53 protein-coding genes and 1 riboswitch (2 of these 54 cut by a window edge) are annotated in these 57,251 nt (G+C 70.4%); of the genes, 21 read left to right on the top strand and 32 right to left on the bottom strand.

The features are described 5' to 3' along the window. From ACQEVG_RS09290 to ACQEVG_RS09270, 5 genes are all read right to left on the bottom strand, one after another. Positions 1–29, bottom strand: the beginning of a protein-coding gene (locus ACQEVG_RS09290; RefSeq protein WP_432979778.1) for a Na+/H+ antiporter. It extends 1,558 nt beyond the left edge of the window; only the first 29 of its 1,587 coding nucleotides appear in the window; the start codon lies at positions 27–29; its stop codon lies beyond the left edge, outside the window. Between the two features lie 493 nt (positions 30–522). Then, complete coding sequence (locus ACQEVG_RS09285; RefSeq protein ID WP_432979775.1) at positions 523–996, bottom strand: GNAT family N-acetyltransferase; 474 nt, start codon at positions 994–996, stop codon at positions 523–525. Beyond that, complete coding sequence (locus ACQEVG_RS09280) at positions 993–1,934, bottom strand: RluA family pseudouridine synthase (RefSeq protein ID WP_432979772.1); 942 nt, start codon at positions 1,932–1,934, stop codon at positions 993–995. The genes ACQEVG_RS09285 and ACQEVG_RS09280 overlap by 4 nt, the downstream gene beginning before the upstream one ends. A 17-nt stretch (positions 1,935–1,951) precedes the next feature. Continuing rightward, complete coding sequence (gene lspA, locus ACQEVG_RS09275; RefSeq protein WP_432979769.1) at positions 1,952–2,518, bottom strand: signal peptidase II; 567 nt, start codon at positions 2,516–2,518, stop codon at positions 1,952–1,954. 59 nt (positions 2,519–2,577) lie between these two features. After that, a complete protein-coding gene (locus ACQEVG_RS09270; RefSeq protein ID WP_432979766.1) occupies positions 2,578–3,603 on the bottom strand; it encodes a TraR/DksA family transcriptional regulator in 1,026 nt (341 codons plus the stop codon). A 563-nt stretch (positions 3,604–4,166) separates the two neighbouring features. Between ACQEVG_RS09270 and ileS the strand changes: the two genes are divergently transcribed. Beyond that, on the top strand, positions 4,167–7,304 hold the full coding sequence (ileS, locus tag ACQEVG_RS09265; RefSeq protein WP_432979763.1) for an isoleucine--tRNA ligase: 3,138 nt from the start codon (positions 4,167–4,169) through the stop codon (positions 7,302–7,304). Between the two features lie 307 nt (positions 7,305–7,611). Here the strand turns inward: ileS and ACQEVG_RS09260 are convergent, their stop codons facing one another. From ACQEVG_RS09260 to rsmH, 16 genes are all read right to left on the bottom strand, one after another. Further along, on the bottom strand, positions 7,612–8,706 hold the full coding sequence (locus ACQEVG_RS09260; protein WP_432979760.1) for a DivIVA domain-containing protein: 1,095 nt from the start codon (positions 8,704–8,706) through the stop codon (positions 7,612–7,614). 54 nt (positions 8,707–8,760) lie between these two features. Beyond that, positions 8,761–9,051, bottom strand: coding sequence for a YggT family protein (locus ACQEVG_RS09255; protein WP_432979757.1), 291 nt, complete (start codon positions 9,049–9,051; stop codon positions 8,761–8,763). A gap of 70 nt (positions 9,052–9,121) precedes the next feature. Continuing rightward, on the bottom strand, positions 9,122–9,727 hold the full coding sequence (gene sepF, locus ACQEVG_RS09250; protein WP_432979754.1) for a cell division protein SepF: 606 nt from the start codon (positions 9,725–9,727) through the stop codon (positions 9,122–9,124). Between the two features lie 128 nt (positions 9,728–9,855). Beyond that, positions 9,856–10,575, bottom strand: a complete 720-nt coding sequence (locus tag ACQEVG_RS09245; protein ID WP_432979751.1) for a YggS family pyridoxal phosphate-dependent enzyme — start codon at positions 10,573–10,575, stop codon at positions 9,856–9,858. Next, positions 10,572–11,348, bottom strand: coding sequence for a peptidoglycan editing factor PgeF (pgeF, locus tag ACQEVG_RS09240; protein WP_432979748.1), 777 nt, complete (start codon positions 11,346–11,348; stop codon positions 10,572–10,574). Before pgeF ends, ACQEVG_RS09245 begins: the two co-directional genes overlap by 4 nt. Next, positions 11,345–12,550, bottom strand: a complete 1,206-nt coding sequence (ftsZ, locus tag ACQEVG_RS09235) for a cell division protein FtsZ (protein WP_432979745.1) — start codon at positions 12,548–12,550, stop codon at positions 11,345–11,347. Before ftsZ ends, pgeF begins: the two co-directional genes overlap by 4 nt. Positions 12,551–12,824: 274 nt before the next feature. Continuing rightward, a complete protein-coding gene (locus tag ACQEVG_RS09230) occupies positions 12,825–13,631 on the bottom strand; it encodes a cell division protein FtsQ/DivIB (protein WP_432979742.1) in 807 nt (268 codons plus the stop codon). 15 nt (positions 13,632–13,646) lie between these two features. After that, entirely contained in the window at positions 13,647–14,741 is a 1,095-nt protein-coding gene (gene murG / locus ACQEVG_RS09225) for an undecaprenyldiphospho-muramoylpentapeptide beta-N-acetylglucosaminyltransferase (protein ID WP_360881716.1), read from the bottom strand. A gap of 6 nt (positions 14,742–14,747) precedes the next feature. After that, complete coding sequence (gene ftsW / locus ACQEVG_RS09220) at positions 14,748–16,388, bottom strand: putative lipid II flippase FtsW (protein ID WP_432979739.1); 1,641 nt, start codon at positions 16,386–16,388, stop codon at positions 14,748–14,750. Between the two features lie 71 nt (positions 16,389–16,459). After that, a complete protein-coding gene (gene murD / locus ACQEVG_RS09215) occupies positions 16,460–17,887 on the bottom strand; it encodes a UDP-N-acetylmuramoyl-L-alanine--D-glutamate ligase (RefSeq protein WP_432979736.1) in 1,428 nt (475 codons plus the stop codon). Further along, positions 17,884–18,954, bottom strand: a complete 1,071-nt coding sequence (mraY, locus tag ACQEVG_RS09210; RefSeq protein WP_360866273.1) for a phospho-N-acetylmuramoyl-pentapeptide-transferase — start codon at positions 18,952–18,954, stop codon at positions 17,884–17,886. The genes murD and mraY overlap by 4 nt, the downstream gene beginning before the upstream one ends. Beyond that, positions 18,951–20,372 (bottom strand): UDP-N-acetylmuramoyl-tripeptide--D-alanyl-D-alanine ligase, encoded by a 1,422-nt coding sequence (locus ACQEVG_RS09205; protein ID WP_432979733.1) that lies wholly within the window; start codon positions 20,370–20,372, stop codon positions 18,951–18,953. The genes mraY and ACQEVG_RS09205 overlap by 4 nt, the downstream gene beginning before the upstream one ends. After that, a complete protein-coding gene (locus tag ACQEVG_RS09200; protein ID WP_432979730.1) occupies positions 20,369–22,063 on the bottom strand; it encodes a UDP-N-acetylmuramoyl-L-alanyl-D-glutamate--2,6-diaminopimelate ligase in 1,695 nt (564 codons plus the stop codon). The genes ACQEVG_RS09205 and ACQEVG_RS09200 overlap by 4 nt, the downstream gene beginning before the upstream one ends. Positions 22,064–22,080: 17 nt before the next feature. Continuing rightward, positions 22,081–24,009, bottom strand: a complete 1,929-nt coding sequence (locus tag ACQEVG_RS09195; protein WP_432979727.1) for a peptidoglycan D,D-transpeptidase FtsI family protein — start codon at positions 24,007–24,009, stop codon at positions 22,081–22,083. Positions 24,010–24,013: 4 nt separating this feature from the next. Beyond that, positions 24,014–24,706 carry an FtsB family cell division protein gene (locus ACQEVG_RS09190; protein WP_432979724.1) on the bottom strand — a complete coding sequence of 231 codons (693 nt, stop codon included), beginning with the start codon at positions 24,704–24,706 and terminating at the stop codon, positions 24,014–24,016. Between the two features lie 145 nt (positions 24,707–24,851). Further along, entirely contained in the window at positions 24,852–25,805 is a 954-nt protein-coding gene (rsmH, locus tag ACQEVG_RS09185) for a 16S rRNA (cytosine(1402)-N(4))-methyltransferase RsmH (RefSeq protein WP_432979721.1), read from the bottom strand. A 418-nt stretch (positions 25,806–26,223) separates the two neighbouring features. Between rsmH and ACQEVG_RS09180 the strand changes: the two genes are divergently transcribed. The 4 genes from ACQEVG_RS09180 (at position 26,224) to ACQEVG_RS09165 (ending at position 31,772) form a co-directional block, all read left to right on the top strand. Continuing rightward, entirely contained in the window at positions 26,224–26,766 is a 543-nt protein-coding gene (locus ACQEVG_RS09180; protein WP_432979718.1) for a beta-class carbonic anhydrase, read from the top strand. Positions 26,767–26,962: 196 nt separating this feature from the next. Beyond that, a complete protein-coding gene (locus tag ACQEVG_RS09175) occupies positions 26,963–28,009 on the top strand; it encodes an AAA family ATPase (RefSeq protein ID WP_360866293.1) in 1,047 nt (348 codons plus the stop codon). Further along, entirely contained in the window at positions 28,009–29,361 is a 1,353-nt protein-coding gene (locus ACQEVG_RS09170) for a DUF58 domain-containing protein (RefSeq protein WP_432979714.1), read from the top strand. Before ACQEVG_RS09175 ends, ACQEVG_RS09170 begins: the two co-directional genes overlap by 1 nt. Continuing rightward, positions 29,358–31,772 (top strand): transglutaminaseTgpA domain-containing protein, encoded by a 2,415-nt coding sequence (locus ACQEVG_RS09165; RefSeq protein ID WP_432979711.1) that lies wholly within the window; start codon positions 29,358–29,360, stop codon positions 31,770–31,772. The genes ACQEVG_RS09170 and ACQEVG_RS09165 overlap by 4 nt, the downstream gene beginning before the upstream one ends. Positions 31,773–31,875: 103 nt before the next feature. Here ACQEVG_RS09165 and ACQEVG_RS09160 read toward each other — a convergent pair whose 3' ends face one another. The 3 genes from ACQEVG_RS09160 to ACQEVG_RS09150 form a co-directional block, all read right to left on the bottom strand. Continuing rightward, positions 31,876–32,274 carry a DUF3040 domain-containing protein gene (locus tag ACQEVG_RS09160; RefSeq protein WP_432979708.1) on the bottom strand — a complete coding sequence of 133 codons (399 nt, stop codon included), beginning with the start codon at positions 32,272–32,274 and terminating at the stop codon, positions 31,876–31,878. A gap of 250 nt (positions 32,275–32,524) precedes the next feature. After that, entirely contained in the window at positions 32,525–33,283 is a 759-nt protein-coding gene (locus tag ACQEVG_RS09155) for a methyltransferase (RefSeq protein ID WP_432979705.1), read from the bottom strand. 172 nt (positions 33,284–33,455) lie between these two features. Continuing rightward, on the bottom strand, positions 33,456–33,995 hold the full coding sequence (locus ACQEVG_RS09150; protein ID WP_432979702.1) for an SAV_6107 family HEPN domain-containing protein: 540 nt from the start codon (positions 33,993–33,995) through the stop codon (positions 33,456–33,458). 203 nt (positions 33,996–34,198) lie between these two features. Between ACQEVG_RS09150 and ACQEVG_RS09145 the strand changes: the two genes are divergently transcribed. From ACQEVG_RS09145 to ACQEVG_RS09115, 7 genes are all read left to right on the top strand, one after another. After that, positions 34,199–35,029, top strand: coding sequence for a PP2C family protein-serine/threonine phosphatase (locus ACQEVG_RS09145; RefSeq protein WP_432979699.1), 831 nt, complete (start codon positions 34,199–34,201; stop codon positions 35,027–35,029). A 131-nt stretch (positions 35,030–35,160) separates the two neighbouring features. Beyond that, positions 35,161–36,207 (top strand): MASE1 domain-containing protein, encoded by a 1,047-nt coding sequence (locus tag ACQEVG_RS09140; protein ID WP_432979696.1) that lies wholly within the window; start codon positions 35,161–35,163, stop codon positions 36,205–36,207. Positions 36,208–36,284: 77 nt separating this feature from the next. Next, entirely contained in the window at positions 36,285–37,175 is an 891-nt protein-coding gene (locus ACQEVG_RS09135; RefSeq protein WP_432979693.1) for an ATP-binding cassette domain-containing protein, read from the top strand. Continuing rightward, positions 37,147–39,234, top strand: a complete 2,088-nt coding sequence (locus ACQEVG_RS09130; protein WP_432979690.1) for a YhgE/Pip family protein — start codon at positions 37,147–37,149, stop codon at positions 39,232–39,234. Before ACQEVG_RS09135 ends, ACQEVG_RS09130 begins: the two co-directional genes overlap by 29 nt. A 38-nt stretch (positions 39,235–39,272) precedes the next feature. Next, on the top strand, positions 39,273–39,881 hold the full coding sequence (locus tag ACQEVG_RS09125; RefSeq protein WP_404725919.1) for a TetR/AcrR family transcriptional regulator: 609 nt from the start codon (positions 39,273–39,275) through the stop codon (positions 39,879–39,881). A gap of 423 nt (positions 39,882–40,304) precedes the next feature. Continuing rightward, positions 40,305–40,961, top strand: a complete 657-nt coding sequence (locus ACQEVG_RS09120; protein WP_432979686.1) for a DUF4126 domain-containing protein — start codon at positions 40,305–40,307, stop codon at positions 40,959–40,961. Between the two features lie 86 nt (positions 40,962–41,047). Then, complete coding sequence (locus ACQEVG_RS09115; RefSeq protein WP_432979683.1) at positions 41,048–42,559, top strand: phytoene desaturase family protein; 1,512 nt, start codon at positions 41,048–41,050, stop codon at positions 42,557–42,559. Positions 42,560–42,611: 52 nt separating this feature from the next. Here ACQEVG_RS09115 and ACQEVG_RS09110 read toward each other — a convergent pair whose 3' ends face one another. The 5 genes from ACQEVG_RS09110 to ACQEVG_RS09090 form a co-directional block, all read right to left on the bottom strand. Continuing rightward, the gene (locus tag ACQEVG_RS09110) at positions 42,612–43,469 is read right to left on the bottom strand and encodes a hypothetical protein (RefSeq protein ID WP_432979680.1); all 858 of its coding nucleotides are present in this window, start codon (positions 43,467–43,469) and stop codon (positions 42,612–42,614) included. A gap of 51 nt (positions 43,470–43,520) precedes the next feature. Further along, positions 43,521–44,438, bottom strand: a complete 918-nt coding sequence (gene metF, locus ACQEVG_RS09105) for a methylenetetrahydrofolate reductase [NAD(P)H] (RefSeq protein WP_432979677.1) — start codon at positions 44,436–44,438, stop codon at positions 43,521–43,523. Positions 44,439–44,580: 142 nt separating this feature from the next. Beyond that, positions 44,581–45,231, bottom strand: coding sequence for a thiamine phosphate synthase (thiE, locus tag ACQEVG_RS09100; RefSeq protein WP_432979674.1), 651 nt, complete (start codon positions 45,229–45,231; stop codon positions 44,581–44,583). Between the two features lie 122 nt (positions 45,232–45,353). Then, positions 45,354–45,719 carry an Rv2175c family DNA-binding protein gene (locus ACQEVG_RS09095; protein WP_432979671.1) on the bottom strand — a complete coding sequence of 122 codons (366 nt, stop codon included), beginning with the start codon at positions 45,717–45,719 and terminating at the stop codon, positions 45,354–45,356. A 67-nt stretch (positions 45,720–45,786) separates the two neighbouring features. Then, the gene (locus tag ACQEVG_RS09090; protein ID WP_432979668.1) at positions 45,787–47,010 is read right to left on the bottom strand and encodes an NAD(P)/FAD-dependent oxidoreductase; all 1,224 of its coding nucleotides are present in this window, start codon (positions 47,008–47,010) and stop codon (positions 45,787–45,789) included. A 108-nt stretch (positions 47,011–47,118) separates the two neighbouring features. Then, positions 47,119–47,230: riboswitch (TPP riboswitch) on the top strand. Between ACQEVG_RS09090 and thiO the strand changes: the two genes are divergently transcribed. From thiO to ACQEVG_RS09060, 6 genes are all read left to right on the top strand, one after another. Continuing rightward, positions 47,228–48,400 carry a glycine oxidase ThiO gene (thiO, locus tag ACQEVG_RS09085; RefSeq protein WP_432979665.1) on the top strand — a complete coding sequence of 391 codons (1,173 nt, stop codon included), beginning with the start codon at positions 47,228–47,230 and terminating at the stop codon, positions 48,398–48,400. Its footprint overlaps the riboswitch before it by 3 nt. After that, positions 48,397–48,597: a sulfur carrier protein ThiS gene (gene thiS / locus ACQEVG_RS09080; RefSeq protein ID WP_432979662.1), complete on the top strand. Its 201-nt coding sequence runs from the start codon at positions 48,397–48,399 to the stop codon at positions 48,595–48,597. The genes thiO and thiS overlap by 4 nt, the downstream gene beginning before the upstream one ends. Before the next feature lie 6 nt (positions 48,598–48,603). Next, positions 48,604–49,398, top strand: a complete 795-nt coding sequence (locus ACQEVG_RS09075; protein ID WP_432979659.1) for a thiazole synthase — start codon at positions 48,604–48,606, stop codon at positions 49,396–49,398. Between the two features lie 255 nt (positions 49,399–49,653). Next, positions 49,654–51,624, top strand: coding sequence for a Stk1 family PASTA domain-containing Ser/Thr kinase (gene pknB / locus ACQEVG_RS09070; RefSeq protein WP_432979656.1), 1,971 nt, complete (start codon positions 49,654–49,656; stop codon positions 51,622–51,624). A 5-nt stretch (positions 51,625–51,629) separates the two neighbouring features. Next, entirely contained in the window at positions 51,630–52,478 is an 849-nt protein-coding gene (locus tag ACQEVG_RS09065) for a deoxyribonuclease IV (RefSeq protein WP_432979653.1), read from the top strand. Between the two features lie 81 nt (positions 52,479–52,559). Next, complete coding sequence (locus ACQEVG_RS09060) at positions 52,560–53,051, top strand: DUF4396 domain-containing protein (protein WP_432979650.1); 492 nt, start codon at positions 52,560–52,562, stop codon at positions 53,049–53,051. A gap of 31 nt (positions 53,052–53,082) precedes the next feature. On the opposite strand, the gene ACQEVG_RS09055 is transcribed toward ACQEVG_RS09060, so the two are convergent. Next, positions 53,083–53,715, bottom strand: coding sequence for a sulfite oxidase-like oxidoreductase (locus ACQEVG_RS09055; protein WP_432979647.1), 633 nt, complete (start codon positions 53,713–53,715; stop codon positions 53,083–53,085). 154 nt (positions 53,716–53,869) lie between these two features. Between ACQEVG_RS09055 and bfr the strand changes: the two genes are divergently transcribed. Beyond that, positions 53,870–54,349 (top strand): bacterioferritin, encoded by a 480-nt coding sequence (gene bfr, locus ACQEVG_RS09050; protein ID WP_405808831.1) that lies wholly within the window; start codon positions 53,870–53,872, stop codon positions 54,347–54,349. 41 nt (positions 54,350–54,390) lie between these two features. Here the strand turns inward: bfr and ACQEVG_RS09045 are convergent, their stop codons facing one another. Both ACQEVG_RS09045 and ACQEVG_RS09040 read right to left on the bottom strand, forming a co-directional pair. After that, positions 54,391–54,657 carry a (2Fe-2S)-binding protein gene (locus ACQEVG_RS09045; protein ID WP_432979643.1) on the bottom strand — a complete coding sequence of 89 codons (267 nt, stop codon included), beginning with the start codon at positions 54,655–54,657 and terminating at the stop codon, positions 54,391–54,393. 149 nt (positions 54,658–54,806) lie between these two features. Beyond that, positions 54,807–56,159, bottom strand: coding sequence for a class II 3-deoxy-7-phosphoheptulonate synthase (locus ACQEVG_RS09040; RefSeq protein ID WP_432979640.1), 1,353 nt, complete (start codon positions 56,157–56,159; stop codon positions 54,807–54,809). A 190-nt stretch (positions 56,160–56,349) separates the two neighbouring features. Here ACQEVG_RS09040 and ACQEVG_RS09035 point away from each other — a divergent pair, with 190 nt between their 5' ends. Both ACQEVG_RS09035 and ACQEVG_RS09030 read left to right on the top strand, forming a co-directional pair. Next, positions 56,350–56,427 (top strand): trp operon leader peptide, encoded by a 78-nt coding sequence (locus tag ACQEVG_RS09035; RefSeq protein ID WP_432985192.1) that lies wholly within the window; start codon positions 56,350–56,352, stop codon positions 56,425–56,427. A 106-nt stretch (positions 56,428–56,533) separates the two neighbouring features. Next, positions 56,534–57,251, top strand: the beginning of a protein-coding gene (locus ACQEVG_RS09030; RefSeq protein WP_432979637.1) for an anthranilate synthase family protein. The gene runs 1,178 nt beyond the window's last position; 718 of the gene's 1,896 nt are visible here — the first part of the coding sequence; its start codon is at positions 56,534–56,536; its stop codon lies beyond the right edge, outside the window.

The following is a 57,251-nucleotide window of genomic DNA, read 5'->3' as shown; positions in this document are numbered from 1 at the left end:
AGCGCGAACAGCAGCGCCAATTGGTCCACGGTGTGCCCTCCGGCGGTTGGAGACCTCCACGGTCAGGTCTTCCAGCCTGCCACGCAAAACACCGTAATCGCCCCAACACCCCCTGTAGCAGAGGTTTCTGATTCACGATCCTGAACAGCCATCGGGTGTTTATTGCGCGTGAGGTCTTCCCGGTCTGCTGGGGCGCGGGCACCACGCCGGTTCCCGAACAGCCTGAAGCTGATGCTCAGCCACGGTGAGGCGCAGGACCAGCGCGGCCAGTGGCGCGGCGGCATCGGCTACTCACGCCTGCCCATCGGCCACTTCAACCTCACCCTCGCCGGCGGGATCACCGCCGTCGACTGGACGCTGGAGCTGTACGATGCCGAACTGCGCGGCACCGTCACCACCACCCGCGGCAACCTCGCCTTCTCCGCGCTCGTCCACAGCGAGACCGGTGCGCTGCTCCGGCGGGCGCTCACCCGGGCTGGGGCCTACCGGACTGAGTCGCGGGCGGGCGCCCACGCGTCCGCGCTAGAGCGCCCGCCGCATCGCCCTGTGGCCGATACCCGCGTCCAGGAACTCCGCCCCGTACGCCGCGTACCCCAGCCGCTCGTAAAACTCCGTCGCATGCGTCTGCGCATGCAGGTCCACCGCCGCCAGGCCCCTCTCGCGGGCGGCCTCCTCGATCGCCCGGACCAGCGCCGCGCCCACCCCCAGGCCCCGCGCCGCCCTGCTCACCGCGAGGCGGCCCAGCGAGCCCACCGACGGGTCACCGCCGGTGCGGTCCGCCGCGGCCGGGCCGTACAGCAGGCGGCCCGTCCCCAGCGGCAGCCCGTCCGCGCCGACCGCCAGCACATGCACCGTGTCCGCATCCACCTCGTCGAACGCGTCGTACTCGATCTCCGCCGGCACCCGCTGCTCGACGACGAAGACTTCCTTCCGTACGGCGAAGCACGCCTCACGGTCCGCGGGCCCGACCGCCACCCGCACCTCAAAGACACTCACGCGCTCTCCGCAGCGATCTTGTCCAGGGCCACCCGCAGGTCCTCCGGGTACGAGCTCTCGAACTCCACCCACTGCCCGTCCGACGGATGCTCGAAGCCCAGCCGCACGGCGTGCAGCCACTGCCTGGTCAGCCCGAGGCGCTTCGCCATGGTCGGGTCCGCGCCGTACGTCAGATCGCCCACGCAGGGGTGCCGGTGCGCCGACATGTGCACCCGGATCTGGTGCGTACGCCCCGTCTCCAGCTTGATGTCCAGCAGCGACGCCGCCCGGTACGCCTCGATCAGGTCGTAGTGCGTCACCGACGGCTTGCCCTCCGCCGTGACCGCCCACTTGTAGTCGTGGTTCGGGTGCCGGCCGATCGGCGCGTCGATCGTCCCGCTCATCGGGTCCGGGTGCCCCTGCACCAGCGCGTGGTACCGCTTGTCCACGACCCGGTCCCGGAACTGCGCCTTCAGCAGGGTGTACGCCCGCTCCGACTTGGCGACGACCATCAGCCCGGACGTGCCGACGTCCAGCCGGTGCACGATCCCCTGCCGCTCCGCCGCGCCCGACGTCGAGATCCGGTACCCCGCAGCCGCGAGACCGCCGATCACGGTCGTGCCGGTCCAGCCGGGGCTCGGATGCGCGGCCACGCCCACCGGCTTCACGATCACGACGATGTCCTCGTCGTCGTGCACGATCTCCATGCCCTCGACGGGCTCGGCCACGATCTGCACCGGCGCGGGCGCCTGCGGCATCTCGACCTCGAGCCAGGCCCCGCCGCGCACCCGCTCGGATTTTCCGACCACCGAGCCGTCGACCTGTACCTTCCCGGCAGCGGCCAATTCGGCCGCCTTCGTACGGGAGAACCCGAAAATCCGGCTGATGGCGGCGTCGACGCGCTCGCCCTCAAGGCCGTCGGGTACGGGCAGGGTGCGGATCTCGGGAAGCGTACTCACCCGTTGAGTATGCCTTGTCAGTCCTTGTGGACTGTCCCGTCGGGGTCCAGCCCCCTGAAGGACAGGATCACAATCAGGAAGCCGCCGCAGACGATCGCGGAGTCGGCGAGGTTGAAGACGGCGAAGTGCGCGGGCGCGATGAAGTCGACGACCGCGCCCTTGAAGACGCCCGGCGCACGGAAGATCCGGTCGGTGAGATTGCCGAGCGCCCCGCCGAGCAGCAACCCGAGGGCGATCGCCCAGGGCAGGCTGTAGAGCTTGCGCGCCAGCCGGGCGATCACGATGATCACCGCCGCCGCGATGCAGGTGAAGATCACGGTGAAAGCCTCGCCCATGCCGAAGGCCGCGCCGGGGTTCCGTACCGCCGCGAACTTCAGCAGATCACCGATGATCTTGATCGGCTCGTGGTGCTCCAGCTTGGCCACCACGATCATCTTGCTGACGAGGTCGATCACGTACGCCACGACCGCCACGCCGAACAGCACGGCGATCTTGCGCCTGCCCCTGGGCTGCTCGGCGGGCGCCGCAGCCTCGTCGGCTCCCGCTGAATCCGACGTACCGATGGTGCGCTCCGCCTCTGCCACGTGAGTCCCTCAACCTAGGTGCCTGACTGAGCACGAGGGTACGGCACACACGTACGGAGTCAGCCTCGCCGTTCCTGCTTCTGCTTGTCCTCGACGCAGAGGGTCGCGCGCGGGAAAGCCTGCATACGGGCCTTGCCGATCGGGTTCCCGCAGACCTCGCAGAGCCCGTACGTTCCGGCGTCCAGCCGCAGCAGTGCCCGCTCGGTCTGCTCCAGCATGTCCCGCGCGTTGGCGGCGAGCGCCAGCTCGTGCTCGCGCGTGATGTTCTTGGTCCCGGTGTCGGCGTCGTCGTCGCCGGCGCCGTCGCCGGAGTCCCGCATCAGCCCGGCCAGGGACTCCTCGGACGAGCTGATCTCGATGGTCAGCCGGGCCGCCTCACTCTCCAGCTCGGCACGTGCCTCGGCCACCTCCTCGGGGGTCCATGGGTCCTCGCCGGGTCGCACCGCGAGCCCGCCCGGCGGTGTCGCGGCGGCTGTACGGATCGTGGGCACCGTGGCCGCACCCTTGCCGGCTGCGGATGACGCTCCCGCGGTCTTCTTCGCTCCCACCGTTCTGGCTCCTGTCTGCTGTGCGGCCTGGGCCGCCCCTTTGGCCGCGGTTGCGGCCTTCTTCGCGGCCTTCTTGGCCACGGCCTTCTTCGCAGGTGCCTTCTTCACCGGCGGCGTACGGTCCGCGGTCGCGGCCGTCGCCCTCTTCTTGGTGGCGGTTGTCTTCTTGGTGTCGGCCTGCTTCGCCGCGGTCTCCTTGGCGACGGCCTTCCCGGTCGTGGTCGTCTTTGCCGTGGTCGTCTTTGCCGTGGTCGTCTTTGCCGTGGTGGTCTTCGTCGGAGTCGCCTTCTTCGTCGCAGGGAGGGTCTTGGCCGTGGCCTTCTTCGTCGTGGCCTTCTTCGTGGCGGCCTTCTTCGTGGCGGCCTTCTTCGTGGCGGGTGCCGCGACCGCCGACACCCGCTTCACCGTCGACGTCGCCGTCGCAGCCGACGCCTTCTTCGCCGCCGCCTTCTTGGTCACCGGCTTCTTCGCCGCCGCCTTCTTCGCGGCGGTGGATCTTGCGGACGCCGTCTTCTCGGCGGTCTTCTTCGCCACCATGGCCGCGGCCCCTTCACATATTGTGATCTTGCGCGCGAATCGTGCTGGGACGATAAATCGACCCAAGCCCCGCGGCAAACGGGGCACGCCGCCGCATCGGTCCGCCCCGGCCTGCGACACGGCGAACCTGCATCCGTTGTGCCCAGCTCCCCGCCCGGTAATCCGCCCCGGGGGCGGAGCCGGACTCCGCCGGAGTCCGTATCGGCATTCGGCTCAACGACGCACCTCGCGGACGAGCCCGTGGACGGCCCGGTGAAATACGGTCGGCCGCCCCCGGTACGGGCCCGTACACTGGGCGCAGCGAAAGGCGTGGATGGGGACGAGTAGCGTCGTAAGCAGCCATGAGCGACCCGGGGACGGTGAGAGCCCGGGGGCGAGCACGATGTGAAGCATCACCCCTGAGCCGCCGGAAGAAAGCCGCAAGGCGAGTAGAACCGGCTTCGCGACCCCAATGAGGGGGCTCACCGATCACGGTCGGCGGGCCAAGGAGGGTGGTACCGCGGGAGCACAGGCTCTCGTCCCTCCGACGGAACGAATGACCTGTCCGTTGGAGGAGCTCCTCGATGACACCACCGCAGTACCGCCAGGTGCCCGCCCAGGTCGACCTGCCCGCGCTCGAGCACGCCGTGCTCGACTTCTGGCGCGACAGCAAGGTCTTCGCAAAGAGCCTCGAGCAGTCCGAGGGCCGTCCGGAGTGGGTCTTCTACGAAGGCCCGCCGACCGCCAACGGCATGCCCGGCGCCCATCACATCGAGGCCCGCGTCTTCAAGGACGTCTTCCCGCGCTTCCGCACGATGCGCGGCTACCACGTCGCCCGCAAGGCCGGCTGGGACTGCCACGGCCTGCCGGTCGAGCTCGCCGTCGAGAAGGAGCTCGGCTTCGCCGGCAAGAAGGACATCGAGGCGTACGGCATCGCCGAGTTCAACGCCAAGTGCCGTGAGTCGGTGACCCGTCACACCGACGCGTTCGCCGAGCTCACGACCCGCATGGGCTACTGGGTCGACCTCGACGACGCGTACCGCACGATGGACCCCGAGTACATCGAGTCGGTGTGGTGGTCACTGAAGGAGATCTTCAACAAGGGCCTCCTTGTCCAGGACCACCGCGTCGCCCCCTGGTGCCCGCGCTGCGGCACCGGCCTCTCGGACCATGAGCTGGCGCAGGGGTACGAGACGGTCGTGGACCCGTCCGTCTTCGTCCGCTTCCCGCTGACCTCCGGCCCGCTCGCGGGCGAGGCGGCGCTGCTCGTCTGGACGACGACTCCCTGGACGCTGGTCTCCAACACCGCGGTGGCCGCGCACCCCGAGGTCACCTACCTCGTCGCGACGAACGGCGAGGAGAAGCTGGTCGTCGCACAGCCACTGCTCGATAAGGCGCTCGGCGAAGGCTGGGAGACCACGGGGCAGTCCTTCACCGGCGCCGAGATGGAGCGCTGGACGTACGACCGTCCCTTCGCCCTGGTGGAGTTCCCCTCCGAAGCCCACTACGTCGTCAATGCCGAGTATGTGACGACCGAGGACGGCACCGGTCTGGTCCACCAGTCCCCCGCCTTCGGTGAGGACGACCTCAAGGTCTGCCGTGCGTACGGCCTCCCGGTCGTGAACCCGGTCCGCCCCGACGGCACCTTCGAGGAGAACGTCCCGCTGGTCGGCGGCGTCTTCTTCAAGAAGGCCGACGAGACGCTCGTGGACGATCTGCAGGCCCGCGGACTGCTCTTCAGGCACGTCCCGTACGAGCACAGCTATCCGCACTGCTGGCGCTGCCACACCGCGCTGCTGTACTACGCGCAGCCGTCCTGGTACATCCGCACGACCGCGATCAAGGACCGGCTGCTCCAGGAGAACGAGAACACCAACTGGTTCCCGGACTCGGTCAAGCACGGCCGCTTCGGCGACTGGCTGAACAACAACGTCGACTGGGCGCTCTCCCGCAACCGCTACTGGGGCACGCCGCTGCCGATCTGGCGCTGCGAGGAGAACCACCTCACCGTCGTCGGCTCGCGCACCGAGCTCACCGAGCTGACGGGCGAGGACCAGTCGGCGCTTGACCCGCACCGCCCGTTCATCGACGAGGTCACCTTCCCGTGCCCGCAGTGCTCCGGCACGGCGACGCGCGTGCCGGAGGTCATCGATGCCTGGTACGACTCGGGCTCGATGCCGTTCGCGCAGTGGGGCTATCCGCACAAGAACAAGGAACTCTTCGAGAAGCGCTACCCGGCTCAGTTCATCTCGGAGGCCATCGACCAGACGCGCGGGTGGTTCTACACGCTGATGGCCGTGGGCACGCTCGTCTTCGACAAGTCCTCGTACGAGAACGTGGTCTGCCTGGGCCACATCCTCGCCGAGGACGGCCGCAAGATGTCCAAGCACCTGGGGAACACCCTTCAGCCGATCCCGCTGATGGACCAGCACGGCGCCGACGCGGTCCGCTGGTTCATGGCGGCGGGCGGGTCACCGTGGGCGGCGCGCAGGGTGGGTCACGGCACGATCCAGGAGGTCGTGCGCAAGACCCTCCTCACGTACTGGAACACGGTGGCCTTCCAGGCCCTGTACGCGCGCACGTCCAACTGGGCGCCGTCCGCGGCCGATCCGGCCCCGGCCGAGCGTACGGTCCTGGACCGCTGGCTGCTGAGCGAGCTGGGCGCGCTGGTGGACCAGACGACCCAGGCACTGGAGGGGTACGACACCCAGCGCGCCGGAAAGCTGCTGTCGGCCTTCGTCGACGACCTGTCCAACTGGTACGTACGCCGCTCGCGCCGCCGCTTCTGGCAGGGCGACGCTGCCGCGCTGCGCACGCTGCACGACGTCATCGAGACGGTGACCCGTCTGATGGCCCCGCTGACCCCGTTCATCACCGAGCGGGTCTGGCAGGACCTGATCGTCCCGGTGACGCCGGACGCGCCCGAGTCGGTGCATCTGTCGACCTGGCCGGCGGCCGACCTGGACGCCATCGACCCCACCCTCTCCTCCCGGATGGCGCTGGTCCGCCGACTGGTGGAGCTGGGCCGCGCCACCCGCGCGGAGTCCGGGGTCAAGACCCGCCAGCCGCTGTCGCGTGCGCTGGTGGGGGCGGCGGGCTTCGAGTCGCTCTCCCCCGAGCTGCAGGCGCAGATCACCGAGGAGCTGAACGTCTCGTCCCTCGCCTCGCTCTCCGAGGTCGGCGGCTCGCTGGTCGACACGACGGCGAAGGCGAATTTCCGCGCGCTGGGCAAGCGCTTCGGCAAGGGCGTCCAGGCCGTGGCCAAGGCGGTCGCCGAGGCGGATGCCGCGGCGCTCTCCCTCGCCCTGCGCGAGGGGACTGCCTCCGTCGAGGTCGACGGCTCGCCCGTCGCCCTCTCCCCGGAGGAGGTCATCATCACCGAGACCCCGCGCGAGGGCTGGTCGGTGGCCTCCGACTCGGGTGCGACGGTCGCGCTCGACCTGGAGATCACGCCGGAGCTGCGGCTCGCGGGCCTGGCGCGTGACGCGATCCGCCTGATCCAGGAGGCCCGCAAGAACAGCGGCCTCGACGTGGCGGACCGGATCGCGGTGACCTGGTCGGCGACGGACCCGTCCACGACGGAGGCGCTGACGGAGCACGCGGGTCTGATCGCGGACGAGGTGCTGGCAACGGAGTTCGGCCAGGACACGGCGTCGGAGGGCTTCGGTGACCCGTTCACGGACGAGGGCCTGTCGCTGACATTCCGTCTGCGCAAGGTGTAACGCGTCACGGCAAGGGGGCCCGGGCGATGGCTCGGGCCCTTTTGCTTTCCCTCCGGCCCAGCCCGAAAACAAGCCCCTCCGGCGATTGAGGCGCGGGGCCCGGGGCGGAGCCCCCAAACCAGCCTCTCCGGCGATTGAGGCGCGAGGCCCGGGGCGGAGCCCCGGCCCGGGAAGGGGCGGGTAGAGGACAAAGCCCGCCGCAGGCGTCCCCTACGCAGGGCACCGCAAAGGGCCGGGCCCGGGACGTCATGTCCCGGGCCCGGCCCTCAGCCTGCCGACGGCTACGCGCGATACGCGCGACCCGCCGTCAGTTGTCGTCCTCGTCGATCAGAAAGCCCCGCATCGGCGACGGCGCCTGCTGCATCGGCTGCGGCGCCTGCGGCCGCACCGGTGCCATCGGCTGGGTCATCGCCGGGGACATCTGCTGCTGCCCGCCGTACGACGGGGCACCACCCATCGACTGGTTGCCGCCCATCGACTGGCCCATGGACTGACCCATCGACTGTCCCATGGACTGGTTGCCGCCCATGGTGTGACCCATCGCACCCGCACCGGCCGAAGCCATCGACGGGGACGGCGGCAGCGAAGCGGTCGCGGGAGTACGCGGCGGGGCCAGCGAGTCGTCCGCCTGGGTCTCCAGCTGACGCAGCTGCGACTCCAGGTAGGACTTCAGACGCGTGCGGTACTCGCGCTCAAAGCCCCGCAGGTCCTCGACCTTGCGCTCCAGCGTGGCGCGCGCGGACTCCAGCGAGCCCATCGCGACGCGGTGCTTCTCCTGCGCGTCCCGCTCGAGCGCGTCCGCCTTGGCGCGGGCGTCCCGCTCCAGGCCCTCGGCGCGGCTGCGCGCCTCGCCGACGATCTTGTTGGCCTCGGAACGGGCCTCCGCGATCGCCTGGTCCGCGGTCTGCTGAGCCAGCGAGAGCACGCGCGCGGCGCTGTCGCCGCCGGGGCCCTGCTGAGGCATCTGCGGGTGACCGCCCATGGGGCCGCCCATCGGGCCACCCATGGGACCGCCCTGCATCGGACCGGGTCCCATCGGGCCCTGCGGACCGCCGTGGCTGGGACCGGCGGGCAGCTGCGGAGCACCACTGGGCAGCTGGGGGGGACCCATCTGCGGGGGCTGCTGCTGGACCGGCGGTCCGGATATGGCGGCGGGCACCGGCCCACCCGGACCTCGGCCGTCCTGTGGCTCCGGCTTGCGCATGCCCTGCTGCTGGTTCTGCGCGGCCGCACGTGTCGCCGCGGCCAACTTGGCACGCAGGTCCTCGTTCTCGCGGAGCAGGCGGGTCAGTTCGGACTCGACCTCGTCGAGGAAGGCATCGACCTCGTCCTCGTCATAGCCTTCTCGGAGGCGGACGGTCGTGAACTGCTTGTTCCGCACGTCCTCGGGGGTCAGCGGCATCTCTTCTTCACCTCTACGTAGTCGTCGGCAGTCGGCAGGACCGTATCGCTCACATCAGTTCCCCACGCCGTTCACGACGGAGATCAGAATGTAGACGATGATCATCAGAACGAAGAAGGACAGGTCGAGTGCCACGCCCCCGAGACGCAGCGGCGGAATGAACCGCCGCAGAAGCTTGAGCGGTGGATCGGTGACAGTGTAGGTGGCCTCCAGAACGACCACCATCGCCTTACCGGGTTGCCATGAGCGGGCGAACTGGAAGACGTAGTCCATGACCAGCCGGAAGATCAGCACGACAAGGAAGCACACCAGCGCGATGTAGACCACATCCAGTGCCACGCCCATTCCGTGCTTCCCTCTCCCCTGGCTCTCGTCTTACCGGCCTCGCGGCCGGGTCGTTCCCGGTGTCGTTTTCTCAGCTCTGGTTGAAGAATCCGCCCTCTGCGATGCGGGCCTTGTCCTCCGCCGTGACATCGACGTTAGCAGGCGACAACAGGAACACCTTCTGCGTCACTCGCTCAATGCTGCCATGCAAGCCGAAGACGAGTCCCGCGGCAAAGTCGACAAGTCGCTTTGCATCGGTGTCGTCCATCTCCGTCAGATTCATGATCACCGGGGTGCCCTCGCGGAAGTGTTCCCCGATGGTACGGGCCTCGTTGTAGGTCCGCGGGTGCAGTGTGGTGATGCGGTAAGGCTCCCGCTCGGACACAACCTTGGGCATGATCACCGGTGCGTTCTTCTCCAGGTTTGGGCGTTCAGGTGTGATGGACGCCACGGGGGCAATTCGTGCCGGACGTCCGACTTCGACGGGAAGCGGAACCGGCTCGCGCTGCGCGGGCGGTTGCACCACTCGTACCGGTTCGTCCCGCTCGACCTGGTGCGGGGGCTGGTGACGCCGGTGGTCCCGCTCGGGCTCCGGCTCGGGTTCGAAGTCGTCGTCGGGATCGAAACCTCGGCCGTCGTACCCATCGTCCTCCACGAGGCCGAGGTAGACCGCCATCTTGCGCATCGCGCCGGCCATTCTCTGAGTCCTCCGCTCTGTGGTGGATCGGATCGGCCTCGTCACCAAGTGCCCGCGATCCACTCGGTCTGCCCGAATTTGCCGGGAATGACCATATTTTCTGCTGTGGTCCGACTTGCTTCGCGACGTTACCCGAGCCGGGGTCGGAGTCCGAGTACCGCAGTGCCGACGCGCACATGTGTCGCTCCGGCCGCCACGGCTTCTTCGAGGTCCGCACTCATCCCTGCTGACACCATGTTCGCAGCCGGATGCCCGGCGCGCAGGCGGGATGAGAATTCCATCAGCCGCTCGAACGCCGCCTGTTGCCGTCCCGCGTACGGTCCGGCGAGCGGCGCGACGATCATAAGACCGTCGAGCCGCAGTCCTGGGGCTTCCTCCACCGCGGCGGCCAACTCCTCGATGCCGTCCGGCGCGATGCCGCCCCGCGCCCCGCGCTCCCCCGACCCGGCATCCAGCGCGACCTGGATCAGGCAGCCGAGCTCACGCTCATCGCGTACCGCGGCGGCGGAAAGAGCGGTAACGAGCTTGAGCCGGTCGACAGACTGCACGACATCGGCATAACTCGCCACGGAACGGACCTTGTTGGTCTGCAACTGTCCGACAAAGTGCCAGCTGAGGTCCAGATCCGAGCAGGCGGCGGCCTTCGGCGCCGCGTCCTGGTCACGGTTCTCGGCGACATGCCGCACACCGAGCTCGTACAGCAGCCGCACATCGCTCGCGGGGTAGGTCTTGGTGACCACGATCAGGGTCACCTCCTCCCGCTTGCGGCCGGCGGCCGCACAGGCGGAGGCGATACGTTCCTCCACCAACGCCAGGTTCCCTGCGAGTTCGGTTCTGCGGTCGGTCATGCGGTCTCTCCTGCCGGGGGTCCGGGGGTCGCCCCCCGGGAAGGCACAGCCAGCCAGACATATCCGGCGAGCCGCCCGGTGGTGCGGTCGCGGCGGTACGAGTAGTGGTCTCGTGATTCCAGTGTGCAGACCTTCGAGCGCTGCCGGTCCTGCACGCCGAGCGCTTCGAGCTGGGCGTGGACCGCGGCCGTGACATCGACGGCCGGAGTGCCCCAGCTGGTCTCGGACCAGGCGGCCGGCTCGACCGCGGCGACTTCCGCCCGCATCTGTTCGGGAACTTCGTAGCAGCGTCCGCAGACGGCGGGCCCTGTTCTGGCGATGATCCGCTCCGGGCGCGCACCCAGTGATCGCATCGCCTCGATCGCCGCGGGCACGATCCCCGCGACCATCCCGGGCCGGCCCGCGTGCGCGGCGCCCACCACTGACGCGACCGGGTCGGCGAGCAGTACGGGAGCGCAGTCGGCGGTCAGTACGGCGAGGGCGAGCCCGCGCCGCGCAGTGACCAGGCCGTCCACGGGCGGCGTCGGACCCTCGCCCCACGGCCCGTCCACCTCGGCGACGTCCTTGCCGTGGACCTGGTTCATCCACACGACCTCGTCCGGGTCGAGCCCCAGCTCCTTGGCGGCGATCGCCCGGTTGGCCAGGACGGCCGCGGGGTCGTCGCCGACCGCACCGCCGAGGTTGAGCTCTTCGTACGGAACGGCGCTCACCCCGCCCCACCTGTCGGTGAAGGCGAAGTGCGCGCCGCTCACGATGTCGTGCTGTCCTATCACTTCAAGAAGTCCGGGACATCGAGCTCTTCGGCCTGGGCGTCCGGGTACGGACGGGCGGGCGGGACCTGCGCCGACGAGCCCGGGGAGTGCAGGTCGCCGGCGACCGGGGCCGGCTCGGGAACCGAGGGCTCCTCGCGGACCGGCACGGAGCCGAGCGAGGAGCGCGAGCTCTCCGTGGAGCGGGAGGAGGACGCCTGCTGCTCGTCGCGCTTGTTCGCGCCGGCGCCGAGGACTGTGTCCCGGCGGGCCGGCGGCTGTCCGCCGTCGAAGCCGGCCGCGATGACCGTGACCCGTACCTCGTCGCCCAGGGCGTCGTCGATGACCGCGCCGAAGATGATGTTGGCCTCAGGGTGGGCGGCCTCGCTGACCAGCTGGGCCGCCTCGTTGATCTCGAAGAGACCGAGGTCCGAGCCACCGGAGATGGAGAGCAGCACCCCGCGGGCGCCGTCGATGGAGGCCTCGAGCAGCGGCGAGGAGATCGCCATCTCGGCCGCCGCCACCGCGCGGTCGTCGCCGCGGGCCGAGCCGATGCCCATGAGCGCCGATCCCGCCTCGGACATCACGGACTTGACGTCGGCGAAGTCGAGGTTGATCAGGCCGGGGGTGGTGATGAGATCCGTGATGCCCTGGACACCGCTCAGCAGCACCTGGTCCGCGGACTTGAATGCGTCAAGCACGCTCACCTGGCGGTCCGAGATGGACAGCAGGCGGTCGTTCGGGATCACGATCAGGGTGTCGACCTCTTCACGGAGCTCGGCGATGCCGTCCTCCGCCTGGTTCGCCCGGCGGCGGCCCTCGAAGGTGAACGGACGGGTGACCACGCCGATGGTCAGGGCGCCGAGCGTGCGAGCGATATTGGCGACGACGGGTGCGCCGCCGGTGCCGGTGCCGCCCCCCTCGCCTGCGGTGACGAAGACCATGTCGGCCCCCTTGAGGACCTCCTCGATCTCCTCACGGTGGTCCTCTGCCGCCTTGCGGCCGACTGCCGGGTTGGCTCCGGCCCCCAGGCCGCGGGTCAGTTCACGACCGACGTCGAGCTTGACGTCGGCGTCGCTCATCAACAGGGCTTGCGCGTCAGTGTTGATCGCGATGAACTCGACGCCCTTGAGGCCGACCTCGATCATTCGGTTGATGGCATTGACACCACCGCCGCCGACACCGATGACCTTGATGACTGCGAGGTAGTTCTGCGGTGCTGCCACGTCGAAGGCCTCTCGCCTCGAGTTACGTGTCGTCGCTGCGCGGTTGCAGCGTTGCGACGACGGATGCCGATGGGACGGTCCGAACGCCGACCCAAACCCTAACGCTGAAGTTTAGGGTTATCAGTGTGTCTGCTTCCTGGACTCTCCGAACAGGACACTAAGTCGACAAGTGGCGCGTGTTCAACGAACACGCCGAACCTCCCGTTTTTCTTTTCACCCTATGTGATCAGCCGCTGCGCTGCCCAGTCAGGGTGCTGAACAGCGCATATGTCCGTCAACTCCTCGATGCCGCAGGGGCGGTGGGCGCGCTCACGTCGAAGTGCCGGGCCTTGGGCGCGGCTTTCATCAGTGCGGTGAGCGCACGCGCCTTCACCGGTCCATGCTCGGCGCTGCCCCAGACCACCGTACGGTCCCCGCTCAACTCCACGGTGATGTAGTCGTACGAACGGACTGTGATCTTTATTGTGTCCGCGGCGACATTTCCGGGGAGTTCGTCCCTGACCCGCACCGCCGCGTCGACGAGCCGGTCGGTGCCGAAACGGCGCAGACTCGGGGACTGCCCCACTGCCATCTCGAGCAGCGGAACTGCCTTGGGAGCCTTGTCCACTGTGGCGAACCGTACGCCCTTCGCGTCCACTTCGACGAACCTTGCGCCCTTTTCCAGCAGCAGAACGGGCTTTCGCTCGGTCACTTTCAGACCGATCCCGTGCGGCCACGACCGCACGACGTCCACCGTGTCGATACGGGGCAGCTTCCGCCGCAGCCGTGCCTCAATGGCATCCGTATGGACGGAAATCAGCGGCGAACCGATCGGCACGTCCGCCGCGTCCATGACCTCCTGCGGCGTCAGAACCGCAACTCCGGAGGTCTCCACCCGCTCCACGCGCAGCCATGGGGAGCCGTAGAGCACCCAGATTCCGCCCGCGAGAAGCAGGATCGAGGCGGCGGCGATCAGCAGGACGAGCCGGCCGGGGAGGCGCAGCCGACCAGCCGGGGGGCCCTGGGTCGGCGGGCCCGCCGACCCCGCGTTCCCGCCGGGGGGCTTGCCTGCCCCCCGTTCGGCGGTGGTCGGTCCGGCCACGCTCCCCTGCCCTTCTTACGCCTGGCGGCGTGCAGCGATCGCCTCGTACACCATGCCGACGAGCAGGTCGTCGGCGTCCCTGCGGCCGAACTCGGCGGCGGCACGCGACATCTCGTACAGCCGGTGCGGATCGGCAAGCACCGGAAGGACATTGCCCTGGACCCACTCGGGGGTCAGTTCGGCGTCGTCGACCAGCAGTCCGCCTCCGGCCTTCACCACCGGCTGGGCGTTGAGCCGCTGTTCGCCGTTGCCGATCGGCAGCGGTACATACGCGGCGGGCAGACCCACGGCGGACAGTTCGGCGACGGTCATCGCGCCCGCGCGGCAGAGCATCATGTCGGCCGCGGCGTACGCGAGGTCCATCCGATCCACGTACGGTACCGGGATGTAGGGCGGCATACCGGGCATGTTGTCCACGCGCGGCAGTTCGTTCTTCGGGCCGACCGCGTGCAGGATCTGGATGCCGGATCGCTGCAGCACCGGAGCGATCTGCTGGATCACCTCGTTGAGGCGGCGGGCGCCCTGCGAGCCGCCGGAGACCAGCAGCGTCGGCAGGTTGGGGTCCAGACCGAAGGCGGCGCGCGCCTCGGGGCGCACTCGCGCGCGGTCGAGGGTGGCGATGGTGTGGCGCAGCGGGATGCCGATGTAGCGGGAGTTGCGCAGCTTGCTGTCGGGTGTGGCGACGGCCACGCCCGCGGCGTACCGCGAGCCGATCTTGTTGGCCAGACCGGGCCGGGCGTTGGCCTCGTGGACCACGATCGGCACCCCGAGCCGCTTGGCGGCCAGATAGCCGGGCAGCGCGACATAGCCGCCGAAGCCGACGACGCAGTCGGCCTTCGTACGCTCCAGGATCTGCTCGGCGGCCTTGATGGTGCCGCGCAGCCGCCCGGGGACGGTGATCAGCTCAGGGGTGGGCTTGCGCGGCAGCGGAACGGCGGGGATGAGCGCCAGCTCGTAACCCCGCTCGGGTACGAGCCTGGTCTCGAGCCCCTTCTCCGTGCCCAGTGCCGTGATCCCCACGGTCGGGTCCTGCCTGCGCAGGGCATCCGCGAGGGCGAGCGCCGGCTCGATGTGGCCGGCGGTCCCCCCACCGGCGAGTACGACATGCACCGAAATTCACCGCTCTCCGGACGGACGCTTCTTACCGCGCCGTCTCATTGTCTTCCATCTCACCCCGGGCCTCCGCACGGCCAGGGCCGCCTTCGCGGCTGGGTCCTCTCGCGCGAAGGCGATCAGCAGCCCGACAGCGAACATGGTCGGCAGCAGGGCCGATCCTCCGTAGGAGAACAGCGGGAGCGGGACACCGGCGATCGGCAGCAGACCGAGCACCGCACCGATATTGACCACGGCCTGCGCCGTGATCCAGGTGGTCACGCCTCCCGCGGCATACCTCACGAAGGGGTCCTCCGTGCGTCCGGCCACGCGGATACCCGCATAGCCTAGAGCCGCGAAGAGAGCGAGCACCGACAGCGTCCCCGCCAGCCCCAGTTCCTCCCCGGCAATGGCGAAGATGAAGTCGGTGTGAGGTTCGGGGAGTTGCCCCCATTTTTCCACACTTGCACCGAGACCGGAACCGAACCATCCGCCGGAGGCAAGAGCATAGATCCCGTGCACGGCCTGCCAGCACTCGCCTTTCGGCCCCAGGTCGATGGCGCCGATACAGGAGAGCCGGGACATCCGGTTCTCATTGGTCTTGATCAGTATGAAGCCGACGAGCCCGGCGATGCCGAGCACACCCGCGAACAGCCGGGTGGGCGCTCCGGCGAGCCACAGCAGGCCGAAGAGGATCGCGGTGAGGATGATCGCCGTACCCATGTCGCCGCCGAGCATGATCAGGCCCAGCAGCAGGAACGCGACCGGGACGAGCGGCACCAGCATGTGCTTCCACTGGGTCAGCAGCCGCTTGTCCTGCTTACGGGCGAGCAGATCGGCACCCCAGAGGATCAGCGCCAGCTTGCCGAATTCACTGGGCTGGAGCTGGAACGGGCCGCCCAGATAGATCCAGTTCTGGTTGCCGTTGACCGCGTGCCCTATCCCGGGGATCTGGACGAGCGCCATCAGAAAGATGGCGCCCATGAGCAGCGGATAGGACAGGGCGCGGTGGAGTTTGGCCGGCATCCGGGAGGCGATCAGCAGCAGACCGGTGCCGATGGCGGCGGCGAGGAACTGCTTCCGGAAGAAGTACGAGGCCGGGAGCGAGAGCTCGAGCGCCTTGATCATCGAGGCGGAGTAGACCATCACGAGGCCGAGCACGGTGATCAGCAGGCTGCTGCCGAGGATCAGGTAGTACGCGGTCAGCGGCCGGTCCCAGGCGCGGCGCGCCTGCTCGTACAGGCGCCGGGGGCCGCGGCCGCGGGGCGGCCGTGGGGTGCTGGGCCTGCGGGCGTTGCGGCGGGCGACGGGCGGGCGTCGTACGGCCCCGCCGGCGCGGCTGCGCAGCACGAGCCCGGTGTGACCGGGGCCGGGGCCGTGGCCTGCCAGGGCGGGCTGGAGGACCGGTCCGATCCCGGCGGCACGCTCGCGCAGGGTGCGCACAATGGCTGGTCCGACGTCGGCGGCACGCTCCCGCAGGGCCCGGACGGAGTCCGCGAGGGCGCTCGACGCGGCGTACGCGCTCCCGCGCGCGGCGGGGCGCCGCGGGCTCGGCCCTGGGGCGGCAGCCGGCCGCGGGCTCCGCCCGGAAGGGGCACCCTCCCGGCACGGCGCGGCAGGGTGGCGGCGCGGGCTCAGGGTGGGGGTGGTGTCATCGGCCGGCATGGTCGCTGTCCCCTCCAGTCGTACCTGGCGCGGCCGCCGGGACGCACGGCGCGGCGCGGGAGCCGGTCCGGTCAGGCGCGCTCGGCGGCGAGTGCGCGGACCGCGTCCGCAAACGCCTCGCCTCGCTTGTTGTAGTTGGCGAACATGTCCATCGACGCACAGGCCGGGGCCAGCAGAACCGTGTCCCCCGGCCGGGCGAGGCGCGCAGCTTCCGAGACCGCCGCCGACATCGCCCCAGTGTCTGTCCGGTCGAGGTCGACGACCGGGACCTCGGGCGCGTGTCGCGCGAGGGCTTCGCGGATCAGCGCCCGGTCCGCACCGATAAGTACTACTGCGCGCAGTCGCTTTGCCGACTTCTCGACGATGTCGTCGAAGGTCGCACCCTTGGCAAGGCCGCCCGCGATCCACACGATCGGGTCGTACGCCGCCAGAGACGCTTCCGCGGCATGGGTGTTGGTGGCCTTGGAGTCGTCGATGTACCCGACCCCGTCCACGTCCTCGACGCGCTCGATGCGGTGCGGATCGGGCCGGAAGTTGCGCAGTCCGTCCCGTACGGCAGCGGGTGCGACGCCGTACGCACGGGCAAGCGCCGCCGCCGCAAGGGCGTTGGCGATGTTGTGCGGGGCCGGCGGGTCGACGTCCGCGACCTCGGCGAGCTCCTGCGCCTGCTTCTGCCGGTTCTCGACGAAGGCGCGGTCGACCAGGATGCCGTCCACGACTCCGAGTTGGGACGCACCCGGCGTGCCGAGGGTGAAGCCGATCGCCCGGCAGCCCTCCTCGACGTCCGCCTCGCGCACCAGGTCCTCGGTCGCCTGGTCGGCGGCGTTGTAGACACAGGCGACGGTGTTGCCCTCGTAGATCCGGCCCTTGTCGGCGGCGTACGCCTGCATCGAGCCGTGCCAGTCGAGGTGGTCCGGCGCCAGGTTGAGCACGACGGCGGAGTGGGCGCGCAGCGACGGCGCCCAGTGCAGCTGGTAGCTGGAGAGTTCGACGGCCAGGACGTCGTATTCCTCCTCGCCGAGGACCGCGTCGAGCAGCGAGACGCCGATGTTGCCGACGGCCGCCGTCCGCAGACCCGCGGCCCGAAGGATCGAGGCGAGCATCCGTACGGTCGTGGTCTTGCCGTTGGTACCGGTGACCGCGAGCCAGGGCGCTGCCTTTCTGCCGTCCCGCCCGCGCAGCCGCCAGGCCAGTTCGACGTCGCCCCAGACGGGGACGCCCGCCTCGGCGGCGGCCAGGAACAGCGGCTTGTCCGGCTTCCAGCCGGGCGTGGTGACGATGAGCTCCGTACCGGCGGGCAGCGTGGCCCCGTCGCCGAGGCGGACGGTGATGCCCGCCGCCTCCAGCTCGGCCGCCTGCGCACGGGAGCGCTCGTCGTCCCCGTCGTTGACGACCGTGACGACGGCGCCGAGACCGTGCAGCACGCGGGCCGCCGGGATCCCGGAGACCCCGAGACCCGCGACGGTGACCCGCTTGCCCTGCCAGTCCTGCGTGCTCACTTGTCGGCCGCCCAGCCCGCGTAGAAGAGACCAAGACCCACGATGACGCACATGCCCTGGATGATCCAGAAGCGGACCACCACAAGGACTTCCGACCACCCCTTGAGTTCGAAGTGGTGCTGGAGCGGCGCCATCCGGAAGACCCGCTTGCCGGTCATCTTGAAGGAACCGACCTGGATGACCACGGACATGGTGATCAGGACGAACAGGCCGCCGAGGAGTGCGAGCAGGAACTCCGTGCGGGAGCAGATGGCCAGACCCGCGAGCGCGCCGCCGAGGGCGAGCGAACCGGTGTCGCCCATGAAGATCTTGGCGGGCGACGTGTTCCACCACAGGAAGCCGAAGCAGGAGCCCATCAGGGCGGAGGCGACGACCGCGAGGTCCAGCGGATCGCGTACCTCGAAACAGGCGTTGGGGTTGGTCAGCGTCACCGCGTTGGCGCAGGACTCCTGGAACTGCCAGAGCCCGATGAAGGTGTATGCGCCGAAGACCATCACCGATGCGCCGGTGGCCAGGCCGTCCAGACCGTCCGTCAGATTCACGCCGTTCGACATCGCGAGAATCATGAACAGCGCCCAGACGACGAAGATCACCGGGCCGATCGACCAGCCGAAGTCCGTGATGAACGAAAGCTTGGTGGAGGCGGGGGTGTTGCCTCGGCTGTCGGCGAACTGCAGCGACAGCACGGCGAATGCGATGCCGACGATCAGCTGGCCGGCCATCTTCGCCTTGGCCCGCAGCCCCAGCGAGCGCTGCTTGACGATCTTGATGTAGTCGTCGAGGAAGCCGACCAGGCCCATGCCCGCCGTAAGGAAGAGCACCAGCACACCCGAGAACGTCGGGTCCTCGCCGGTGATCACCTTGGCCAGGGCGTACGCGATCAGCGTGGCCAGGATGAAGGCGATACCGCCCATGGTGGGCGTGCCCTGCTTGCTGCCGTGGCTGCGCGGGCCGTCGTCCCGGATGAATTGCCCGTATCCCTTGCGGGCCAGGAGCTTGATCAGCAGCGGAGTGCCGACCAGGGTCAGGAAGAGCCCGATGGCTCCCGCGAAGAGGATCTGCCTCATCGGCCGGCCACCTCGCCCTCGGCCGTGTCCTCGAGGAGCGCCTGGGCGACCCGCTCAAGACCGACCGACCTGGAAGCCTTCACCAGCACGACGTCTCCCGGTCGCAGTTCACTGCGCAACAGGTCGACCGCCGCCCGCGCGTCGGACACGTGCACCGACTCCTCACCCCACGAACCCTCGTTATATGCGCCCAGTTGAAGCCAGGACGCTTCCCTGCCCCCGACTGCGACAAGCTTGCTGACGTTGAGCCGGACGGCGAGCCGTCCGACCGCGTCGTGCTCGGCGAGCGCTTCGTCGCCGAGCTCGGCCATCAGGCCGAGCACCGCCCACGTTCTCCCCCCCTTTGCCTGCGAGGCTTTGCCCATGGCCGCGAGCGCGCGAAGGGCGGCTCGCATGGACTCGGGGTTCGCGTTGTAAGCGTCGTTCACGACCGTCACGCCGTCCGGTCGCTCGGTGACCTCCATGCGCCAGCGGGAGAGGGTGCCCGCCTCGGAGAGCGCGAGGGCGATCTCGTCGACGGACATGCCCAGCTCATGGGCGACGGCGGCCGCGGCGAGCGCGTTCGACACGTGGTGCTCACCGTACAGGCGCAAGGTCACGTCGCTGCACCCGGAGGGTGTGTGGAGCCTGAAAGCGGGCTGTCCGGATTCTGTGAGCCGGACATTCTCGGCGCGTACGTCGGCGTCGTCGGCCTCTCCGAAGAGAACGACGCGTGCCTTGGTACGGGAAGCCATGGCGCGTACGAGAAGGTCGTCGGCGTTGAGCACGGCCACGCCGTCCTCCGGCAGGGCCTCCACGATCTCGCCCTTGGCCTCGGCGATCTGCTCGCGGCCGCCGAACTCGCCGATGTGGGCGGTGCCCACGTTCAGTACGAGACCGATCTTCGGCGGGACCAGACCGGTGAGGTAGCGGATGTCGCCGATATAGCGGGCGCCCATTTCGAGGACGAGGTGCTCGGTGTCCTCGGCGGCCCGCAGCGCGGTCAGCGGCAGACCGATCTCGTTGTTCAGATTGCCCGCCGGGTAGACCGTGGGGCCCTTGCGCTCAAGGAGTTGGGCGATCAGGTCCTTGGTGCTGGTCTTGCCGGCCGAGCCGGTGAGCGCGACGGTGGTGGCGCCGAGGCGTTCGACGACGCGGCGGGCGAGGGCGCCGAGCGCGGCGGTCACGTCGGGCACGACGATCGCGGGTACGCCGACGGGGCGGGTGGCCAGCACGGCCACCGCTCCTGCCGCCACGGCCCGCTCGGCGTAGTCGTGGCCGTCGACGTGCTCGCCCGCGAAGGCGGCGAAGAGGGCACCGGGCTGTACCGCGCGGGAGTCGGTGACGACGGGACCGGTGACCGATGCGGCTGTATCCGGTATGTCGTACGACTGCCCGCCGACGATGTCGGCGATCTCGGCGAGGGAGAGGGCGATCACTGCTTCTTCCCACTGTTCTGAACGGCCGCAGCGTGCTCGATGGCGGCGCGCAGGACCTCACGGTCGTCGAAGGGGCGGACCACTCCGGCAATGTCCTGGCCCTGCTCATGGCCCTTGCCCGCGATCAGCACGGTGTCACCGGGCTCCGCGCGGGCGACGACCGCGGCGATGGCGGCCGCCCGGTCGGCCTCGACCAGGACGTCACCGCGCTCGTGGATCGGGACTTCGGCCGCCCCGGCGAGCATCGCGGCGAGGATCGCGAGCGGGTCCTCGGAGCGGGGGTTGTCCGAGGTCAGTACGGCGGTGTCGGAGAGGCGGGCAGCGGCGGCACCCATCGGGCCGCGCTTGGTCTTGTCCCGGTCGCCGCCGCAGCCGAGGACGAGGTGCAGCCTGCCGTCGGTGACCTTGCGCAGGGAGCGCAGGACCGATTCGACGGCATCCGTCTTGTGGGCGTAGTCCACGACGGCGAGATACGGCTGGCCCGCGTCCACGCGCTCGAGCCGGCCCGGCACACCGGGGACGGCGGCGATGCCGTCGGCCGCGGTCTGCGGGTCGATCCCGGCGACGGCGAGGGTGACGACGGCGGCCAGGGTGTTGGCCACATTGAACGGTCCCGGCAGCGGGGCCTGGGCGCGGATCCGCTCGCCGCCCGGTCCCACCGCGGTGAAAGTCGAGCCGACCGCGCTGATTTCCACATTCTCGGCCCGCCAGTCGGCGTCCGGATGGCCCTCGGCGGAGAAGCTGGTGACCGGTACGGACGCCTCCTTGAGGAGCCTGCGACCGTACTCGTCGTCGAAGTTGACCACCCCGAGCTTGCTGCGCTTGGGCGTGAACAGCTGCGCCTTCGCCTGGAAGTAGTCCTCCATGCCGGAGTGGAATTCCATGTGCTCGGGGCTGAGGTTGTTGAAGACGGCGACGTCGAAGACGCAGCCGTCGACCCGGCCGAGCACGAGGGCGTGGCTGGAGACCTCCATGGCGACCGACTCGACGCCCCGCTCGCGCATGACGGCGAACAGGGCCTGCAGGTCGGTGGCTTCCGGGGTGGTGCGCTCGGACTTGATCCGCTCGTCGCCGATGCGCATCTCGACCGTGCCGATCAGACCGGTGCTGTGGCCGGCGGCCCGCAGACCGCCCTCGACGAGATACGCCGACGTGGTCTTGCCGGAGGTGCCGGTGATGCCGATCTGGAGCAGATCCTCGCCGGGGTGCCCGTAGATCTCGGCGGCGAGCTCGCCCATGCGGCCGCGCGGGTCGGCGGTGACCAGGACCGGCAGGCCGGTCTCGGCCGCGCGCTCGGCGCCCGTCGGGTCGGTGAGGATCGCCGCCGCGCCGAGGTCAGCCGCCTGCGCGACGAAGTCGGCGCCGTGGAGCCGGGCGCCGGGGAGAGCGGCGTACACATCACCGGGCCGTACCGCCCGCGAGTCGTGGGTGATGCCCGTTGCTTCACCGGGGCCGGGGCTCTGCACACCCAGCCGGGCGGCCAGCTCCCCCAGGGGTGTCGGGCGGGGCCTGTCCGGACGGGGCGCTCCCGGCTGTTTCGCCGGGGCGTCCTGCTGGGCGGTTCGGTACTGATCAGCTTGTGACACGGCCGTGAGCGTACCCGGCGCACCCGGCCCGGGGGAAAAGGAGGGGGTACCGCGCGCAGCGCGCTTGTCCGGTCGGTTCCCGGATTCGGAGGCGATGGTCGTCACTGGGTGTTTCCTCCGCGTCACTCGCCGGGTTTGAAGGTCACGGGCAGCCGGGCGGGGTCGCTGCCGGTCGGCGCCACCTGGAGGGTCTTGAGCGAGAACTCCATGACCTTCTGGTAGATCGGGCCACAGATCTGGCCGCCGAAGTAGCTGCCCTTGGTGGGGTTCTGGATGGCGCAGTAGACGGTGATGCGCGGCTTGTCGGCGGGCGCGAACCCGGCGAAGGAGGCCGTGTAGCCGCGGTAGCGGCCCAGTTCCGGGTCGACCCGGTTGGCCGTGCCGGTCTTGCCCGCGACCCGGTAGCCGGGGATGCGGGCCTTGGTGCCGGTGCCCTCCTCGTCGCCGACGACCGACTCCAGCATGGTGGCGAGCGTGCTCGCGGTCTGCTCGCTGACGACGCGGGTCTTCTCGGGGGCGGGCGCCGGGGTGAAGTGGCCGTCCGGGCCCTTGGTGCCGCGGATCAGGGTGGGCTCGATGCGTACGCCACCGTTGGCGATCGTCGAGTAGACGGAGGCCGCCTGCATGGCGCTGAGCGAGAGGCCCTGGCCGAAGGGGATCGTGTACTGCTGCGAGGTGGACCAGTTCTGCGGCTTGGCGAGGATGCCCGGCGTCTCGCCCGGGTAGCCGATGCCGGTGGGACTGCCCAGGCCGAACTTCCGCAGATACGAGTAGAGGACCTGGTTGGCCTCCGGCTGGGTCTTGCCGAGCTGCCCGGCCGCCAGGATCGTGCCGATGTTGCTGGACTTGGCCAGTACGCCGTTGAGCGTGAGGTACCAGGTGGGGTGGTCGATGTCGTCCTTGAAGAGCCGGTCGCCGCGGTGCAGCCGGTTGGGGACGACGACATGGGTGCCGGGCGCGGCTGCCTTCTCCTCCAGCACGGCGGCCATGGACATCACCTTGGCGGTGGAGCCCGGCTCGTACGCGTCCTGGAGCGCGGCGTTGCCCATGGCGGCCGAGTTGGCCTGGGTGAGGTCGTTGGGGTCAAAGCCGGGCGCGTTGGCCATGGCGAGGACCTCGCCGGTCCGGGTGTCCTGCACCATCACGTAGCCGCGGTCGGCCTCGGACTTCCTGACCTGCTCGGCGATGGCCCGCTGGGCCGCCCACTGGATGTCGCGGTCGATGGTCAGCTCGATGTCGGAGCCGGGCACCGCGGGGACCTCGCGGGAGCCCGCGGTGGGGACGCGGCGGCCGCCGGACTGGGCGTAGGTGATCTTCCCGTCCTGGCCCGCGAGGGTCTTGTCGAGCATGGACTCGACGCCGCCGCCCCCGCGGCCCTCGGCGTTGACGTAACCGAGTATCCCGGCGGCGAGATCGCCGTTGGGGTAGACGCGTTTGCTGCTCGGTTCCTGGAAGACGCCGCTCAGCACGTTGGCGCCGGGTCCGCCCTTGCGCTTGTCGGCGGCGGCCTTCTCGGCGAAGACCGACTTGAGGTCCTTGATCTGGTTCCAGACCTGGGGGGTCTGGCGGCGGGCCAGCACGGTGTAGCGGGACTTGGGGGTCTTCAGCTTCTTGGCGAGCTCGGTGGCGTCCTTGCCGAGGAGGGGGGCGAGCAGTGCGGCCGCCTGTTCCGGGGCGTCGGGGGCCTTGCTCTCCTTGGGCGTGAACATCTTCGGGTCGGCGGTGATGTCGTATGCGTCGACGCTGGTGGCCAGGGCGATCCCGGCCCGGTCGGTGATCTCGCCGCGCTCGGCCGTGAGCACATGGCTGAGGTAGCGGTTCTTCTCCGCCTTGGCGGCGTACGCGCTGGCGTCGACGGCCTGCACCTGCAGGAGGCGTACGACGAAGGCCAGCATCACGAGGGTCAGACCGAGGCTGACCAGGCGCAGCCGGGGGCGCGGGCTGCCGAGCCGGATGACGCGCGGGCCCGGCCGGGGGCGGCGGCCCGCGGGGCGGACGGACGGACGCCGGGCGGGTCCTGGCACCCGGCGGCGCGGAGCTTCCTTGGGCACTGCGTCACCTGCCGGGGGTCGTCGGGGTCGGCTTCGCGGGCGGGCTGGACGGCTTGGCTGCCCGGGTCGGCGGGGCCGCCTGGGTGCTGGGCCCGGGGCCGGCCGCCCGGCTGGGCTTGGGGGGCGCGGGCTTGAGGGGCGCGGACTGCTGCTGGGCGGCCGGTGCGGATGGCGGTGCGGCGGAGGACGGCGCCGATGAGGGCGACGCGGGCGACTGCGACTGCGACTGCGACACGAGGGGCGACGCAGACGTGCTGGACTTCGCAGGCAACACGGCCGGGGCCACCGGAGCCGGGATCTCCATCGGCGTCGGGACCGGCGACGGCCGGGCGGTGGCCCGGCGAGGCACACCGCGGACCGTGCCGTCCGGGTCGAGGAAGGCGGGGCTGCCGCCGGGCACCATGCCCAGCTCGCGGGCGCGCCGCTCCAGAGCGTCGGGCGCGGAGCGGGCATCCACGTCCCGCTGCAGCGCCTGCTGCTCGTCGGTGAGCTCAGTGGTCTTCCGCTTGAGCTCGCTCAGCTTGAACGAGCCTTGGTTGAGCGCGGAGTTCAGCAACAGCAGCGTGATCAGCCCGCCGCCGAGAAGCACCACGACCAGCAGGACGAAGGGAGTACGGGCCGCGGTGCTCGGCCCTGACGGCATCAGCTTGGCCAGCCGCGCCGCCCGCCCCTTCAGCTGCTTGGCCGCTGCGCTCACCTGTTCCCCCCGCTCTCTTCCAGAGCTGACGCCCAGGTGGGGGTGCCCCCGGCGCAGCCAGGGGGAGTAGCCCCATCTCCGCCCGCTCGGCGCGGAGGTGCAGACATCGCCGTCGTCTGCGGCCCGGCTGCCTCGCGTGCGTCGCTCACACGTCCTCCCGGATGCGCTGCGCTCCCCTGAGCCGCGCGGGCGCCGCACGGCGGTTGTGGGCGACCTCTTCCTCGGTCGGCAGCTCCGCGCCGCGGGTCAGCAGCTTGAGCCGCGGCTGGTACTCCTCGGGCACCACCGGCAGGCCGGGCGGCGCTGTATTGGCCGCGCCGGCCGCGAAAACCTGCTTGACCAGCCGGTCCTCGAGGGAGTGGTACGAAAGGACGGCGATGCGGCCGCCGACGGCGAGCGCCTGGACCGCCGCCGGGATCGCCTGCTCCAGGACGGTGAGCTCGCCGTTCACCTCGATGCGCAGGGCCTGGAAGGTGCGCTTGGCCGGGTTGCCGCCGGTGCGCTTGGCGGCCTGCGGCAGCGCGTCGCGGATCAGCTCGACCAGCCGGGCGCTGTTGGTGAAGGGCTCCTTCTCGCGCTCCCGTACGACCGCCGAGACGATCCGCTTGGCCTGCTTCTCCTCGCCGTACGTACGCAGGATCCGCACCAGCTCGCCCGGCGGGTAGGTGTTGAGGACCTCGGCCGCGCTGACGCCCGTCGTCTGGTCCATGCGCATGTCGAGGGGGGCGTCCTGGGCGTAGGCGAATCCGCGCTCGGCCTCGTCGAGCTGCATGGAGGAGACGCCGAGGTCGAACAGGATGCCCTGGACGCGCGGGATCTTCAGCCGCTCGAGGACCTCGGGCAGCTCGTCGTACACGGCGTGCACCAGGGTGGCGCGGTCGCCGAAGGGGGCGAGCCGTTCGCCGGAGAGCCGCAGCGCTTCCTTGTCCCGGTCCAGCGCGATCAGGCGGGCCTCGGGGAACTGCGTGAGCAGGGCCTCGCTGTGTCCGCCGAGGCCGAGGGTGCAGTCGACGACGACCGCTCCGGGCTGCTCCAGGGCCGGTGCCAACAGGTCCAGGCACCGCTGGAGCATTACCGGGACGTGACGGGTCTCGCTCATGCGCGCCCCTCGCAGAGCTCGGGGCGACATTCGCCAGGCGCACGGCTTCCAGTGATTCGCTCGCTGCGCTCGCTCATGCGCCCTCTCAGATCCGGAGCGGGCGTACGTACTGCCGGGTCCCCGCCCGCTCAGAAGAGTCGTACGTACGCCGCACACGCGGGGAATTACGTCAAAATTGCAGTATGTGCAGGATGTGTCCCTGAACTTCGCGTCACTTTAGTCCACCGGCCCTCCCGGTCAATCAACCGGCCGCTGCGTGGCGCGGGGCGGGTGGGAGAGATGTCGCGCGAGAGGAGAGTTCACTCGTAAGGAGGTGGCCGCTTCACTCCTGTGGGTTAGCTCACAACAAGGCTCATTGATGTTCTTTGTCCCGTCTCACAGCAGGCCTCGGTCGCGTGTGCCCATTACCGTCGTCACCATGTCGACTTCTGCACACCACCCTGCTGACGCAGCCCGCTCCGGCGGTTCGGTCACCGACCGTCTTGTCGAGGCGAACCTGCGCTACGCCGCCGGCTTCCAGGACCCGGGGATGGACGCGCGACCAGTGCTCGGCGTGGCCGTGGTCGCCTGCATGGACGCCCGCCTCGACCTGCACGACGCGCTCGGCCTCGAACTGGGCGACTGCCACACCATCCGCAACGCGGGCGGCGTGGTCACGGACGATGTGATCCGCTCGCTGACCATCAGCCAGCGCGCGCTCGGCACACGCAGCGTCATACTCATCCACCACACCAACTGCGGCCTGGAGTCCCTGACCGAGGACTTCCGGCACGAGCTGGAGGACGAGGTGGGGCAGCGTCCGTCATGGGCGGTGGAGGCGTTCCGGGACGTTGATCAGGACGTACGGCAGTCGATGCAGCGGGTGCGTACCTCGCCGTTCCTGCCGCACACCGACGACGTACGCGGCTTCGTCTTCGATGTGACACAGGGTCTGCTGCGGGAGATCGATCCCTCGGTGTGACCGACCGGACACCTCAGAAAACACGGCAAAGCCTCCATATCCGACCCCTTTATCCACAGGCGAGTGACACAACGCGGTAACGCCAACAAGAATGCGTGTGTGGCACCTTCCGGAAGCTTCCGGAGAGTGTGTGTGAGTTGGGGTGGGCCGGGCCGTCTGACGAGCCCGGCCCGTAGAACGGGCCGAGGAGGGCCGGGTGACGACCTATGACGATCGAGCGAGCCTCACAGATCTGACCACCACAGCGGAGCGGGTCCGCAGGTCGGTGGAGGGTGTGATCGAGGGCAAGCCTGAGGTCGTACGGCTTTCGCTTACTGTGCTGCTCGCCGAGGGGCATCTGCTCATCGAAGATGTGCCGGGCGTGGGCAAGACGATGCTGGCGAAGGCGCTGGCGCGGTCCATCGACTGTTCGGTGCGGCGTATCCAGTTCACGCCGGATCTGCTGCCGTCCGACATCACCGGTGTGTCGATCTTCGACCAGCAGCAGCGTGACTTCGAGTTCAAACCGGGCGCGATCTTCGCCCAGATCGTGATCGGCGACGAGATCAACCGCGCATCGCCGAAGACGCAGTCGGCGCTGCTGGAGTCGATGGAGGAGCGCCAGGTCACCATCGACGGGCAGACCTATGAACTGCCCAGCCCCTTCATGGTGGTGGCCACCCAGAACCCGGTGGAGATGGAGGGCACCTACCCGCTGCCCGAGGCGCAGCGCGACCGCTTCATGGCGCGGGTGTCGATCGGCTACCCCAGCGCGGACGCCGAGCTGCAGATGCTCGATGTGCACGGCGGCGTCTCGCCACTGGACGATCTGCAGCCGGTGGCGCACGCCCACGACATCGTGAAGCTCATCGACGCGGTGCGTACGGTCCATGTCGCCGAATCCGTACGGCGGTATGCGGTGGAGCTGGTGGCGGCCACCCGCAGCCACCCCGATCTCAGACTCGGCGCGTCGCCACGCGCCACGCTGCATCTGCTGCGGGCCGCGAAGGCCACCGCCGCGCTCAGCGGCCGTGACTACGCCCTGCCGGACGACGTCCAGTCGCTGGCGGTGCAGGTGCTCGCGCACCGGCTGCTGCCCACCGCGCAGGCCCAGTTGAACCGGCGTACGGCCGAGCAGGTCGTGCTGGAGATCATGCAGCGCACCCCGGTGCCCACGGCCAACGGCTCGGAGACCAGCTATGTCCCGGGCCGGCCGGCGCAGCCGCCGCTCTACGGCCAGCAGCCCGGCGCCCGGCGGCTGTGATGTCGTCCGGGGCGCCCGCCGCCGCGGAAGGCAAGGAGGGCGGAGTGCGGGCGGCCCTGGGCGGGCTGACCACCCGCGGCCGTTCCTTCCTCGCGGCCGGCGTGGCGGCGATGGTGTGCGCGTACGTCCTCGGGCAGAGCGACCTGCTGCGGGTCGGTCTGCTGCTCGCCGTGCTGCCGCTGGTCTGTGTGGCCATGCTGTACCGCACCCGCTACCGGGTCGCGGGCAGCCGGCGGCTCTCCCCGTCGCGGGTGCCCGCCGGTGCCGAGGCACGGGTGCACCTGCGGATGGACAACGTCTCGCGGCTGCCCACCGGGCTGCTGATGCTCCAGGACCATGTGCCGTATGTGCTGGGGCCGCGGCCCCGGTTCGTGCTGGACCGGGTGGAGGCGGGCGGCCGGCGCGAGGTCTCGTACCGGGTGCGCTCGGATCTGCGCGGGCGCTATCCGCTGGGGCCGCTGCAGCTGCGGCTGAGCGACCCGTTCGGGATGTGCGAGCTGACCCGCTCCTTCAGCGCCTACGACACCCTCACCGTCATTCCGCGGACGGAGGCACTGCCTGCGGTGCGGCTCGCGGGTGAGGCCGCGGGGTACGGCGACGGGCGCCAGCGCTCGCTGGCGCTGGCCGGCGACGACGACGTGATCCCGCGCAACTACCGCCACGGCGACGATCTGCGCCGGGTGCACTGGCGCTCCACCGCGCGCTACGGCGAGCTGATGGTGCGCCGCGAGGAGCAGCCGCAGCGGGCCAGATGCACGGTGCTGCTCGACACCCGGCGCACCGCCTATCAGGGTGCGGGTCCCGACTCCGCCTTCGAGTGGGCCGTGTCCGGCGCCGCCTCGGCCCTGGTGCACATGCTGGAACGAGGCTTCGCGGTCCGGCTGTTGACCGATACGGGAAACTCGGTGCCCGGTGAGGGCGCCGACGGCTTCGCCGGGTCGACCCAGGAGTCCGCGGACTCCGCGGGACTGATGATGGACACGCTCGCGGTCGTCGACCACTCCGACGGCACCGGGCTCTCGCCCTCGTACGACGTGCTGCGCGGCGGGAGCGAAGGGCTGCTGGTCGCCTTCTTCGGCGATCTGGACGAAGAGCAGGCGGCCCTGGCGGGACGCATGCGCCAGCGCAGCGGCGCCGCTGTCGCCTTCGTCCTGGACAGCGGGGCCTGGGTGACGGGCGGCGCGACGGCCGGGGCCGTCGACGACCGGCTGAGGCTGCTGCGCGAGGCGGGCTGGACCGCCCTGGCCGTGCCGCCGGGGGCTGCGCTCCCCGAGCTGTGGCAGCAGGCCGGCCGGCAGCGCACCGAGGCCTCCGGCAGCGGTACGAACGGTTTCTCTGGGGGTTGGTCATGAGCGGTCGCGGGAGGCTGGCGCTCTGTGCCTATGCCGCCACGCTGATGGCGGCGGGCGCGATGCTGCCGCTGGTCGATCCGCCCACCTGGATGGTGCAGGCGGCGTTCCTGCTGGCGATCCAGAGCGGCGTGGGCGCACTGACCCGGCGGGTGCCCCTGGCCCGCCCGCTGACGGTGGCGGTGCAGGCCCTTGTCATGCTGCTGCTGCTCACCGTGGTCTTCGCCCGGGGCCAGGCGATTCTCGGCGTGCTGCCGGGACCCGATGTGTTCCAGCAGTTCGGCCACCTGCTGAACGCCGGCGGCGAGGACGTCGGGCGGTACGCGATCCCGGCGCCGGCGACCGACGGCATCCGGCTGATGGTGATCGGCGGCGTGCTGCTGATAGGCCTTGCGGTGGACGCCCTCGCGGTGACGTTCCGCAGCTCGGCCCCGGCGGGGCTGCCGCTGCTTGCGCTGTACTCGGTCGCCGCGGGCCTGGCGGGCGGCGGCGCCAGCTGGCTGTGGTTCCTGCTGGCGGCCACCGGATATCTGGTGCTTCTGCTGGCCGAGGGCCGCGACCGGCTCTCCCAGTGGGGCCGGGTCTTCGGCGGGGCCCCGCCCGGGCCCGGGCGCTGGGTCCCCGCGGCGGGCGGCAATCCCACCGCTCCGGTCCGCACCGGCCGCCGGATCGGCGCGCTCGCCCTCGGTGTCGCGCTGGTGGTCCCGGCGGCGCTGCCTGCGCTGGACGGCGGGCTGCTGGGCAGCACCGGCAGCGGCGACGGCCCGGGACAGGGCGGCGGCACCATCTCCGCGGTGAATCCGCTGGTCTCGCTGCAGGACAGCCTGAACCAGCCCGAGAACCGCGAGGTCATCAGGTACCGCACGAATGCGACGGACACCAAGGACCTCTATCTGCGGATCGTCGCGCTGGACGAGTTCGACGGGACGGCGTGGAAGTCCTCGGAGCGCAAGGTCAAGGACGTGCCGGACCGGCTTCCGCAGCCGGACGGACTGAGTTCGGCCGTCGGCGTCACCGAGATCAAGACGAACCTCTCCGCCGCGGGCTCGTACAAGCAGAGCTGGCTGCCGCTCCCCTACCCGGCGACGAAGGTACGGATCGACGGGCGCTGGCGCTTCGAGCCCACCGGGCGGACCCTGGTCGGCGACCGCGGTCAGAACACCCGTGGCGCGCAGTACTCCGTCACCAGCCTGCTGGTGAAGCCGACGGCGGCTCAGCTGGCCTCGTCGCCTGTCGCGCCCGCGAAGCTGCTGCGCGAGTACACCAAGGTGCCCGACGGGCTGCCCGACGTGGTCCGGGAGACCGCGAAGGATGTGACCAAGGGCGCCACCAACGACTACGAGCGGGCGGTCAAGCTCCAGGACTGGTTCGCCGTCGACGGCGGCTTCCGGTACGACACCCAGGTGGCGTCCGGTACGGGCGTCGAGGCGATCAGCCGGTTCCTGAAGCAGAAGGAAGGCTTCTGCGTCCACTTCTCGTTCTCGATGGCCGCGATGGCCCGGACACTGGGCATACCGGCGCGGGTCGCGGTGGGCTTCACGCCCGGCTCCCCGCGCCCGGACGGCACGATGTCGGTCGGTCTGCGCGAGGCGCACGCCTGGCCCGAGCTGTACTTCGAGGGCGTGGGCTGGACCCGGTTCGAGCCGACCCCGAGCCGGGGCTCCGCGCCGGACTACACCCGGCCCGAGACGCCGAGCGGCAGTCCGAGCGACCCGGCAAAGCCGTCGGCCACCACGTCGGCGGGGCCAACCACCGTGCCTTCCGCCTCGGACAGCTGCCCGCCGCAGGCGAAGCGGCTCGGCGACTGCGGCGCGGCCGCCCCGCAGGAGATCCTGCCGCCCACCGACCCGGGCACCTCGCTGGGGACCGTGCTGGGCGTGATCCTGATCGTGCTGGCGGTGGTGCTCGTACCGCTGCTGCCGATGCTGTGGCGGATCAGGGTGCGGGCCGGGCACCTCGGCTCCGGCGGGCGCACGCCCGAGGACGCCTCGGCCCGGACGCTGGCGGCCTGGCAGGAGATCGCCGACACGGCCTGGGACCACGGCATCCTGCCCGACGACTCGCAGACGCCGCGCAAGGCGGCTGCCCGCATCGTCCGGCTGGGACGTCTTGAAGGCGAGCCGGCCGACGCGGTGCACCGGGTGGCCCATGCGGTGGAGCAGGTGCTGTACGCGCCGGTGCCCCGGCCGGGTACGGGGCTGGCTGACGACGTCGGGCAGATCCGGCTCGGGCTCGGTGCCGGCGTGAGCCGTTGGACGCAGCTGCGGGCACTGCTCGCGCCCCGCTCAACCGTCCGGGTGGTGTGGGCCATGTCCGCGCGCTGGGCGACGGTCACGGACCGCTGGGGCGTGCACCGCCTGCGGCTGGACCGGTGGTCGCAGATCCTGCGCCGCCCGTCCCGGCAGCGAGGCTGATACGAAGGCTGAAACGGGGTGAGGGGCCGACGCGATTGCGTCGGCCCCTCACCCGTTGAAGCCTGTCACCCGTAGAGCCTGTGGAGGCGGTGAAGCAAGAAGTTCAGTTGCCGTGCTCGTCGCGGCGGCGCTGCCACCGCTGCTCGATCCGGTCCATCAACGACCTGCGCTGACGAGGATGGCGACGCGAGGTCGCTGCCGCATCCCCGAGGGCCTGTTGCTCACCCGGCTTGGGCGCCTTGCGCCATCCGGTGACCGCGAGTACCGCACAGCCGAGCATGACGAGGAATCCCACCACGCTGATCCAGATCTGCTGCGCGACCATTCCGGCCATGAGGAGCGCGATACCCACCAGGAAGCCGACGACTGCCTGGTAGACCCGTCGCCGGGTGTACGTACGCAGCCCGCTTCCCTCAAGCGCTGTAGCGAACTTGGGATCTTCGGCGTACAGCGCTCGCTCCATCTGCTCGAGCATTCGCTGCTCGTGCTCCGAGAGCGGCACGGAGTCCTCCTAGTCGTCGGTCGCGGGGGCGACCGGTATGCGGCCCTTTCAGGATAGGCAGGGAATCGCCCCCGTGAAACCCGCCCTCTACGCCAATTCGCCAGTCCGGGCCGCCACGGCGGCTTTGGCTGCTGAGGCGTAGATTCCCCAACGGCCATTCCGTCATGCCGGATGGTGTCCCCCGATCATACGGGGCGAAGGCCACGATCGGGGGGTCTGTGGCGTACTCCATGTGCGGCTGCGCCGCTGATCAGCCGCGCTTCTCGCCCAGTACATGCAGCTGGGTGGCGACGGAGTGGAAGGCGGGCAGCTCGGCGGCCGCGGCCTCCAGCTTGAGCAGCGCGTCCAGGGCGCCGGGCTCGGTGTCCACCAGGACGCCGGGGACGAGGTCGGCGAAGACCCTGACACCGTGTACGGCGCCCACGTCGACGCCCGCGTCGGCCAGCAGCTCGGTCAGCTGCTCGGCGGTGAAGCGCCGGGGCACCGGGTCACCGTCGCCCCAGCGGCCTGACGGGTCGTTCAGCGCATGCCGGGCTTCGGTGAAGTGCCCTGCCAGCGCCCTGGCGAGGACGGCTCCGCCGAGCCCGGCGGCGAGCAGACTGATGGCACCGGACGGACGCAGCGCGTCCACGGCATTGCGCACGCCCTCGGCCGGGTCGTCCACATACTCCAGGACTCCATGACACAGCACCGCGTCGTACCCACCGCGCTCGACGACGTCGAAGAGACCGTGGATGTCCCCCTGGACCCCGCGGACCCGGTCGGCCACTGTGGCCTCGGCGGCCCGGCGCTCCAGCGCGAAGAGCGCGTTGGGGCTGGGGTCGACGACGGTGACCCGGTGCCCGAGCTTGGCCGCGGGCACCGCGAAGTTGCCGGAGCCGCCGCCGGTGTCGAGGATGTCCAGGGCGTCCGACCCGGTCGCCTTGACCCGGCGGTCGAGGGCGTCCTTGAGGACCTCCCAGACCACGGCGGTACGGAGGGAGGCGCGGGGGCGCATCGGGTCCGACACGGCAGTTGACTCCTCGGACGGTGCCGCCCCGGTCCCGGGGCGTGAACGGGGTGGACGGTCGCTCGAGTGCGGATCGAGTGAACGGTGAATACGCAGCCCACCCTATTGCCTCCACCGGGCATCCCGGCCCCGCAGGCCCTGTCCGGCCGATCTTGCCGGACAGGGCCTGCTCTCACCCGGCGGCGTCCCCCGTCTCCGGCTGCTCGGCGCGCGGCCGCGGCAGCGCCGGCTGGAGCACCAGCATCCGCTCCACCAGGCGCAGGAACATGGCCGCGTCGCGCAGCAGGTCGTCGGCGTCGCGGCTGCTCGCCGCGCCCTGTATGCCGGCCTCCGCGCGGGCCCTGCGGCGGGCGCCCGAGGCGAACAGGGCGCTCCACTCGGTCAGCTCTGGCGCTGTCTCGGGCAGGACTTCCCAGGCACTTCGGATGCGCTGCCTGCGGCGCTCACTGGTCTCCGGCCGGCCGCGGGCCGCGAGCACCGCGGCCGCCGTGCGCAGGGCGGCCAGATGGGCCGTGGCATACCGCTCGTTGGGCGTATCGAGAGTGGCGGCCTCGTCGAGACCCGTGCGGGCCTGGGCGAGCAGGTCGAGGGCGGCGGGCAGTGCCGAGGACCGCCGCAGGACGGGATGCACGTCGCTCGCCGGTCCGGTCAGTGAGGGGGCAGGGCCGGTGGCGCGGCGCCGGTGTGCGGCTGCCACGTAGGAGCTGGCCATGACGAACCTCCTGTCGTCGTGTGACGGCGCTGTGGCCGTATGTGTCCATCGTGAGGGGCACCACTGACAATCGGCTCTGACCTGCTGCTTTCTCTGTGGAGATAGTGCTTGCCCTGTGGAGACGGCTTCCCCGGCAGGGCTGGTTGTGCGGGGGCCGGCGGCTAAGGTGAGGTGAGAAGTACGCGCGATCCCCCGGAGCGGTCATGCGCGGCCATCGCCCCGACCCTGCCGAGAGTGGGCAGCAACTCCTGCTCACCCTCGGGCAACTCGTCGACCAGGCCCTGGAGCGGACCAAGCTGCAGCGGGCCCGCGTCGAGCTGGCCATGGCCCTGCAGCGCCATATGCTGCCGCCCGAGCTGCCGGAGCTGCCCGGCCTGCATGTCGCCGCCCGATACTCGCCCTCACGGGACGGTCTTGACGTGGGCGGCGACTGGTACGACGCCTTCGTGATGATGGACGGGTCGCTCGGGCTCACGATCGGCGATGTGCAGGGCCACGATGTCGAGGCCATCGCGTTCATGGGCCAGGTCCGCACCAGCCTGCGGGCCCTCGCCGAGGGGACGAGCGATCCGAAAGAGGTGCTCGGCCGCACCAACGACCTGCTGATCTCGATGGGCTTCGGCCTCTTCGCGACCTGCTGCTTCCTCCGTTTCGACCCGGCCGGCCGCGATCTCACCGTGTCCCGGGCCGGCCATGTCCCGATGGTCTGGGCCACCGCGGGCGGCCGCTCCGGCATCGCCCTCGACAGCGGCGGCCTGCCCCTGGGTGTCGCGCAGGGCGAGCGCTATCCGGTGACCCACCGACGGCTGACGGAGGCAGGGGTCCTCGTCCTGCTCACCGACGGCGTCGTCGAGGGCCCGACCTACCCGATGGAGGCCGGTCTGGCCGAGGTGCACCGGCTGGCCCGCACGGGATTCGACGCCGACCCCGACGTGCTGGCCTCGGCCGTCATCAAGGTCGCCGAGCGGACCGGTCACCGTGACGATGCCGCCGTCCTCGTCGTCCGTTACGACGGCCCGCCGGTGGCCACGTAACTGCGCAGCACACCGTGCCCGCGTACGGGCGGCCTGCCGGTGTCCACGTCACCACGCCGCCCGCCCGTGCCCGGACAGCCGATCTCGCCGCCCCGGTCGCAGCAGACCCATCGGGAGCGCAGACTGCTGTGGTGCGCACTGCGGAGATCGGCCGTTACGGGACTCCTGCCCTGCAGATCCTCGTTGTCGCCGCCCTCTATTACGGGGCCGCCCGACTCGGGCTTCTTCAACAGCTGGTACGCGGTCAGGTCACGCCGCTGTGGCCGCCGACCGGGGTCGCCCTGGCCAGCCTGCTCGTCCTCGGTCTGCGGATCTGGCCGGGCATCGCGCTCGGCGCCTTCCTGGTCAATGTGTCCATCGGCCCTTCGGCACCCGCCGTGCTGGCCATCGTCGCCGGCAACACCGTGGCCCCGGTCTGCGCGTACCTGTTGCTGCGTCGGGCGCAGTTCCGCAACGAACTGGACCGGCTGCGGGACGTACTGGCACTGGTCTTCCTCGGTGCCCTGGCCGGAATGCTGATCAGCTCGACCGTGGGCAGCGGCGTGCTGGTGCTTGCCGGGGCACTGGAGGCGAGCGACTTCTGGCCGACGTGGTCGGTGTGGTGGACCGGTGACGCGATGGGGGTCCTCGTCGTCACTCCGTTCCTGCTCGTCCTGCGCCGGGCCCGGTGGCCGCGGGATGCCGGGATCGGCCGCTGGATCGAAGCGGTGGCGCTGCTGCTGGGCTCGCTCCTCGTGACGATTCTGGCGACCAGCACCGGCAGTTCGGCCCTGCTCTTCATGGTCTTTCCGTTCCTGATCTGGGCCGCGTTCCGCTTCCAGCTGGCCGGTGCCGCGCCGTGTGCGCTGGGGGTGTCGACGCTGGCGATCCTCGCCGCGGCCCGGGAGTCAGGTCCGTTCGCCGGTCACGACCTGTTCGCCAACATGGTCACTCTGCAGGCCTTCAACGGCGCCACGGCGCTGACGGCCCTGCTGCTCGCGGCGGTCATCACCGAGCGGAACGAGACCCATGAGGAGATCAAACGGGTCTGCGCACGGCTCGCCGAGATGGTGGCCGATATGGAGCCGCGCCTGGAGTCGTACGACGTCCCCTCGGCCGAGGACGAGGAAAGTGACGCCCGGAACCGCGGCGTGCAAGGCCGCGACAGGCAGGGCCACGGACCGGATCTCGATCGCTGACCCACCGCCTTTTGCTTCGGACAGAGATTCGGAGTACTTTTTGAACTGACCAGTCAGTTCAAAAAGTAGGGGGGAACGTGGGCAGCTCTGTCAGCCCCGACGGCAGCCACGGGGCGGCCGTCACCGCCGAGAACTTCGGTTTCAAGGGCCCGCGCGGCTGGACGTTCCGCTCGGTGAGCATCAAGGCGGAACCCGGCTCGCTCATCGCGATCGAGGGTCCCTCCGGCTCCGGCCGGACCTGCCTGCTGCTCGCGCTCACCGGCCGGATGCGCGCCACCGAGGGCCATGCCGAGATCGGTGGTCTGCCGCTGCCGCGCAAGATGGCCGCGGTACGCCGGATCAGCGCGCTCGGCCCGGTGACGAGCGTCAGCGAGCTAGATCCGGCGCTGACCGTCGCCGAGCATCTGCGTGAACGGGCCCTGCTGCAACGCCACTTCGACGGCTCGCTGCGCGCTCTGCTGCGACCCCGGGCCGAGCGCGCAGCCGCGACCCGCGGCCGTATCGACGAGGCGCTGGAGGCGGCGGGGCTGGACCTGGCCGCGCTCCCCAAGGCGGAGCGCACGGCCGTACGCGATCTGGAGCGGCTGGAGGCACTGCGCCTGTCCGTCGCCCTCGCGCTGATCGGCCGGCCGCGTCTGCTCGCCGTCGACGACGCCGACCTCAAGCTCTCCGACACGGACCGGGCCGACGCCTGGAAGCTGCTGCGCTCGATCGCCGAGTCGGGCACGACGGTGCTCGCCGTGTGCAGCCAGGCGCCCGAAGGCACGACGGCGGTCCGCACGGTCGCCGCCACACCCACCCCCGCCGGCCCCGCCGCTCCGAAGAGCGAAGCCGCGCCCGACGCCACCCCTGGCGCCGCGCCCGCCCACACAACTGAAGCCACGCCTGGCGCCGCGTCCACGGACACCGACCAGGACACCACCGAGGAGGGGACGGCCGATGCGCTCGCCGAAACTGGCCGCGCTTGAGCTGAAGCGGTTCGGCAGGGGGAAGCTGCCGCGCGCCGCACTCGTCGCGATCCTGCTGCTCCCACTGCTGTACGGCGCGCTGTACCTGTATTCCTTCTGGGATCCGTACGGACAGCTCAACCGGATCCCTGTCGCACTCGTCAACGCCGACAAGGGAGCCACCGCCGCCGGCAAGAAGATCGCGGCAGGCAACGATCTCACCAAGGGCCTGCGCGAGAGCGAGGTCTTCGAATGGCACGAGGTGAGTGCCGCCGAGGCCCGCAAGGGCGTCGAGGACGGGTCGTACTACCTGTCCCTCACCATGCCGACGGACTTCAGCAAGCGCATCGCGTCCAGCTCCGGCGACGCCCCCGAGACCGGCGCCCTTCAGGTCCGTACGAACGACGCCAACAACTACATCGTCGGGCAGATCTCGCGGACGGTCTTCTCCGAGGTGCGCACCGCCGCTTCGACCAAGACCGCCCGTTCCTTCCTCGACCGGATCTTCATCTCCTTCTCCGACATCCATGACGCGACCGAGAAGGCGGCGAAGGGCGCCGACCAGCTCAAGGGCGGGATCGGCAAGGCGAAGAAGGGCTCCAAGGACCTCGCGGACGGGCTCAAGGACGCCAAGGACGGCAGCGGCCGGCTCGCCGGCGGCCTGACCAAGCTCAACAAGGGCGCGGGCGACCTCGAGTCCGGCTCCCAGCAGGTCGCCGACGGCACCCAGGTACTGGCCGACAAGGTCAACGGGATCGCCGCCGACGTCCGTCCGTACCTCAAGGACAACGGCAAGGCGATCGGCGACACGGCCCGGCTGGTCGCCGACTCCTCCCAGGCGGTGCGCCACAACCTCGACATCCTCGTGAAGACCGCACCCGGCTCCGCGGCCCTCGCCCACAAGTCGGCCGACGAGCTGAGCGCCATCTACAAGACGCACTGCGAGGACGCGCTGCTGCCCGACCCGACCACCTGCCCCGCCCTCAAGCGCGCCAAGGTCACGGCCTCCGATGTCTCCAAGGTCGCCGACGACGTCAACGCCCTGGTGAAGAACAACAACGGCGATCTGAAGAAGCTCGACGGCCATCTCGCCGATCTGCAGAAGAAGGCGAACGACCTGGCCAAGCGGTCACCGCACCTCGACGAGGACCTGGAGTCGTCCGTCCGCAAGATCAATGAGCTCAACTCGGGCGCCAGGAAGGTCGCGCAGGGCGCGGACAAGCTGCACACCGGACTGAGCAGCGCCAAGACGGGCTCCACGGATCTCGACAGCGGTGTCGGCAAGCTCAAGAACGGCGCCAACAGCCTGGACGGCGGCATGTTCAAGCTCGCCGACGGTTCGACCGAGCTGGCCGGCGGGCTCAACAGCGGCGTCGACAAGATCCCCGACTACGACAAGAACGACCGCGACCGCCGCACCGAGGTGATGGCCGACCCGGTGAGGCTGGCCAGCCAGTCTCTGCACAAGGCACCCAACTACGGCACCGGCTTCGCCCCGTACTTCATCCCGCTGTCCCTCTGGGTGGGTTCGATGGTGGCGTACATGCTCATCCAGCCGCTGAATCGGCGCGCCCTGGCCGCCGGCGCCTCCGCCTGGCGGATCGCGGTGGCCGGCTGGCTGCCCGTCGCCGCGATCGGCCTGGTGCAGGTCGGCGCGCTGATGTCCGTACTGCACTGGGGAATTGGCCTCAAGATGACGCACGCGGCCGGGACGATCGGCTTCCTCGCCCTCGTCACCTGCTGCTTCGCGGCCATCATCCAGTGGCTGAACGCCCGCTTCGGGGCCGCGGGACGGATCCTCGTACTGGCGTTGCTGATGCTCCAGCTGACCTCGGCCGGCGGCACGTACCCCGTGGAGACCAGTCCCGGATTCTTCAACGCCATCCACCCCTTCCTCCCGATGACGTACGTGGTCGAGACTCTGCGCATTCTCATCACGGGCGGCGGGCTCGGCCCGGTCTGGCAGGCGTGCACGGTGCTGACCGCCTTCACCGCGGGCGCGCTGGCGCTCACGGCCGTCTCCGCACGGCGCAAGCAGGTGTGGACGCTCGACAGGCTGCACCCGGAGCTGAGTCTGTGAGAACGGCCGGACCTGTGAGAATCGACGCCATGGACGGCATGGACAGCACGAGCACCAGACGCCGGGCGACCCGGGCGAAGCTCTACGAGGCGGCGGTGACGCTCATCGCCGAGCAGGGGTTCTCCGCCACGACGGTGGACGAGATCGCCGAACGGGCCGGGGTCGCCAAGGGCACGGTCTACTACAACTTCAAGAGCAAGACCGAGCTCTTCGAGGAGCTGCTGCGGTTCGGCGTCGGCCTGCTCACCTCGTCGCTGCAGTCCGCCGCCGACGAGACGACGGAGCGCGGCGGCAGCAGGGTCGAGGCACTGGACGCGATGATCAGGGCCGGTCTGGGGTTCATCGACCGCTATCCGGCCTTCACCCAGCTGTACGTCGCCGAGTTGTGGCGTACCAACAGGGCCTGGCAGTCGACCCTGCTCGTGGTGCGGCAGCAGGCGGTGGCGGTCGTCGAGAACGTGCTCCGGGAAGCCGTCGAGAACGGGGAGTTGAGCGAGGAGATCGACATTCCGCTGACGGCGGCCGCGCTGGTCGGGATGGTGCTGGTGGCGGCGCTCGACTGGCAGGCCTTCCAGCCGGAGCGGTCGCTCGACGATGTGCACTCCGCCCTGTCGCGGCTGCTGCACGGCCGGGTCAGCGGCCGCTGAGGCTCGCTCGGCGCGCGCTCCGGAAGTCCCCCGACAGCGGGGGGGGCAGTGCGCCTGACGGCGCGCGGCGGACAGAAAAGTGCCGGTCCGGCGAGGCTCGATCCCCCCGAGCCTCGCCGGACCGGCGTGTTTCCCCCGTGCCCCCGTTGTCCCCCGTTTGCCCCGTTGTCCCCCGTGGGGCCGGAGAACCCGTGGTCAGTGGGTTCTCCGTCGTGCACCCCCGTTCCGTCAGGGGAGCCGCGCCGTTCCGCCGCCCCGTGTCGGCGGTACCGGCGCTGCGCCCCTTCCGTGGTCTCCACTCTTCCGTCTACGCAGGTGAGGCCCCATCCGCGCGCGTACTCATCTCGCCCACTAGGTACGGATACTCAGTCGTCCGTGCTCATCCCCACCCGCGCGGGCGGCCGACTGGTTACGATCGCGTCCGTGTCCGTACTCCCTCTCGTCTTCACGTGCGGCTGGGCCAGCGGGATCAACGCTTATGCGGTGGTTCTGCTGTTCGGCATCTTCGGTGCGACCGGCCTCACCGACGAGGTGCCCGAATCGCTTCAGCGCACCGATGTCCTGATCGTGGCCGGAGTGCTCTTCCTCTGTGAGGCGGTGGCGGACAAGATCCCGTATGCCGACTCGGTGTGGGACTCGGTGCACACCGTGATCCGGCCGGTGGCGGGCGCGGTTGTGGCGGCGCTGCTGGCCGGGGAGAACGGCTCGCTGCCGGAGCTCGCGGCCGGTGCGGTCGGCGGTTCGGCCGCGCTGATGAGCCATCTGGTCAAGGCCGGCACGAGGATGGCGGTGAACACCTCCCCCGAGCCGTTCAGCAATATCGCGCTGAGCACGGCGGAGGATCTGGGCGTCGCCGGGATCATCTCGTTCGCGGTCTTCCATCCGCTTGCGGCCGCGATCATCGCAGGGACGCTGCTTCTGCTGGGGATCGCGGTACTGGCCTTCCTCGCCGGCAGGATCCGCCGGTTCCTGCGCCGCAGGGCGCAGCGCCGCGAGGGCCGCGACTACCGGGCGCCCACCCCCAGGCGGCCGTCCGACGAGGTGGCCGACAGCCGAGCGGCCCAGCCACCCCCCTGGTGATCCGCTCGCCGGACTCCGGCTGACCCGAGCCCTGGTCACGGGACCGCCCGGACCGGTTGTCAGTGGCGGCGGATAAAGTCGCTGACATGGCACGGATTGCGGTGATCGGCGCCGGGATGGGCGCCATGGCGGCTGCTGCCCGGCTGGCCGTGGCAGGCCACCGGGTGACGGTGTACGAGCACTCGGCGACCCATGGCGGCGCGGTGGGCCGGTTCGAGCGCGAGGGCTTCGGCTTCGACACCGGTCCCGCTCTGCTGCATCTGCCCGCCGTCTGGCGGGACTTGTTCGTGAAGACCGGCAAGGAGCCGCTGGAGCGGTGCGTCGAGCTGGTCCAGGTCGACCCGGCGAGCCGTCATGTCTTCGCCGACGGCACCGCGGTGTCCCTGCCGAACGCCTCGCGGGCCGGCATCGTCTCCGCGCTGGACGCGGCGCTCGGGGCAGGCGCGGGTGCGCGATGGGGCGACTTCCTGGGCCGCGCGCGGGAGGCCTGGGAGCGCACCCGGCGCCCCCTGCTCGAGGAGCCCCTGCCCGCCGACCTGTCCCCGCTGGAGCGGGAGCCGTACCCGGCGCTCAGGTCCGGGCTGCTGCGGCGCTCGGCGAAGACGCTCGCCGAGGTGGGCCGGCGCGAGCTGGCCGATCCGAGGCTGGCGGCGCTGCTGGAGAGTTACGCCCTGTCGTACGGCTTGGATCCGGTCACCGCCCCCGCCTCCGCCGCCGTGCTGCCGTACATGGAGCAGACCTTCGGCAGCTGGTACGTGCGCGGGGGCATGCGCGCGCTCGCTGACGCCGTGTACGAACGGTGCCTCGCCCGGAAGGTCGAGTTCGTCTTCGGCGCCGAGGTGACCGGCGTACGGGAGAAGGACGGCCGGGCGGCCGGTGTCGAGCTGGCCGATGGGCTGCTGATCGAGGCGGACCAGGTGGTCGCGGGCGCGCCCGTGCCCGCCCTCTACCGGGACCAGGTCATCGGCTGGGAGAGCCAGGACGAGTGGCCCCGCTGTCAGTCGGCGGTGCGGACCGGACGGGTCACCGTGTGCCTGGCGTTGCGGGGCGCGCGGCCCGCGGACACCGTGCACCGGACGCTGGTGCACTCGGCGGACCGGGCGGACGAGCTGGACGCCCTGGCGGGGGCCAGGCTTCCCGACCGGCCGACCGTCGCGGTGCTGCGTCCTGACGACGAGCGGCTGCGCCCCGACGGGGACCATGAGTCGGTGACGGTCACCGCGACCGTGCCGGCCGGCGGCATGTTCTCCTCGGAGAACCTGTGGGGCGGCGAGCCGCGGCTGACCGATGCCTTCGCCGACCGGATGACCGAGGCCGCGGAGGCCGCAATACCCGGGCTGCGGGAGCGGTTGCTGTGGCGCGAGGTCCGCACCCCGGCCGACACCTTCCGCGAGACGGGCATGTACCAGGTGCCGGGCCCGGCGCTGGCCGGTGCGCGCGGCGCGCTGCTGCCCGCGGCCAACCGGTCGCCGCTGCCCGGGCTGTACTTCGCCGGCGGCTGGGCGCACCCGGGCGGTTCTCTCGCGCACGCGGGGATGTCGGGGGCGCTGGTGGCCGGTCTGATCGTGGAGGGCGCGGACTTCCGCGGCTCTCAGTGAGGGCCTTTCACCGCGGACCTTCAGACCGTGGCCGGCTGGTCGTCAGTAGGCGTCAGTAGCGGTACTGCTGCTCGTTGTACCCGGACCCGGTGTCGTAGCCGTACGGCGAGGGCTGCTCCGGCGGCATCGGCGGATCCTGCTGCTCGCCGTCGCGCTGCTGGGGCACCCACACTCCGCCGGGCGGCGTCTCGCTGTACTGAGGCTGTGCGTAGGGGTCGGCGTACTGCTGCTGGCCGCCGTAACTGTCGTAGCCGTCGTACGTGTTGTACTGCTGCCCGCCCACGTACGGATCGGAGTAGGTGGCGTACTGCTGCTGCCCGCTTCCGTAGTCGTACTGCCCGGCGTAGCTCTCCTGGCCGGAGGGCTGCTGGGCGTATCCGGAGTAGTAGGTGTCGTACAAGCCGCCGTACTGGCCGTAGCTCTGGCTCTGGTCCTGTTGCTGCTGGGCCGCCGCGTAGGCCTGGTCGCTGTAGACGCCGTACTGCCCGGTGTCGTCCGGGAGCGGCTGCGGCTCGTACACCGGCTCCGGCTCGTAGACCGGCTCCGGCCCGGCTGCGGTGGGCTCGTAGGAGAGGTCCGAGACCTCGAGTGTGGGCTCGCCCGAAACGGCCTCGTACGGCCCGGCGCCGGACTTGCGGCGGCGGCTCACGCCCGGACTGCCGCCGAGCGCCCAGCCGGTGGAGAAGCCGCGGCGGAAGGAGAGCGTGACATACGTCTGGCCGACGGCGAAGGCTATCGCGCCCAGCGCGATCACCGCGACGGAGGGCAGCAGTACGCCGACGACCACGCAGAGGAATCCGGCGAACGCGAGCAGCCGCCAGCGCAGTCGCGCCTTGTACTGCAAGAGCACCTCGCCGAGCAGCCACAGCGCGACGATGCCGAACGCGATGTAGAGGACCGTCCAGCCCATGCCCGCCCCTCTCCTTCGGTCACCGCCCGGGGTGGGGGCGGGTACGACCGATCACGACTGCTCGTGCAGTCCGAGATTCTCGTAGATTTCGAGCGTCGCCGTGGAGTTGTTGAGCGTAATGAAATGCAGTCCGGGGACACCCTCGGAGAGCAAACGTGCGCAGAACTCCGTTGCGAACTCGATGCCAATGGAGCGTACAGCCGCGGGATCCTCCTTGACGGTGAGGATCCTCTCTTTCAGCTCTGGCGGGAACGAGGCATTGCTGAGCTGGGCAAACCGCTCGAGCTGCTTGACGCTGGTGACCGGCATGACCTCGGGGATGATCGGGGTCTCGCAGCCTGCCTCCGCGACCCGGTCGCGCAGCCGCAGATAGTCCTCGGGCTGGAAGAACATCTGCGTGATCGCGTAGTCGGCGCCGGCGCGGCACTTGTCGACGAAGTGCCGGGTGTCGGTGTCCCAGTCCTCCGAGCGCGGATGCATCTCGGGGAAGGCCGCGACGCCGACGCAGAAGTCACCGGACTCCTTGATCAACTGGACAAGCTCGGCCGCGTACCGCACGCCCTCGGGGTGCTTGATCCACTCGCCCATCGGGTCGCCGGGCGGGTCGCCCCGGACGGCGAGGATGTTGCGGATCCCGGCGTCGGCGTACTGGCCGATCATGTTGCGCAGCTCGGCGATGGAGTGGTTCACCGCGGTGAGGTGTGCGACCGGGGTGAGCGTGGTGTCGGCAGCGATCTGCTCGGTGGCCTTGACGGTGCCGGCGCGCGTCGAGCCGCCGGCGCCATAGGTCACGGAGACGAAGTTCGGGGCGACCGCCTCGACCCTGCGGAGCGCGTTCCAGAGGTTCCGCTCGCCCTTCTCGGTCTTGGGCGCCCAGAACTCGAAAGAGTAGGAAGGTTTGCCGGTTGCGAGCAGCTCGCGCACTGTCCGTGCGCGATCCGTCCTGGTGGAAGCAGTTCCGAGGGCCATAACTGCAGGTTATCCAGGGCTCGACGGTCACCCAACCAGAACCAGGGAATATGTCCGTATTGTCTGCCTAATGTCCACCCCTCGGACAGTTATGCGCTTCCCGCTGTCCACCGCGCCCCCTTCAAGCGCCGTCCATGGCGCCTCAAGCGTCGCGCTCCCGGACGCGCTTGACCAAGGACGCGGATGCCGCGGCCGGGTCGTCGGCCTCGGTGATGGCCCGTACGACGACGATCCTGCGCGCGCCCGCGTCCAGCACCTCGTCGAGGTTGCCCGCGTCGATCCCGCCGATCGCGAACCACGGCCGGTCGGTCTTCAGCCCCGCCGCATACCGCACGAGGCCGAGTCCCGGGGCGTACCGCCCGGGCTTGGTCGGGGTGGGCCAGCAGGGTCCGGTGCAGAAGTAGTCCACGCCGGGCTCGGCGACGGCCGCATCCACTTCGGACTCCGCGTGCGTCGAGCGGCCGGTCAGCATCTGGTCGCCGAGGATCGCGCGGGCGGCCGGGACCGGCAGATCGCCCTGGCCCAGATGCAGCACGTCGGAGCCGATGGCGTGGGCCACGTCCGCGCGGTCGTTCACGGCGAGCAGCTTGCCGTGCCGACGGCAGGCGTCCGCGAAGACCTGGAGGTGCTCGAGCTCCTCGGCCGCCTCCATGCCCTTGTCGCGCAGCTGCACGATGTCGACCCCGGAGGCGAGCACGGCATCCAGGAACTCCGCGAGGTCGCCCTGCTTCTTCCGGGCGTCCGTGCAGAGATAGAGCCGGGCGTCGGACAGCAGCTCACGAGCCGTGGGCATGGGTGATTCCCCCGTTGGGTGGGCGGTGTGCGGGCAGGGGCGCTCGGCCCCCGTCCGCACACCGCGTGGTGTTGTCTTCAGGACCCCGTGACGCCAGGAAGTGACATCAGGAGGTCCGGACGTCAGACGGCGAGCGCCTGGGCACGGCGCTTCACCTCCGTGCCGCGATTCTCGCTGAGCGCCTGCGCGGGCGTGCCAGGCAGGGTCGGGTCGGGGGTGAAGAGCCACTCAAGCATCTCTGCGTCGGTGAAGCCGTCGTCCTTCAGGAGCGTCAGGGTCCCGGCGAGACCCTTGACCACCTTGTTGCCGTCGATGAAGGCGGCAGGCACCTGAAGCGCCCGGTTCTCACCGCGGCGCACGGCGATCAGCTGGCCCTCCTTGACCAGCTGCCGTACGCGTGTCACCTCGACATCGAGCATTTCCGCGATGTCGGGAAGGTGGAGCCAGGCGGGGACGAGAGCATCGATTTTTGCGTCAATCTCGGTCACAGGACAAGCGTGCCATCCCGGACTGACAGTCGGTAGCCGGACCCCTCGCGCGGCACCTCGCTGCCCCCTAGACAGCCGCCGCCTTCAGAGGGACGGACGGGTCTGCCGCGAGATCCGGATCCAGCCGCGCGCCGGACAGGATGAGCTTGCGCCCCTGCGCCAGGTCACGGGCCCTGCCCACGGCGAGCAGCGCGACCAGCGCACCCTCGCGCAGCCAGAGCACCGTCCAGGAGGCGGCCGCCGGATCACCCCGCCACACCATCGTCTCGGCGGCCTCGTGATGGCCCGCGTACTGCACAAAGCGGCCGAACTGCTCGGACCAGAAATACGGCACCGGGTCATAGACCTGCGGGGCCTCGCCCACGACATTGGCGGCCACCGTGCGCGGCCCCTGCAGGGCGTTGTCCCAGTGGTGCACGAGCAGCCGCTCGCCGTAGCGCGCGGACGGGAAGGAGGCGCAGTCCCCCACCGCGTACACATCGGGCAGTGAGGTGCGCAGATACTCGTCCGCGGTGATTGCTCCGTCCGGGCCGAGCTCGATGCCGGAGCCCGCGAGCCAGCCGGTGGCGGGGCGGGCGCCGATGCCGACGACCGCGGCCCCGGCCGGGAGCCGGCGGCCGTCCGCCAGGATCACCGTGCCCGGCTCGATGCCGGCCACGCGCGCGTGGGTGATCAGTTCGGCGCCGTACTCCGCGTACCAGTGGGCCATCGGAGCGGCGACCTCGGCGGGCAGGACGCCCGCGAGGGGGCGGTCGGCGGCCTCGACGACGATCACGGAGCAGCCCGCCTCCCGGGCCGCCGTCGTGAACTCCGCGCCGATCCAGCCCGCGCCGACGACCACGACGTCGTGCTGCTGCGCGAGTACGGGGCGCAGCCGCTCGGCGTCGTCGAGGGTGCGCAGCAGATGGACGCCGGGGACACCTCCGGCGCCGGGCAGGGTGATCGGCTCGGCGCCGCTGGCAATGACCAGGACGTCGTACGGGACGGGCCCCGCCTCGGTGTCCAGCTCATGCGCGACCGGGCGCACGCCGGTCACCTCGCAGCCCAGCCGCAGTTCGATGTCGAGCGCCTCGAAGTCGACCTCGAAGGCCGACCCCTCCGCCTTGCCGAGCAGGATCGCCTTGGAGAGCGGTGGTCTGTCGTACGGCTGGTGGGGCTCGGCGCCGATCAGGGTGACCGGTCCGGTGAAGCCCTGCTCGCGCAGCGCCACCGCGGTCTGCACGCCGGCCATTCCCGCGCCGACGACGACCACGCGGCGCCCACCCTGTGCTGTCTGCTGCTGCTCGCTCACCCTGCAACCTTAACGATCTGACGATCCGTCAGGAAGCCCGGATCCGCGACGCCGCTCACCCCGCACTCCCTTACTGCGCGTTGATGGCTGGGGTTAGGGTGGCCCCCGTAAGGCACTCGCGGGAGCCCGGACGCACCGGGCTGAGAGGGAGGCTGGCGGCCTCCGACCGTACGAACCTGATCCGGGTCATGCCGGCGAAGGGAGGGGCTGGACGCCCATGTCGCGTATTTCCGAAACGCGCGCTTCAGACGTCCTCGTCATCGGGGGCGGAATCATCGGCCTGGTCACGGCCTGGCGCGCGGCACAGCGCGGACTGCGGGTCGCCGTGGCCGATCCGGAGCCGGGCGGCGGGGCCGCGCAGGTCGCCGCGGGCATGCTCGCCGCCGTCACTGAGCTGCACTACGGCGAGCAGATGCTGCTCGGTCTCAATCTGGAGTCCGCCAGACGCTATCCCGCATTCGTCGCCGAGCTGGAGGAGGCGAGCGGGCAGCGCCTCGGCCACCGCGCCTGCGGGACACTCGCCGTCGCGCTGGATGCCGACGACCGCGCGCATCTGCGTGAACTGCACACCCTGCAACGGCAGTCCGGCCTGCAGTCGGAGTGGCTGACGGGCCGCGAATGCAGACGTCTCGAGCCGATGCTCGCACCCGGCGTGCGCGGGGGCCTGCGGGTGGACGGCGATCACCAGATCGATCCGCGACGGCTGGCGGCCGCGCTGCTGACCGCCTGCGAACGGGCCGGGGTGGTCTTCCACCGCGGCTGGGCGGAGCGGCTTTCCGTGGTACGGGACCGGGCCGCCGGGGCCGTACTGACGGACGGCGCCGAGCTCACCGCGGATCAGGTCGTCCTGGCGGGCGGCAGCCTCAGCGGCAGGCTCGGCGGCGTACCGGCGGACGTACTGCCTCCCGTACGGCCGGTGAAGGGCCAGGTCCTGCGGCTCACCGTGCCGCCCACGTACGCGCCCTTCCTCTCCCGGACCGTGCGGGCCGTGGTGCGCGGCAGCAACGTCTATCTGGTGCCGCGCGAGAACGGCGAACTGGTCGTGGGCGCGACCAGCGAGGAGCTCGGCTGGGACACCACGGTCACCGCGGGCGGCGTGTACGAGCTGCTGCGCGACGCGCACGAGCTGGTGCCCGGCATCACCGAGCTGCCGCTCACCGAGACCCGCGCGGGGCTGCGCCCCGCCTCCCCCGACAACGCCCCGCTGCTGGGTCCGACCGCGCTGCCCGGCCTGCATCTGGCCACCGGGCACTACCGCAACGGGGTGCTGCTGACCCCCGTGACCGGCGATGTGCTGGCCGAGCTGCTGGTCACCGGCGCGCTGCCGGACGAGGCCCGCGCCTTCACGCCACGCCGTTTCTCTCCCGTACCTCTGGAGCAGCCCGCATGAACGTCTCCGTGAACGGCGAGGCCCGCGAGCTCACCGCCGGAACCACCCTGGACACCCTGGTCGCGGCCCTCACCGCCGCTCCGTCCGGGGTCGCCGCCGCCGTCAACGAAGCGGTCGTCCCGCGCAGCCAGTGGTCGGGCACGCTGCTCGGCGACGGCGACCGCGTCGAGGTCCTCACCGCAGTGCAGGGAGGCTGATCAGCCATGGCCGACGACCGTCTCACCATCGGCGACACCGTCTTCAACTCCCGCCTGATCATGGGTACGGGCGGGGCACCGAGCCTCGACGTGCTCGAACGCTCCCTCGTCGCGAGCGGCACCGAGCTCACCACCGTCGCGATGCGCCGCCTCGACCCGACCGTCCAGGGCTCCGTGCTGTCCGTCCTGGAGAAGCTGAACATCCGCGTCCTGCCCAATACGGCGGGCTGCTTCACCGCGGGCGAGGCCGTGCTCACCGCCCGGCTCGCACGCGAGGCGCTCGGCACGGACTGGATCAAGCTGGAGGTCGTCGCGGACGAACGGACCCTGCTGCCCGATCCGATCGAGCTGCTCGACGCGGCCGAGACGCTGGTCGACGACGGCTTCACGGTGCTGCCGTACACCAATGACGATCCGGTGCTGGCCCGGAAGCTTCAGGACGTGGGCTGTGCGGCGATCATGCCGCTGGGCTCGCCGATCGGCTCCGGTCTGGGTATCCGCAATCCGCACAACTTCCAGCTGATCGTCGAGCACGCGCGCGTGCCGGTCGTGCTGGACGCGGGAGCGGGCACCGCGTCGGACGCGGCGCTGGCGATGGAGCTGGGCTGCGCGGCGGTGATGCTGGCGTCGGCGGTCACGCGGGCGCAGGAACCGGTGCTGATGGCGGAGGCGATGCGGCACGGGGTGGAGGCGGGCCGCCTCGCGTACCGGGCGGGGCGGATTCCGCGGCGCCACTTCGCGGAGGCGTCCTCGCCGCACGAGGGACGGGCTGCCCTGGACCCGGAACGCCCGGCGTTCTGACCGCTGGGCGGGGCGTTTCCGCCACGCCGCCCCTTCCCGAACCGGGCAAGCCCCCGGACCCCCGGTACGCCCTTCGGGCGTAGTCCTCAAACGCCGGACGGGCTGGAAAATCCAGCCCCGCCGGCGTTTGAGGCGCCAGGATCCGTAGCCGGAGCCCCCCGAAAAGGCCACCGCTGTCACAGCTCGGCTGCAGTACGGCCCCGGTCTCGCCCTGTGGCGTCGGGCCTGTCCGTGGTGACTCGTAGAATCTCCCGCGTGGATACGACCCTCAAGGACCCCCTCGTCGGGCAGGTGCTCGACGGCCGCTACCGCGTCGACGCGCGCGTCGCCGTTGGCGGTATGGCCACGGTCTACCGGGCGGTCGACACCCGACTCGACCGGGTGCTCGCGCTCAAGGTGATGCACCCCGCCCTCGCCACCGACGCCTCCTTCGTGGAGCGCTTCATCCGCGAGGCAAAGTCCGTGGCGCGCCTCGCCCACCCCAATGTGGTCGCCGTCTTCGACCAGGGCGCCGAGGGCGCGTACGTCTACCTCGCCATGGAGTACGTCGCGGGCTGCACGCTGCGCGACGTACTGCGCGAGCGCGGGGCGCTCCAGCCGCGGGCCGCGCTCGACATCCTGGAGCCCGTGCTGGCCGCCCTCGGCGCCGCGCACCGGGCCGGGTTCGTCCACCGGGACATGAAGCCGGAGAACGTGCTGATAGGAGACGACGGCCGGGTCAAGGTCGCCGACTTCGGTCTCGTACGGTCCGTCGGCTCGGTCACCAACACCACCGGCACCGTGCTGGGCACGGTCTCCTATCTCGCTCCCGAGCAGATCGAGTACGGCACGGCCGACACCCGCGCCGATGTGTACGCCTGCGGGGTCGTCCTCTACGAGATGCTGACCGGTGCCAAGCCGCATGCCGGAGACACCCCCGCCCAGGTGCTCTTCCAGCATCTGAACGAGGCGATGCCGGCGCCCTCCGCGCTCTTCCCCGGCCTCGCCGTCGAGCTCGACGGGCTGGTCGCGAGTGCCACCGCCCGCAACCCCGAGGTCCGTCCGTACGACGCGGTGGCGCTGCTGGCGCAGGTCCGCGAGGCCCGTGCGGCGCTCGGCGACGAGCAGCTGGACATGGTGCCGCCGGGTGCGCGGACCGAGGATCCGGCCGAGGACCGGGCGCAGAACGGGACGACCGGCGAGAGCGCGGGCGAGATCCGCTCCTCGTCCGAGGACCGTACGGATGTCATCCCGCGGGTGATCTCCCGCGAGGAACCACCGGTGGATCACACCGCCCGGCTGGTGATGCCGCCCCCGCAGCCGCCGCACCAGCCCGGGCCGCCCCGCCTGCTGGGCGTCCCGCGGCGCGGCATGGTCGCGATGCTGGTCGCCGTCCTGCTCGTGCTCGGCGTGGGCGCCGGCGTCTGGTACATCAACTCCGGGCAGTTCACCCGCGTACCGGCCCTCATCGGCAAGACCGAGAAGGACGCCAGGCAGCAGCTGAAGGGCGCCGGTCTCGGCGTGAAGAAGGTGCGGTACGACTTCAGCGAGACGGTCGAGCGCGGCACGGTGATCAACAGCGTCCCCGCGATCAATCAGCGTATCCGCGGCAACGACTCCGTGACGCTCATCGTCTCGCGCGGCCCGGAGATCGTCAGGGTCCCCGACGTCGAGAGCATGCCGCTCAAGAAGGCCGAGCAGGAGCTGCGGAAGGTCGGCCTGGCACCCGGTGTGATCACCAAGGCGTTCAGCGACGAGATCGAGCAGGGCTCGGTGATCAGTACGGACCCGGCGGCCGGCACCGGACGCAGCCCCGACTCCGCGGTCGCCCTCGTCGTCAGCCGGGGCGCCCCGGTCGATGTCCCGGATGTGACCGGCGACTCGGTGGAGGACGCCACCAGCGAGCTCGAAGGCGCCGGCTTCAAGGTCAAGGTCGCCTCCGAGCGGATCAACTCTCCTCAGGAGGCGGGCACCATCGCCGAGCAGTCCGCGACGGAGGGCGCTCAGCTGGCCCGCGGCGACACCATCACGCTCACGGTCTCCAAGGGCCCGCGCATGGTCGAGGTCCCCGATGTCGTGGGCGACAAGGCGGACGAGGCCACCGACAAGCTGAAGTCCGCGGGCTTCGAGGTCAAGGTGGAGAAGAGCTTCCCCTTCCTCGGCGACACCGTGGAGAGCCAGTCCGTCGCGGCGGGCGAACAGGCCCCCGAGGGCAGCACGATCACCATCAAGACCAAGGGACTGTAGTTCTGATGCGCAACCCCGTCGGCGGCCATGTCCCCGTGGCCGGCGGCCTCGCCACCACCGGTCTTGCCTACGCCCGTGAGCTGGAGGCCGAGTCGGTACAGGTCTTCGTGGCCAATCCGCGCGGCTGGGCGACGCCCGCCGGAAACCCGGCGCAGGACGAGAAGTTCCGGGCCGAGTGCGCCGCCGACGGGATCTCGGCGTACGTACACGCCCCCTATCTGATCAACTTCGGCTCGCACACCGAGGCGACCGCCGAGAAATCCGTGGAGTCGCTGCGGCACTCGCTGCGCCGGGGCCGGGAGATCGGCGCGCTGGGCGTGGTCGTGCACACCGGCTCGGCGACCGGGGGCAGGACCCGCGAGGTGGCACTGGCGCAGGTGCGGGAGCGGATGCTGCCGCTGCTCGACGAGCTGACACACGACGACGACCCGTTCCTGTTGCTGGAGTCGACGGCCGGCCAGGGCTTCTCGCTCTGTTCGAGGACCTGGGACTTCGGGCCGTACTTCGAGGCCCTCGACTCCCATCCGAAGCTGGGTGTCTGCCTGGACACCTGTCACGTCTTCGCGGCCGGGCACGATCTGGCGGGCCCGGACGGGATGGCGCAGACGCTGGATCTGCTGGTGGAGACGGTCGGCGAGGGCCGGCTCAAGCTGATCCACGCCAATGACTCCAAGGACGTGGTCGGCGCCCACAAGGACAGGCACGAGAACATCGGCGCAGGTCATATAGGCGAGGAACCGTTCGGGGAGCTGATGCGGCATCCGGCGACCGAGGGCGTACCGCTGATCATCGAGACGCCCGGTGGCAAGGAGGGGCACACGGCGGATGTGGCGCGGCTGAAGAAACTCCGCTGAGAGTTCTCCACAGAGGAATACCCCTGGGGGGTATACGGTTCTTGTTCAGCAGGAACCGCTGTCCGACATTGGGGGCACTTCATGCAGCACGACGCTCACACCGAGCACGCGCACCACACGCCCGAGGGGCACGGCAGGGTCAGCTGGACCATGGCCGCTCAGGCGACGCTCCACTGCCTCACCGGCTGCGCCATCGGCGAGGTGCTCGGCATGGTCATCGGCACCGCACTGAGCTGGGGAAACGTCCCGACGATGATCCTGGCGATCGTCCTGGCCTTCTTCTTCGGCTACTCGCTCACGCTGCGCGGCGTGCTGAGGGCCGGAGTCGACTTCAGAACCGCGGTCCGGGTCGCCCTCGCCGCCGACACGCTCTCCATCGCCGTGATGGAGCTGATCGACAACGGCGTGATCGTGCTCTGGCCGGGCGCCATGGACGCACACCTGGCCGACGTACTGTTCTGGGGCGTTCTCGCCATCTCGCTCGTCGTCGCCTTCGTGGTCACCACACCCGTGAACAGGTGGATGATCGGCCGCGGCAAGGGCCACGCGGTGGTGCACCAGTACCACCACTGACCGCGCCGGCCACCGGCCCGGCCACCAGGACTCAGAGCTCGGGGCCGTCCCCGGGCTCTTCCTGGTACGAGTAGCGCTGTTCCTGCCAGGGGTCGCCGAGATTGTGATAGCCGCGCTCCTCCCAGAAGCCGCGGCGGTCGGCGGTCATGTATTCCACGCCCCGGACCCACTTGGGCCCCTTCCAGGCGTACAGATGCGGCACGACAAGGCGGAGCGGGAAGCCGTGCTCGGCGGTGAGCAGTTCGCCGTCCTTGTGGGTCGCGAAGATCGTGCGCTCCGAGACGAAGTCGGCGAGCCGCATATTGGCGCTGAATCCGTACTCGGCCCAGACCATGACATGGGTGGCGTTGGCCGCCGGCGGGGCGAGTTCCACGACCGAACGGGCGGGGACACCGCCCCATTCGGCCCCCAGCATGCTGAACTTCGTCACGCAGTGCAGATCGGCGACGACCGTCGAGAACGGCAGGGCCGAGAACTCCTCGTGGTTCCAGCAGTGCTTGCCGCCGTCGGCCGTGGCGCCGAAAACCCTGAACTCCCAGCGGTCCGGCTTGAACTTGGGTACGGGCCCGTAGTGAGTGACCGGCCAGCCACGCTGCAGTCGCTGCCCCGGCGGAAGCTCGGACTCCTCTGATGCGCGGTATTCCCGGCTTTCCGGCTGACCCATGCCTTCAATGGTGACAGACGGGGAAGGGTGGTCATGACCAGGTCTGGCCCGATTCGGGCAACTCGTACTAAGCATGCACTTACTGGACGACCCCCGGCCACGGTGCGAAGATTCGCCCACCTGCCCAGTCACACGTGCGGAAGGAGCCTCTGCGATGCAGGGCGACCCCGAAGTCATCGAGTTTCTCAATGAGCAGCTGACCGCCGAATTGACGGCCATCAACCAGTACTTCCTGCACGCGAAGATGCAGGAGAACTTCGGCTGGACGAAGCTCGCCAAGTACACCCGGGCAGAGTCGTTCGACGAGATGAAGCACGCGGAAGTGCTCACCGACCGGATTCTCTTCCTCGATGGCCTGCCGAACTACCAGCGCCTCTTCCATGTGCGCGTGGGCCAGACGGTGACCGAGATGTTCCAGTCGGACCGGCAGGTCGAGGTGGAGGCGATCGACCGCCTCAAGCGCGGGATCGAGGTGATGCGCAGCAAGGGCGACATCACATCGGCGAACATCTTCGAGTCGATCCTGGCGGACGAGGAGCACCACATCGACTATCTCGACACGCAGCTGGAGCTGATCGAGAAGCTCGGTGAGCCGCTCTACATCGCGCAGCTGATCGAGCAGCCGGAGGGCTAGAACCTCGGATCAGGCCCCTCGAATCAGGCTGTCGCTTCGGATCAGGCCGCTTCGCCGAGCACGGTCTGGGGGCCGGTTCCGGGATCGGAGGCCATGACGGCCGCGCCGTCGCCCTGCTCCAGCAGCTCACGCCGCGGGCAGCTGCCCCGGCCAAGAATCCCCTGGATGCGGCGGACGCACGATCCACAGTCGGTACCGGCTTTGGATGCCGACGCTATCTGTCGGGGGGTGCAGGCACCGGCGTCCGCGTGTTCCTTGACCTGCTTCTCGGTGATGCCGAAGCACGAGCACACGTACACGCGGTTCACCTCCCGGACGGGATCGATGGGGCGGCGCCTTTCCCGATGATCGGTGAGGCTTACCTAACCTTAGCCGCAGAATCGGATGCGCAAAAGCCCCGAAATGACGGTGGGGCGTGGATCACATCGATCCGCGCCCCACCGTCGTTGATCCGTTACTACTGGTCGCGGTACATCTCGGCGACCAGGAAGGCCAGGTCCAGGGACTGGCTGCGGTTCAGTCGCGGGTCGCAGGCCGTCTCGTAGCGCTGGTGCAGATCGTCGACGAAGATCTCGTCGCCGCCGCCCACGCACTCGGTGACATCGTCACCGGTGAGCTCGACATGGATACCGCCGGGGTGCGTGCCGAGCGCCTTGTGGACCTCGAAGAAGCCCTTGACCTCGTCGAGCACGTCGTCGAAACGGCGGGTCTTGTGGCCGGAGGCGGCCTCGAAGGTGTTGCCGTGCATCGGGTCGGTCACCCAGGCCACGGTGGCACCGGAGGCGGTGACCTTCTCGACCAGCTCCGGGAGCTTGTCGCGGACCTTGTCGGCGCCCATGCGGACCACGAAGGTCAGCCGGCCGGGCTCGCGCTCCGGGTCGAGCTTGTCGATGTACTGCAGCGCCTCGTCGACCGTGGTCGTCGGGCCGAGCTTCACACCGATCGGGTTGCGGATCCGGGAGGCGAACTCGATGTGCGCCCCGTCCAGCTGGCGGGTGCGCTCACCGATCCAGACCATGTGGCCCGAGGTGTTGTACAGCCGGCCGGTCCGCGAGTCGGTGCGGGTCAGCGCACCCTCGTAGTCGAGCAGCAGCGCCTCGTGGGAGGCGTAGAACTCTACCGTGCGGAACTCCGCCGGGTCGGTGCCGCACGCCTTCATGAAGTTGAGCGCGTTGTCGATCTCCCGCGCGAGCTGCTCGTAGCGCTGCCCGGAGGGGGACGACTTCACGAAGTCCTGGTTCCAGGCATGCACCTGGCGCAGGTCGGCGTAGCCACCGGTGGTGAAGGCGCGCACCAGGTTGAGCGTCGCGGCGGAGGCGTTGTACATCCGCTTGAGGCGCTCGGGGTCCGGGACGCGGGCCGCCTCGGTGAAGTCGAAGCCGTTGACGGAGTCGCCCCGGTAGGTGGGGAGCGTCACGCCGTCGCGGGTCTCGGTCGGCTTGGAGCGCGGCTTGGAGTACTGGCCGGCGATACGGCCGACCTTCACCACAGGCACGGACGCGGCGTAGGTGAGCACCGCGCCCATCTGGAGCAGGGTCTTGAGCTTGTTACGGATGTGGTCGGCGGACACGGCGTCGAAGGCCTCGGCGCAGTCGCCGCCCTGAAGAAGGAACGCCTCGCCCTTGGCGACGGCTCCCATCCGGGCACGCAGCTGGTCGCACTCGCCCGCGAAGACGAGCGGCGGATACGACTCGAGGTCCGCGATCACATCGCGCAGAGCCTCGGCATCGGGGTACTCGGGCTGCTGCGCCGCGGGCAGGTCTCGCCAGGTGTTGCCACCGACAGCGGTGGTCTTAGCGTTCACGGTCACTCAGCCAACAGTACGGGGTCCGCGCCGGCATCCACGCCCCGGCCCAGTACGTGAGACGGCGGTCCATGCCGGCCCTACCGGTACCCGATGGCCGATATGTCCCCGGGCCGGCCCGTCCAGGGGGACCAGGGTTCGGGGCCGCGCTGCCGCGCCCGTCCGTTCCTCGGACGTACCGCGGCACCGCCCCGGGATGTGCGTTAAGGTCGGCGTCATGTTCGCGCACTCGATCCAGAACTGGTGGTGGACCGCACACCCGGCGGCCCACTGACTGATCGCGCGCAACAGGATCGCGAAGGCCGCCCGAGGGGCGGCCTTCAGTGTTTCCCGGGTCCCGGGGCAGCGGCCGTTCCTCACACTCGGAAGGAACACACCGGATGCTCATCAGCCGACTGCTGGACGACGACTGCCCGCCCTTCGCCCTGCTGCGCAGGCGCACGCCCGGCCATGACCACGACACCGTCGAGGTCCTGATCGGCGCCGTGCACGAGGTCGAGCGGCTCGCCGACCTCCCGGCCGGGGACCGCCCGTCCCTGGCCCTGGTCCCGTTCCGCCAGATCAGAGAACGCGGCTTCGACGTACGCGACGACGGCACGCCGCTGTCGGTGCTTGTCGCCGACGAGTCGTACGAACTGCCGCTCGCCGAAGTCCTGTCGACGCTTCCCGCCCACGACGTACAGGTCGAGGACGGGGCCTTCGACGTCGGCGACGAGGAGTACGCGGACATCGTCCGCCGGGTCATCGACGACGAGATCGGCCGCGGCGAGGGCGCGAACTTCGTCATCCGCCGCACCTATACCGGCCGCGTCCCCGGCTTCGGACGGGCCGACGCCCTCGCCCTCTTCCAGCGGCTGCTGGCCGGTGAGCGCGGCGCGTACTGGACCTTCGTCGTGCACACCGGCGAGCGCACCCTCGTCGGCGCCTCCCCCGAGGTACATGTCCGGATGAGCGGCGGCACCGTCGTGATGAACCCCATCAGCGGCACCTTCCGCCATCCGCCCGAGGGCCCCACTCCCGAGGCGCTGCTCTCCTTCCTGGCGGACCGCAAGGAGCGCGAGGAGCTCTCCATGGTCGTCGACGAGGAGCTGAAGATGA

The organism is Streptomyces sp. CA-135486 (genome assembly GCF_050936555.1).
GTDB lineage: Bacteria > Actinomycetota > Actinomycetes > Streptomycetales > Streptomycetaceae > Streptomyces.
Note: the sequence above shows the minus strand (reverse complement) of the source record. Positions and strands in the feature narration are given on the sequence as shown.

What these genes read in the sequence shown, in the direction of transcription:
- ACQEVG_RS09270 (WP_432979766.1), bottom strand. Translation starts at nt 3,603, where the DNA reads ATGGTGGCGAAGAAGACCGCCGAGAAGACGGCGTCCGCAAGATCCACC.
- ACQEVG_RS09115 (WP_432979683.1), top strand. Translation starts at nt 41,048, where the DNA reads ATGGCACGGATTGCGGTGATCGGCGCCGGGATGGGCGCCATGGCGGCT.
- ACQEVG_RS09110 (WP_432979680.1), bottom strand. Translation starts at nt 43,469, where the DNA reads ATGGGCTGGACGGTCCTCTACATCGCGTTCGGCATCGTCGCGCTGTGG.
- ACQEVG_RS09165 (WP_432979711.1), top strand. Translation starts at nt 29,358, where the DNA reads ATGAGCGGTCGCGGGAGGCTGGCGCTCTGTGCCTATGCCGCCACGCTG.
- ftsW (WP_432979739.1), bottom strand. Translation starts at nt 16,388, where the DNA reads ATGCCGGCCGATGACACCACCCCCACCCTGAGCCCGCGCCGCCACCCT.
- ACQEVG_RS09255 (WP_432979757.1), bottom strand. Translation starts at nt 9,051, where the DNA reads ATGGGCGTGGCACTGGATGTGGTCTACATCGCGCTGGTGTGCTTCCTT.
- rsmH (WP_432979721.1), bottom strand. Translation starts at nt 25,805, where the DNA reads ATGAGCGAGACCCGTCACGTCCCGGTAATGCTCCAGCGGTGCCTGGAC.
- thiS (WP_432979662.1), top strand. Translation starts at nt 48,397, where the DNA reads ATGAACGTCTCCGTGAACGGCGAGGCCCGCGAGCTCACCGCCGGAACC.
- ACQEVG_RS09125 (WP_404725919.1), top strand. Translation starts at nt 39,273, where the DNA reads ATGGACAGCACGAGCACCAGACGCCGGGCGACCCGGGCGAAGCTCTAC.
- ACQEVG_RS09075 (WP_432979659.1), top strand. Translation starts at nt 48,604, where the DNA reads ATGGCCGACGACCGTCTCACCATCGGCGACACCGTCTTCAACTCCCGC.
- ACQEVG_RS09260 (WP_432979760.1), bottom strand. Translation starts at nt 8,706, where the DNA reads ATGCCGCTGACCCCCGAGGACGTGCGGAACAAGCAGTTCACGACCGTC.
- ACQEVG_RS09130 (WP_432979690.1), top strand. Translation starts at nt 37,147, where the DNA reads ATGCGCTCGCCGAAACTGGCCGCGCTTGAGCTGAAGCGGTTCGGCAGG.
- mraY (WP_360866273.1), bottom strand. Translation starts at nt 18,954, where the DNA reads ATGAGGCAGATCCTCTTCGCGGGAGCCATCGGGCTCTTCCTGACCCTG.
- ACQEVG_RS09150 (WP_432979702.1), bottom strand. Translation starts at nt 33,995, where the DNA reads ATGGCCAGCTCCTACGTGGCAGCCGCACACCGGCGCCGCGCCACCGGC.
- sepF (WP_432979754.1), bottom strand. Translation starts at nt 9,727, where the DNA reads ATGGCCGGCGCGATGCGCAAGATGGCGGTCTACCTCGGCCTCGTGGAG.
- thiO (WP_432979665.1), top strand. Translation starts at nt 47,228, where the DNA reads ATGTCGCGTATTTCCGAAACGCGCGCTTCAGACGTCCTCGTCATCGGG.
- ACQEVG_RS09035 (WP_432985192.1), top strand. Translation starts at nt 56,350, where the DNA reads ATGTGCGTTAAGGTCGGCGTCATGTTCGCGCACTCGATCCAGAACTGG.
- ACQEVG_RS09170 (WP_432979714.1), top strand. Translation starts at nt 28,009, where the DNA reads ATGTCGTCCGGGGCGCCCGCCGCCGCGGAAGGCAAGGAGGGCGGAGTG.
- ACQEVG_RS09145 (WP_432979699.1), top strand. Translation starts at nt 34,199, where the DNA reads ATGCGCGGCCATCGCCCCGACCCTGCCGAGAGTGGGCAGCAACTCCTG.
- thiE (WP_432979674.1), bottom strand. Translation starts at nt 45,231, where the DNA reads ATGCCCACGGCTCGTGAGCTGCTGTCCGACGCCCGGCTCTATCTCTGC.
- ileS (WP_432979763.1), top strand. Translation starts at nt 4,167, where the DNA reads ATGACACCACCGCAGTACCGCCAGGTGCCCGCCCAGGTCGACCTGCCC.
- bfr (WP_405808831.1), top strand. Translation starts at nt 53,870, where the DNA reads ATGCAGGGCGACCCCGAAGTCATCGAGTTTCTCAATGAGCAGCTGACC.
- ACQEVG_RS09065 (WP_432979653.1), top strand. Translation starts at nt 51,630, where the DNA reads ATGCGCAACCCCGTCGGCGGCCATGTCCCCGTGGCCGGCGGCCTCGCC.
- ACQEVG_RS09060 (WP_432979650.1), top strand. Translation starts at nt 52,560, where the DNA reads ATGCAGCACGACGCTCACACCGAGCACGCGCACCACACGCCCGAGGGG.
- ACQEVG_RS09245 (WP_432979751.1), bottom strand. Translation starts at nt 10,575, where the DNA reads ATGACCGACCGCAGAACCGAACTCGCAGGGAACCTGGCGTTGGTGGAG.
- ACQEVG_RS09055 (WP_432979647.1), bottom strand. Translation starts at nt 53,715, where the DNA reads ATGGGTCAGCCGGAAAGCCGGGAATACCGCGCATCAGAGGAGTCCGAG.
- ACQEVG_RS09180 (WP_432979718.1), top strand. Translation starts at nt 26,224, where the DNA reads ATGTCGACTTCTGCACACCACCCTGCTGACGCAGCCCGCTCCGGCGGT.
- metF (WP_432979677.1), bottom strand. Translation starts at nt 44,438, where the DNA reads ATGGCCCTCGGAACTGCTTCCACCAGGACGGATCGCGCACGGACAGTG.